Origin of the sequence: Microcoleus harperi Pol14_C6 (genome assembly GCF_036701295.1) — a bacterium.
In the GTDB taxonomy this organism is placed as follows: Bacteria; Cyanobacteriota; Cyanobacteriia; order Cyanobacteriales; family Microcoleaceae; genus Microcoleus.
On record NZ_JAUBQN010000034.1, the window covers coordinates 1 to 57,671 of the forward strand.

Below are 57,671 nucleotides of genomic sequence, written 5' to 3' on the forward strand. Positions count from 1 at the left end.
AATTCAAGTTCGAGCGCCCGAATTCAAGTTCGAGCGCCCGAATTAATATTATAAGTAATTACCCGAACCTGATATAAGCCGTCATTTGGGACTAATTCTTCCGGAGCCCATTTGATATCGCCATTCATGGAACCGCCGAGGAAAGTGCGATGGCAGTCTGTCGCCAACTGCTGGAAATCCGAATTAGTCGCGCTGCCGGTTGGCTTGTCCCGCAAAGCATCCAGCCATCCGGGAATCCCGTGTTGGAACATTGCGCGAGCAGTTTTTGCAGTCATGCTGACATCGGGAGTACCGAAGAAATAATCGCCTTTGAGCAATTCTACAAATCGCTAGCGCTGACTGAGGAATTGTTCGATCGACAAATCCGCAACGTGTAACCGCATCCCGCAGTTAATATCGGAACCGATAGCCGCCGGAATCACCATTCCTACTGTTTCGACGATCGAGCCGATCGCCACCCCCGCATCACCCGGATGGAAGTCAGGAGTAGCCGCGCGGCAAACGCAGCCGCCTTGAGGGTGTCGAACATTCGCCAAATTTGCTAACTGTTTGAGCGCCTTTGCTTCCACAGGAAAATCCTCTGGGAGCAAAACTTCTGCTGTTGCAGCATCGGCATCTTGCCAGTGTTTTTTTCGAGTAAACTTTATTGTCGTAACTAACCTCAAGACTTGGCCGAGACAAAGCTCGCAAAACCCTGTTCAAGTTTTTTGGCTGCTGCATAAATAGTCTGTTGTGGGTTGCAGTACAACCGCCACAAATGGAATAGATGTTGTAGTTAGTAAAATAATTTGGTTCAGCAGCAGCAATCTTTATAGAGAGAAGTTGAAGCCAACTTCTCGACTCACTACAAGTATGACACGCCATTTTTTCCGGGTAAATTTACCCAACTTATCTGCCATAGCAAGGTATCCAAGATTTGTGAACCTCTTCCCTGTTATGCTGTTTTTCAGCGATGTAAGCGCCGCTCAAAGCTCGTTTCCTCCCTTTTATTGTTAAAGATAAATTAGCTGACTAAGGGTTGAGTTCAGATTTCCCCAAAACCAGACTTTTTTTCAATTCCCGCCAAAAATCCCCAACTTTTGTTTCTCCCAAAGCCATGCGCATTTTCTGAATCATGCTGCTTTTTACAGGTGGCTTTCCGTAGTAAAGAAATTGACTGATGTCTTTAGCAAGGGCCGCATTCATAAAATTTTTAACATCTTCGCGAGCCAAATATTTCTCGCGAACCTCCTGCAAATATTCGTCTTGAGCATTCGTGTGAAATACCGTCCAGCTCGGGTCTTCCATCTTACACAAAGTATATTGGTTGTGAGCCTCCATATATGCGCTAAATGCTTCTTCCAGCAAAAACCTGCCAAACTGATGTGTTCCTTCAAATCTTGAAGCAATATATTCACCCGCAAATTCTTGCATGACTGCAACGAAGGTACTGTGCTTCATCAAAGAAAAATTGATCGTGCAGGCTTGAATGAAGTACCACCCAGCCCAAGCGTCGAGATGTGGGAACGATCTGTTAAAACCTCCGCCCACTGCAAAAATTTCATCTCGTTCGAGATAATCGATCGCTTCCTCTAACCAACCGTCGTGGCCTTCTCTGTAAGGTAACGTGTCAATTTTGAACCACAATACATACGGCTTGCTAGCGATTGCTCCCGCTGTATACTCCTGAATAAAACATCTATCTTTGTCATTGTCTTGATGGTGCGATGCAATGATTTGCAGCTTATCAATTAAACCCTCCTGATAAAGTTCCCAATAAACTTTTTGAGTCTCCCTATCGCTGCCACCGTCGACAACAATAACTTCCCCTGGTTTGCCGCCTAAAAACTTAAACCAATCCATGAGAATCTCTCTATAGGCTAACCCATTGCCAAAATTGGCTGAGACCATCGACACTTCACTGAGTTTGCTTAATTGCTCGCTCATAATTTTTTATTCAAGGAATATAGCTTGTGCTTGTCCGTTACAACTTACTAAAATTTTAGATGAGTGTCAATTTTACATAACATCATTACAGTAAAAATACTGAGAACTTTACTGTGTATTTGATTATATTTGTAACAGCACCAGCCCTGGACGCACTCCGGCTCTCATAAACGGGGTTTTTTAACTTAGGACTAAGGCCAAAAAACCCCGTTTCTTGCGCGCCGGTCAGCTAGTCGGTGGACTTGTAGAGTTAATACCTCACTTACGCACCGAAACTTAAAAAACCGCGTTTTTTAACCGATATTCCTCGCGCTACACGGAGGAGTGTGGGGTCAAATAACCCGGTTTCTACGATACATCTTAGGTTGAGCAACAAAACCTCCAGAAACAAACCGGGTTGCTGCACAAGTCCTCAATAAGTTTGTTTGACAGGCGAAAAAGGGCAAACTTTTAACTAGAGATTGCTTAAAGATAATATCTAACCGTTGTTACAACCCGACTTTTTTTAGCCCGCAAAGCCGCTTTCAAAAAGAAAGCAGTTTGATTGTGCAGCAGTCCCTCCCACCAATTTCGCGTCACAAAAGCCGGAATGATCAGCGTTAAATATACTCCCGGTCGCTGCTCTTCAAACAAAGTCAAAAAGTGTGTCAAAGCCGAACCAACAGAACGATAAGGCGAGTCCAGAATTTCCAAAGGAATATCAGACTGCAAATCTTGCCAAGCCGCTTGTAATTTTTCTCGATCTGTCAAACCAATATCTACGTGAACTGCGACAACTTCATCAGCAATTAAACGAGCGTAATCGAGGGCCTCGAAAGTTCCTCGGTGCAACTGCCCGACTAAAACCACTGCCGGATGTGTCACCTTTTTAACTCTCGGTGTGCGAAGATAAGACCTCGGTTCTATTCCCTGAATGCTCAAGCGAGCCGCTACATACCGATAGTGTCGGTGAATAGCTAAAAATAGACTGACTACGATCGGGATAGTTACTACGACAACCCAAGCTCCCAAAAGGAATTTTGTAGCGATAATTACAGCCAAAACTCCCGTTGTTGCCACTGCACCTATACCGTTCATCACAGCACTAACTTGCCAACCTTTACCTCGTTCTTTAAACCAGTGAATTACCATGCCCGATTGGGAGAGAGTAAAAGAAGTGAAAACTCCAACCGCATACAGGGGAAGCACCGCACTCGTATTGCCTCGAAAGATGATAATTAAAAGAGCAGCACAGAAGCTTAGCAGATTAATGCCATTAGAATAAACCAGTCGATCGCCCAACAGCGACAATTGCCTCGGTAAAAACCCGTCCCGTGCCAAAAAATAACAAAGTCGCGGAAAATCTGCATAACTCGTGTTTGCAGCCAACAGCAAAATTAACAGAGTTGCGGCCTGCAAATAGTAATAAAATATGCCGATACCAAAAATCTGTTTTCCCAACACAGAAAGGAGCGTTTCATGTTCTGTAGGAATCACTTGATAAATATGGGCCAAGTAACTAATCCCCAAGAACATCACTCCCAGAATTCCCCCCATATAGCTCAAAGTCAGGCGCGCATTTTTCCATTCAGGAGGCTTAAAAGCCAACACCCCGTCTGATATGGCTTCAACTCCAGTCAGGGCAGTACAGCCCGCCGCAAAAGCTCGCGCCAGCAGAAATAATCCCAAAGGTTCCTTAGCGGGAATATTTTGTAATGCCGGCATAACATTACCTGTTGCCTGTTGGAATAAGCCGCAGCCAATCAAAACAAAAATCCCAACGAGAAACCCATAGGTGGGAACCATAAATATATTGCCCGATTCCCGCAATCCCCTGAGATTGGCAAACATGATTAGGACAATAAAAACTAAGCACAGTTCAACCGTGTAGGGGTGCAGAGAGGGAACTGCTGAAGTCAGGGCCGCCACCCCAGCCGAAATACTTACTGTTACAGTTAAAATGTAATCAATCATCAGCGAAGCTGCTGCGATCAAACCAGGGTAAATACCTAAATTTTCTCGCGCCACAATGTAAGCACCGCCGCCGTTGGGGTACGCTTTAATTGTCTGTCGATAAGACAGCGCCACGATCGCCAACAGTAAAATAATAATTCCAGAAATAGGCAGCGATAAACTCAAACTGCTACTGCCCGCTAGTAACAGTACCAGCAGAGTTTCTTGAGTAGCGTAGGCAACAGACGACAGTGCATCGGAAGCCAGAACAGCTAGTCCTGTAGCGTTGCTCAGGCGTTCATGAATAGATGCGCTAGTGGGGAGAGATTCACCCAGTAAAAATCGCTTGAGTCGAGAATAAGTGTACATTGAAACTCAATATATAATCCTCCACAAATCATAATCGAGATGGGGAAAGTTTTAAGTAATTTTTGGCTCACAATTTGTAATTCTGTCTCGCTTGTTGAGTCAGCTTCAGCTTGTGTTCGAGAGCTTGCCAATTTTGAGCTTCGATATCAGTGATGAACTCGTCAAGACTGTCGCGGTAAATAGAGAGCGATCGCAACAATTCCTCTCGATTGTACTTTGCCACCATCACTCCCAGCTTGGGATTGCCGCCCCCAACCCGGCTCGTATCCCGAAAACCCGAACTCGCCAAATGTTGGGCTAAATTAACAATATGCCGATCGTCCTCTCGAGCGCAGGCAGCAAGCAGCGTCGCGCTCGCCATTAGCGGCAAATGAGAAATCCAAGCCACAGCTCGATCGTGTTCTTCCGGCTCACATCGGTAAACTTTAGCACCCAGCAACCGCGCAATTTCCTCAACCTTATCCACCGCAAGCGTCGGCGTCTGAGCAGTCGGCGTCACCACATAAGGCCGGCCTACAAACAAATCCGGCATCGCCGCCTCAATTCCGCTTTCAGCAGTCCCCGCCATCGGGTGTCCCCCCACAAAATTCGGCCACAGAGGAGACACAGCCTGCACTATGGGTGTTTTTACGGAACCGACATCGGTTACAATAGTATCAGGGGAAAGATAGGGCACCAACTCTCGGACGATCGGCTCGATCGACCCCAGCGGCGTGCAAATAAAAACCACATCGGCTACTGCCATTAGAGACAGGTGTATGCTGGCTTCATTGACAACACCGCGAGCTTGCGCCCGATAGCAAGTCTGCTGCCGACTCGAAACCCCAAAAACATTAAACCCGCGCAATCGCAAATCCAGCCCGATCGAGCCACCAATTAAACCCAGTCCTACAATACCGATATTCATAGCAATAAAATGGGGATATTTGATACGGTGCCGCCCCCATGACAGTCGAGGAACTCCTGAAAAAATATGCCGCCGGAGAAAGAAACTTTGCCGGAATCAACCTGACTGAGGCCAACCTCAGCGGCGTCAACTTGAGCGGAGCCAACCTCAAGGGTGCGAATCTGAGTGTAGCAAACCTGAGCGGAGCAAACCTCAGCAAAACCAACCTCACAGGTGCCAAACTCAACATCGCCAGACTCAGTGGCGCCCATCTAGGCGGCGCCGACCTCACCGACGCCGACCTCAACGTCGCTTACCTAGTGCGAGTTGACCTCAAAAAAGCCATACTCATAGGAGCCAAACTGATCAGAGCCGAGCTGATTCGAGCCGAACTCAGCGGCGCCAACCTGCAAGGCGCAAACCTCAGCGGCGCCACCCTTACCGAAGCCACCCTTCGAGGAGCCAACCTCGCTCAAGCCAACCTTCGAGGCGCTCACCTCAGCGGCGCGTGCTTGACAGAAGCCAACCTCGAACAAGCCAACCTGCAAGGAGCCGACCTTAGCCGCGCCGACCTCAGCGGCGCCGACTTGCGAGGCACAGAACTTAGACAAGCCAACCTTACTCAAGCCGTACTAAGCGGCGCCGACCTCAGCGGCGTCAATTTGCGCTGGGCCATCCTCAGTGGCTGCAATCTCCGCTGGGCCGACCTGAGCGAAGCCAAATTGAGCGGTGCCGACCTCAGCCGAGCCGACCTCTGCCACGCCAACTTGCTGAATGCCAGCTTAGTCCACGCCGACCTGACAAATGCCTATCTGATCCGCGCCGACTGGATTGGAGCCGACTTAACCGGAGCCACCTTAACCGGAGCCAAACTTCACGCAGTTTCGAGGCTCGGCATCAAAACCGAAGGCATGACCTGCAAGTGGGTCGATCTGAGCCCCAACGGCGACCACAGCCAAATTTACTGGTTGAACTCAGGAGGAACCCACGACTTTTTTCACGAAACCTTGCCCACAGTTCGGATTGTGATTGACTCGCCCTTAGACCAAGGCGCTCATTTTGCACTAGCTGCAACTTATTACCAAATTGCCCAACAATACCCGAGTTTAAGTCAGCCTCCCACGATTGAAGTCAGCTCCAGGCGCACCGTACTCGCATTTAAAATGGACAGCGACGATAAATTATTTGCCACCGCTTACGTTGCGATCATTCCTTTTAACGACGCTGCCATAACTCAAAAAAACCTAATAGCTTTGATGAAAATGATTCAATCCCATGATGCAGGAAAACTTAACGTCAAAGAATCTAAACACGTCCAGTTATGCAGCAAAGCTCTTAACCAAGCTATCAGTAAAGTAGACCAAATCAAAATTTCCAGTTCTTTTCCAAAAATCGGTGAAAGCATCAATTTCTTTCAAATTCCCACACAGATGAGCTTAATTAATTCCCGCGATCAAAGACTCAGCGTATATCACCATCCAGGCTTCGGCAAGCGCCTGATTAAAAAATACGATCTGAGTAACTCAACAGCGGCTAAGTTAGCCGAAAGCACAAAATTGGCTCAAGCTAATATCACTAGCATTTTGGATTTTATAAAAGGCTTCCACAATATAGATGTCTAGGCATATTGCATCAAGTTACAAAAAATGCTTATTCTAGTTTAAAGGTTGGCACAATAAAGCTTTGTTCTAGCTAAGACATCAGGGAAATTGAAAAGCATGGATGCCGAAGAACTCATCACCAAATATGCAGCAGGAGAAAGAGATTTTACTGCCATCCTCCTTTGCGAGGCAAATCTGAGCAGGATCGATCTCAGCGGGGCTAATTTCAGTGAGGCAATTTTGAGCCTTACCAACATGAGCGGCACCAATCTGTCAAACGCCAATATGAGAAAAGCCAAACTCAATGTTGCTCGACTCAGCGGTGCCAATCTCTACAAAGCCAACCTCAGCGGCGCTATCCTCAACGTGGCTAACTTGATTCGAGCCGACCTCAGAGAAGCCCAACTCGTTGAAGCTACAATGATCAGATCCGAACTGATCCGAGCCGACCTCAGCAGTGCCAACTTGATCGGTGCAAATCTCAGCGAAGCAGATTTGAGAGAAGCAACCCTCAGAGAAGCCAATCTAGAGCAAGCCGACCTCAGCGGGGCCCACCTGAGAGGCGCTTTTCTAACAGCGGCAAACTTGGAACGGGCTAACTTGCACAGAGCCGACCTCAGCAGGGCCGACTTGCGAGGAGTCAACCTCTGCAATGCCGAACTCAGACAAGCTAATCTGTCTCAGGCAAACCTCAGCGGCGCTGACTTGCGAGGCGCTAATCTCCGGTGGGCTGACCTCAGCGGGGCGAACCTGACCGGTGCTGACCTCGATGAAGCGAGATTGAGCGGGGCCAACTTGTACGGAGCAAATTTGAGCAATGTCAATCTATTGAACGCTACTTTGGTACACGCGGATTTGACCCAAGCGAATTTGATTCACGCTGATTGGGTGGGCGCAGATTTGACGGGGGCGGCCCTGACGGGGGCAAAAATTTATGCGGTTTCTAGGTTTGATGTGAAAGCAGATGACATTACCTGCGATTGGGTTGACCTCAGTCCTAACGGCGATCGCAGCCACATTCAGCGCTTTACCCCAGAAGAATCTCAAAGGTTTTTCAATGCTACACCGCCGACAGTTCAAATTATTGTCGATCGACCCCTCGACCCGGATGCTAACTTTGTCCTTGCAGCTACCTACCGCCAAATTGCCCGTCAGTATCCTGCTTTGAGCCATCCTCCGAGTATCGAAGTTAATTCCCGACGCACAATCATATCATTTAGAATAGAACAGGACGAGCAACTATTTCCCACCGCTTTCGTTGCGATTATTCCCTTTAGCGATGCAGCATTTACTCAGAAAAATTTGATTACTTTGATCAAGATGATTCAACCCCAAAGTGGTAATAACCTGGGCGTCAGAGTCTCAAATATGGTAGTGCAATTAAACGTAGCCCTGACCAAAACAATGAGAAAAATAGGGGAAATGAAAATTCAGCCGATTCGCCTCGATCGCGAACCTATGTCAAGTTTTTTCCAATCGCCTACCCAAACTGTACTCGCTAACTCCAGCGCCGAAACTTTGATGATTCACTATCACCCAGATTTTGGCAGAAACTTGACAAATTTGCCGGGAGTCAACAAAACGTCTATCAGTCCTGCAATTAAAGCGCAAAGATTTACCACCCCGCCACTCAATACGGTCATTGAGTTTGTCAAAAGCTTTTATCAGCTCGGTGAGTAAATATTATAAATTAATTTGATATTATTTTTATTTATGCCATATAAAAGTTAGCCGATCGCCATTTTATTTAGGTAAACAAATGGAAGCTGAAGAACTGCTCAAACGATTTGCAATCGTCAAAAGATACACTGAAGGCGACAGAGATTTCACAGGAATCAACCTGAATGAAGCTAATCTCAGCCGCATCAACCTCAGCCAATCAATTTTAAAGGGGGCTAGCTTATTTGTCACCAACCTCAGCGGTGCTAACTTGAGCGAAGCTAACTTGAGCGAAGCTAACCTAAATGTGGCTAGACTCAGCAGTACCAACCTCTCGCGGGCAATCTTAAACGGGGCTACTCTCAACGTAGCAAACTTAGTGAGAGCCGATTTAAGTGCAGCTCAATTAATCCGAGCATCCCTGATTAGAAGCGAATTAGTCCGCTGCGAACTCAGCAAAACTAACTTCAGCGGCGCAAACCTGACTGAAGCAGATTTAAGAGAGGTAAAACTGACGGAAGCTAACCTGTGCGGTGCTAATCTTTCCGGTGCAAATCTCAGAGGTGCTTCGGCTGCTTCAGCTAACTTTCAAGAAGCTAACTTACACGGCACAGATTTGACGAAAGCAGAACTTAGCGGCGTCAATTTTACCAATGCCGATATGAGACAAGCTTCTTTGCAACAGGTGAATCTCAGCAGTGCCAATTTGAGCGGAGCTAACCTTAAATGGGCTGATTTGACGGGAGCTAACCTCAGCGGCGCGGATCTGAGCTTTGCTAAATTGAGCGGAGCTAACCTTAACGGAGCAGATTTAAGAAATACTAATTTAGGAAGTGCTAGTTTCGTTCACGCTGATTTGACAGAAACCAATTTGATTAATGCAGATTGGGTGGGCGCTGATTTGAGGGGAGCAACTTTAACAGGAGCAAAACTGTATTTGGTTCCTCGGTGTGGCATCATTGCAGATGATATTACTTGCGAGTGGGTTGACCTCAGCCCTGCAGGCGATCGCACTCAGATTCAACAATTTAATTCGCCCTCAGAATCGAGAAAATTTTTAAATCACACGCCTGGGTTAGTGCAAATTGTGGTTGATGCACTTTTAGACTACTCAGCAAACAGCACTTTAGCAACAGTTTACAGCGAAATAGCTCGGCATTACCGGGCAATGAATTTTCCTCCTAATATTGAAGTCGGCTACCGCCGCACAACTCTAACTTTTAGATTTGAGAGTGATGAGCATTTATTGCCAGCAGCTTTTTTAGCGATTCTTCCTTTTAAGGATGCTGTACAAACTCAGAGTAATATTATGGTAATCGGCAAAAACATTGAAAGTCAAAAATTGGAGGAGAAACGCATAGTGCAGTTGCGTAAAGCATTGAGTACAGCTACAAATAAGTTAAATGAGTTGATAAATTTGCTCTCTAATATATCACGGGTTAGTCAGCCCACAAAGTTTTTTGAGTCACCTACCCAAACTATTTTAATTAGTTCGGGACAGGAGAGTTTGATGGTGAATTCTCACGGGAATTTTGGGAAGGGAGGTGCAACTCATCAGCCGAGTAAATTCAGTTTGCCTCTCGGTCAAAAAGTAGTTGATTTTCTGGCCAGTTTTGATTATGTTGAGTGAGAAATGTCAATTTTAAAACCGATTGATTGAGGTAGAAGTCCACAACTCATTGCTCCGCTTCCTGCGATCGCACTCCGAGCCGCACTGGCCCCACCATTTAACGATGGCGCGGCTCGTGGCGCGGGCTTTGCGCTTGGGGCGCAGCGCTCTGATCCAAACAGGGCTTCCCGCTGGAGCTTACCGACAGCGGTATCGAGTCAGCTATTTGATGCCGATTTTGATGTGGCCGGATCCTGTGATTTTGGTGGCGCCGATACCGCTGATCGAGCATTTGAGAACAGTGGAAATTCCGCGTTTGCAAGAGTGGCTGCAAACAGAGTGGCCGATCGAGATTTATTCCGATAATGCCACTGGACGAGGATTGATGCTAGCAGATCCGCAGTCTTGGCTGGCGGCTCGTTTGGCTGTGAATTCGCAAATTCACAGCAATATTCCCACAATTATCGACGGTGTAGATGACTTGGAAGTTTGGACTCGCCAGCAATTGACGGCGTGTTTGCAACCGGCTGACTGGAACGATTTAATGCAATCTCAGCCTTTGGAAGCCGATGCAATCCTCCAAGGGCGGGTAATGCTAACGCGGGCTTTCTTTCAGCATCCGGCGAAACCAGAGGAGTGCTATTTGCTGGAAACGGCAGAGCAAAATATTTTGCAGGGGCTGTTTGACAAAATCGAGCCAAACCCCCTAATTCCGGCTGCTTGGAACAATTTTTGGCATCGGTGGGAAGCAAACGGCAGACTGCGGTGGGCGCAAATTCATCGGGAGGCTGGGTCATTTTCTCTGTACTGCGCGCCGGTTCAGGTGGCTGAGGTTTTGAGCAAAATTTGGGACGATCAGCCGATGGTGTTGATTGGCGGGGCGGTGGATGTGGAACCGAAGGCTCCGATTTTCCGGGAAATGCTGGGACTTCCAGAATTGACGAGCGTTAAGTTTTCGCCCGATCGACAAAGCGAATTAATTCAACTGTACATTCCCAACTGGCTGCCGCTGCCAAATACGCCGGAATTTCAGGGTGTTTTAATTGAAGAAATTCGGACTTTGCTGTTGATGAGCGCGTCGGTGGCGGGTTTAACTGTGCTGATTGTTGGTGATGTACCGCTGAAGGCTCGGCTGGCGGCGATTTTGGCTTCTGAGTTCGGTTCTCGGGTGCAGGTAGAAAAAACAGATGTGGGCGAGAATGCGATTTTGGTGACGGGGTGGGAGTTTTGGCGGGAACATCAGGGGGAATTGAGCGCGCCTCACTTGCTGGCGATCGCAACTTTGCCGCTACCTTCTTTGGAGAATCCTTTGGTGACGGCGCGTGTGGCTTATTATAAGGAACGGCGCAAGGATTGGTTTCGGTTGTATCTGCTGCCGGCGGCGCTGAATGAATTGCAGCGGGCGATCGCGCCGGTGCGAGAACGTCAAGGGGTGGTGGCGATTTTTGACAGCAGGGTGATTCACCGCAGTTATGGACAGCAGGTTTTAGCGGCTTTGAGTCCTTTTGCGAGGATTGATTATTTGGATACGACTTGGCTGACGCAGGCTTGAGATGACCTGTTGGCGTATAATTTGGTTAGGTATCCAGTTGAAATCTAATTTAGTACAAAGATTATGGGTGAAGCTAAGCGTCGCAAAGAGTCGATCGGCGACGAATACGGTAAAGAAGAACGCATCGTTCCCTGGCTGCCAATCACGAAAACCCAAAGCGAAGATTTTGTCAAGTGGACAAGCCGCGGAAGCTGGATCGGGATTAGCGTTTTGGTTGTTTGGTGGATTGTAGTGCGATTTGTCGGCCCCTCGGCGGGTTGGTGGCAGGTTAACTGATGCCAGACTCGACAAATGCCTGTATTCTTGGCATTGTGTCGAGTTTAACTGAATTTTTGGAAAAATTTAGTTGCGAATTTTGACTTAGTATGGTATCTTAATTATCTGCGGGCAATTAGCACAGTGGTAGCGCACTTCCTTCACACGGAAGGGGTCACTGGTTCAAATCCAGTATTGCCCATCGAATTTATTTTCTGATTCGTCTTATTTCTTAGTCCCCCTGTGCTGGGATGAAATTTTGTGTAGCCGCGGTTTCAACCGCCCTCAGCTTCTTAAGCTTCAACATATTCGCAAATAGAGACAGGTTCGGGAATAGGAAAAGCATCCTCTTGTAGTCGTTCAATATGAAATGCGATCGCCTCTTTAATTAAATGCCTCAAATCTTCTAAACTTTCAGCCACAGCTACACATCCCGGTAAATCGGGAACATAAGCACCGTAGCTAGTTGCACCTTTTTCAATTACAACAGCATAACGCATTAATCTTCCTCCTGTCGTTGAGATTGTCGCAACACACTTTTAAGCGTACCAATTGGCATATCAACGCCTAAATTACCTGACACCGTGAAACTTGTAGCCTTTTCGGGGTGTTTAAATTAACGATGACTGCCCTTTGTTGTAGCTAAATACCGACCATCATCTTCTAACATTTTAATAACTTCTCTAACTTGCATTTTTTATCTATAAAACTAATCAACTCCCGCACTTTTATTCCCATTATATGCTCTAACTTCAGCAATCTCTCCCTTGTAACCTGCGCCCCTGATAAAAAACCTCATCCTGCTTTGGGTTCCAGAGTCCCGACGATCGTAATCTCTCCCAAATTGGGTCAACTGGCGATCGAAGTTCAGGGTCAGTGAGCATCGTTTTCTAAATTAAAAACACAAGTTGCTAATTTTTTGATTAATGAAGAATAATTTCCCCGATCTCTAGTAATTCTTTTATGGATAAAATAGGAGGCATATTAATTTCTTTAAAACTTTTTCCAATTTCCCAGCAAATAATCATATCGCAATTTTCTGTCGCCTCCTGATGTTTATGCCTCCAATAGTTAAAACTCTCTAATTCAAATTCAATATCCAGCTTTATATTGATATTATCCACGGAACCAAACAAATCGATATCATCCACGGAAGGAAACAAACTTAATTGCTGAGCTATAGATTTTGTTAGCTCAATTTTTGCATCAGGAAACTCAACTCGGATGTAAAGTATTCTAGAAAAATTATATTGCGTTCCTTTGTAATTAATTGTCTTTTTTCTAAGAATATGGAAGATGGTACAAAATAAACCTACTAATCCTTGTTCGCTAATAGGAGCATACGAGTAGATAGATGATACCTCTTTAAAAGAATTATGAATTGGTAACTTATCTATAGGAATAGCTTCTTTAAGTGGATCTTTCTTATGTCTTGTTCTGCGATTACTGTCTTCGATATCTTGATTTAAACTCTCTATAAAAATTTCTTGAAGAAGATCGTCTGATAACAACGAGTTTTCTTTTGCGGATTCTATAATCTGTTTAAGTACAAGTACCATGTTACCGTCATAAGGAACTTTATTTTCGCTAGTTTTGCTTTTAATATTTTCCTCGGCCCACCGCATCGTTTTCAATACTTTATTTTTTAACTCATCTGGCATTTCCGCAAGGGTGTAAAGATGAGAGACTAACATATTATCTGTTATCATTTCCAGCGGAATTTTTTCATAGATTTTGATGTATTGCTCAGCAGTACTGGCTGTAATATTAAATTCTTTTTTTGTATAATCGTTAAAATTTTTGTATTTAGGCTTAAAATTCTTGTTAGTACGAATGTCTCGTAGGGTTTCTCCAGCTTGCCAGGCTTGCTTTGCAGATTTTTGAGTGTTGGTGATAATTTTCTTCAGTTCAGTAGTAAGTTCGTCAAAGTTAGCCATATTTTTCTAAAAAAATTAGTTTCGTGTTTCAGTTTTAAGCCACAAACCGTTCTGTAAAGTCAATCAGCTCATCTACCTGTTCTTCACTAAACCATCGATCAACAGCATCCTCTCCAAACCTGTCTAACGGTTCCTCATACAAATCCGCCACCTCCAACCGTCGCTTTTTCAAAAACACATTCTGCACGGTCCTTAAAAAAAGAATCTGATTGGAGTTAAACTGCCGTTGGGCAATAAAATCCTCAAAATTCCGCCTTACCACATCTTGATAATCCGGCAAGGCCTCAATCTCGAACAGCTCTCGCAGAAACGATAATAAACTATTTACCTTCAGATTAAACGCCTTGCAAATATTCGAATTCTACAACTGCACGTTTCCCCCACGCAACTCTTGCCTCAGTGTACGCTCTAACGCCACCTGTTGCAAGTCCGTCACCGCTCCCCCATTGCGAATTGCTGCAATTGTCGGGTGAGTCTCGACAATTTCCAACACCTTTTCCTTAAGCCGCTGGCGGTGTTCCTCCTCGATCGTTAGACAATGTTCAACAAGGCAAAATCCCCGATCGCCCAAAACTCCCATTTTATACTACATTTATGCTACACTAACATTGTAGCTCGTGCCCCGCAGGAGGTTTCCTCATGGCAAATGCCAATATTCCTCAAAATTTCAACTTAATCCTACCCGCAGGAACCCAAATTGTCACCAAAATCGAGGTCAAAAACCCCGCCAGCGACCAATCTTGGAAACCGGGATTAGTAGGCGTCATTGTTCAATCGCCTACGGACAATTCCCACGCCTATTTAGTCAAACTCCCAGACGGAACAGAAGTTAGTCTGCGGCGGCACGAACTCAGCATCCGCAAGCAGTTTCAGAGCGAAGGATTGCAGTCAGGAGGAGATTTTTTAGCAGAATACAACCTCTATGATTCTGTAATTTACCGCTGCATTGTTGGTTCCAGAGCTTATGGTCTAGATAACGAGCAATCCGATACAGACAGACGCGGGATTTACCTGCCGCCGGCAATACTTCATTGGTCGCTTTACGGCATTCCAGAACAATTGGAAAACAAGGAAAATCAGGAATGCTATTGGGAACTGCAAAAGTTTCTAGTTTTGGCATTAAAAGCTAATCCAAATGTGCTAGAATGTTTGTACACCCCTTTAGTAGAAACTGTTTCTCCTGTAGCACAAGAATTGCTGGATATTCGGGAAATCTTTCTTTCTCAATTGGTTTATCAAACTTACAATAGCTACGTTTTGTCTCAATTTAAAAAAATGGAGCAAGACCTCCGCAATACCGGGGAAATTCGTTGGAAGCACGCGATGCACTTAATTCGCTTGTTGCTGTCCGGAATTACGGTGCTCAAGGAGGGGTTTGTACCCGTTCGCGTGCAGGATTATCGATCGCAACTTTTATCTATCCGCAACCAAGAAATATCCTGGGAAGAGGTGAATCAGTGGCGGTTGAGTTTGCACGCAGAGTTCGATCGCGCTTTTGCTGAAACTAAGTTGCCCGAACGTCCTAATTACGAGAAAGCGAATCTGTTTTTGATTAAATCTCGTCGAGGTGCGATCGAAATCGGATCTTAAAATCGCTTCTTGTGAAACAAAGCCCGCCTGCATGGACTGGAATAAATGACAGAATATATCTCGAATCTCGCCCAAATTGTCTCCGTTCAACCTTACCGGCTGCTGTTTGCGACTGTCAGCGGTTCGCACTTATACGGCTTTCCTTCCGCAGATTCTGACTTCGACTTGCGGGGAGTACACATTTTGCCACTACCGAAAGTAATTGGACTAATTTCTGGAGAAGAAACAATCGAAGTTTCTGAAGTTCGCGATGGAATGCAACTCGATTTAGTAACTCACGACATCAAGAAATTTTTTGAGTTGCTGTTGAAACGCAACGGCTACGTGCTAGAACAACTGTATTCGCCGCTCATAGTTTACACTACAAAGGAACACGAGGAATTAAAGGATATCGCCTCGAACTGCATTACCAAGCACCACAGCCACCACTATCTCGGTTTTGCTCAAACTCAATGGAAACTGTTTGAGAAAGAACGCCCGCGTCGGGTTAAGCCGCTGCTGTATGTTTACCGGGTGTTGCTGGCTGGTATTCACTTGATGCAAACCGGGGAAGTGGAGGCGAATTTGGTGAAACTTAACGAGAACTTCCAGTTGTCGTATATTCCCGATTTGATTGCGAGAAAGCTGGCTGGGGAGGAAAAATCTGTGCTGGAAGATACAGATATTGAATTTTATCAGCAAGAGCGCGATCGGCTAATTAATATATTAGAAGATGCAAGTTTTACAAGTCATTTGCCGTCAAATCCTAATGCAAAGGTTGCTCTTAGCGATTTTCTGGTAAAGGTGAGGATGTCATCTGTGAACTAAGCTGTTCCAAGCCTAATTAGTCGTTTGGTGCAGCAAGCACCCTACATATTCGTCTATTAGTCGTTTGGTGTGCCGAAAATCGCAGCACCTCCAGTCCAGGACGCATCAGTACCAAAGAAACCGGGTTTTTTATCGACATTAAACACCCGAATGGAGTATTTTCATCGTCGATCAAACCCGGTTTCAAGTGATTTACCTTGATACACTTGTGTTTGCTGGTTCGCTAATGCCAGCTAGGCCAATATTTCGATCGTCAGTAAGTTGTGGGTTTTTTCCTGGTATGTAAATATTCCAACTTACCCCCCCTAAATATATCTTGATATATGACATCAAGGCGTGGATAAATACAACGATGCCGAGCATTTCTAATGACTCTTCAACGGTCACTATTATCTGGTAAACTATATTATCCTCTCCCACTTTAGAAGCTTGGTATCCCCCTAGCAGTTCCATCCCCAATGCTCCTCCAATATAAATAGCACACGCTGCAACAAACATTTTTTTTGTAGGAAGAGGAAGGTGTAACAGAAACTTACTGTAGGATATGAGAAAGAGCGCTACTAGAAAACCGAACGGCACAATCCAAGTAAAGTAAAGAAATCCTGTGGTGGCATTTAGGAGACTTCGCATTGGATTTATCAAGTTTTCGTGCAATTGACCAGCTTCGTCTAAAGATAGATATAAAAATATGAATGATAAAATTTTCCAGTGACGATGGTAGCGACAACTATCCAAATTTTTCGCATAAGCAATCACACCTAGCAAGAGAGAACTAAATAGCAATGCCAAAACTGAGTATGCAGTTGGAATGTTCCGCTCGGAATCAACGCTGAATACCTTTACGAAGTAGTTTTCAGACGGGCTACCCGGCAAAAAGTACACAGTCATCTCACTTAAGAAAGATATTACAACTAGACAGGTAACCACTCGAAGCAAAAATTGGGTTACAGCCCCAGGAGCTAAAGGAATGTTGAATTTCATGTTCTTTTAAGTGTTATTTTAACCTTTGTTTAACGGAATCTTATCAAAAGAAAAAACGAATGCGGTCTACCCAAAGACAGAGAAGACTGCTGCGGGTGAATCCCTTCTTTTTGTTGTAAGCGTAAGATTATCGTAGGATTAAGGAATGTAGCAGACCTCGATCGCCATTGATTTTATCGTGAATATAGAATAAAAAAATATTTACTGAGAAGTAAATTATCTCTCTCCCAAAATGAAGCTGAAACCCTTACTAGGGTTGAGTCTAGTTCTAAATTCGCTCGATGTCTTCCAGAAAAACTCGGCTTCAGGAAGCCGAGATCCTTCAGTACCGAGGATTTCTGTAATCAAAGAGGATTACTGATCGATCGAGAGTGACCACTATGAGGTGAAATAACAGGCGAGTCGAGTGGTTCGCCGCCATTTGTTAACCTAGACTCCCCCCAGCGAGATCAAAATATTTTATTGTCCAAGTCAATTAGCTGTCAGTCAATTGCTGATTTCCCAAGTTTTTGCTGCTTTACTTATTTTTCGTACCTGCGCGGCGTGTAAACCCAAACATCTCCATATTTGCGGGGAATAATCCGAGTTTGACTCGAACCGACAATCACTAAAGTTCTCATGTCAGCGTCTTGCGGCTGGAATTCGCCGAGGGTACAAACGCGCACAGATTGGCCTGGGCGGCCGAGGTTTCGCCCTAGGATGACAGGGGTTTTAGCATCGCGACTTTGCAACAAAATCTCGATCGCCCTAGAGAGTTGCCAAATCCGCTGTTTCGAGATCGGATTGTAAAATGCGATCGCGAAATCTGCGATCGCAGCGGCCGCAATCCGCTGTTCAATGACCTCCCAAGGCTTGAGAATATCCGAAAGCGAAATCACGCAAAAATCGTGTCCGAGGGGTGCTCCGATCGCAGCAGCGGCCGCCTGCATGGCTGAAATGCCCGGTGCTACCCGAATATCGATGCCTTGCCATTCGGGTTTGGCATCAAAGTCCATTGCCTCAAACACCGCTGCAGCCATCGCAAAAATACCCGGATCTCCCGACGAAACCACGGCGACAGATTTTCCTGATGCTGCTAAATCTAGGGCAAAACGGGCGCGATCGATCTCTTCGCGGTTGTCGGAATCGTGCCGCTTTTGCCCTTCCCGCAGGGTTCCGGCTAAGTCGAGATAGAACTTGTAACCCACCCAATCCGTGGCTTCGCGCAGGATTTCCTTAACTTCCGGGGACATCCAGGGCGCGCCTCCGGGGCCGGTACCGACGATCGCCAGTTTGCCGCGGCTAATGCCGATCGCCCTAGCATCAAAGGGTTGGGCGGCCAGGGCGATCGCGCAATTCAGGGATAAAGTGCGATCGGGCTCGATTAAGTGACTGTTGGCACCGGCTGCTGTCAGGGCAATTTGTGCGGCCTGATTTTCGATGAATTCAATTGAGTCTAATTCGACAAGTTCGGAGAGATTGAAAAAGCGGACGGGGACTTTAAAATATTGTGAAACTGCTTCAAGTGCCGGATTTCCCATCTCCTCTTTTAATGCAAAAAATCCAGCTACGGAAGCTGCTGCTAAACCTGCATTTTCTAAGACTTGCTGCACTAATGAAACCGCTATTTCCGGCTCACTATTCGATATTTTTGTGAGGGCAACTGCCGCAATTTTCGGATGGTAAACTAAACAATCGGGCGTTGGCGCAATTGCTTTTTCGGTGACGCGGATGGTCGATCGGGCGTCGGGGGCGATCGGCAAATTGCTCTCGGAAAGCCAGCTTGCAGCCCCTTCTAGGCGTACTTTTGCCCCGGCGAGCAAATTTGAAATAAAAGTCTTCGCGTCCTCTGGATTCGCTAAATAATAGCCTTGGGGAGGACTCAGCAGCGCGGTGCGAAACCGGATATCTCCCGTGGTGGTAATTGCAGGTTGTACGCCGAGGGCTGCTGCAATCTCTCTGGCCAAATCATTAACGCCGTGCAAACCGCCCAGCAGCGGTACGACGGCGCTTCCGTCTTCTGCGACGGCTAAAACTGGCGGTTCGGCGCGTTTGTCTGACAGCAGCGGGGCGAGGGTACGGATGATAATTCCGGCGGCGCAGATGGCGATGATTGGGGTTTCTGTGGCAAACAATTCCCGCAATGTTTCGCCGAAGTTGCTAAAGTTGATGTCTGTGTCGGAAGTGCGATCGATTAAACCGTAAATCTGGGAACCGGCGAAATGTGCGGAGATTTTTTTGGCGATCGGCTGGCTGTTTAGACCTAAGATAACAATTGCGGGAGGAACTCGATTCACGGTTGTAAATATGGCTGTGTTTGGATTGGTTTGATTATTTTAATCGGTGCTTACTTTAATAAGACATAGTTGATGAACCGCGAAGGCGCGAAGTAAGAGAAAGCAGAAGTTTATTTTTTTTGTTCTGTCTGTCAGTGGCACAGGCAAGATGCCTGTGCATTTCTGCGATTAGTTTATCATTAAAAGAAGCAAATATTTCGAGGTTGGGCTGTGAAACGCATTGTCTTAATTGCAGGGTTTGAATCTTTTAATGCTGATTTGTACCGGAAAGCTGCCGAGTTGGCTGTTTCTGGGTGTCAGGGATTGGAAGTGCGGGTTTTTAGCGATCGCGCCCTCGTAGACGAGCCCGACGCTGTAGCAGCCGCCCTCTCTAATGCTGATGTGTTTTTCGGGAGTTTGCTGTTTGATTACGATGCGGTAATGTGGCTGCGAGAAAGGGTGCAGAATATTCCGATTCGCCTGGTTTTTGAGTCGGCTTTGGAATTGATGAGTCTTACTCAAATCGGTGCTTTTAAAATTGGCGACAAGCCGAAGGGAATGCCGAAGCCTGTTAAGTTTATTCTGGATAAGTTCAGCAATGGGCGAGAAGAAGATAAGCTGGCTGGTTATATCAGCTTTTTGAAGGTGGGGCCGAAATTATTAAAATATGTGCCGGTGCAAAAAGTGCAGGATTTGCGAAACTGGCTGATTATTTATGGTTACTGGAATGCGGGCGGGGCGGATAATGTTGTCTCAATGTTTTGGATTATTGCCGAAAAGTATTTGGGGCTGAAGGTGGCAGAAATTCCGCCGCCTGTGGAAACTCCCAATATGGGTTTATTGCATCCCGATTATAATGGTTATTTTGAATCGCCTCGGCAATATTTGGAATGGTATCTGAGTCATCAAAGTGCTAGGGGCGGGCAAGATGCCCGTTCCACAAAAGAGGCTAGACATCTTGATAGAAATACTTATAACGGGCAAGATGCCCGTTCCACAAAATTTGGAACCAATTGGTTCCCAAATTCATATCAAGTAAAATCCCCTGTTGTGGGCATCTTGCTTTACCGCAAACACGTTATCACCAAGCAGCCTTATATTCCTCAATTGATTCGCTATTTTGAAGATGCGGGAATTGTGCCTTTGCCGATTTTTATCAATGGCGTTGAGGGCCATGTAGCGGTGCGGGATTGGATGACGACTGCTGATGAAACGGCGCGCCGAAAACAAGGCAATATTGAAACTCTTTCGCTTTCTAAAGATGCTGTGGAAGTTGATGCGATTGTTTCTACTATTGGCTTTCCTTTGGTTGGCGGACCTGCTGGTTCGATGGAGGGCGGACGGCAGGTGGAAGTTGCTAAGCGCATTTTAACTGCTAAAAATGTACCTTATTTTGTGTCGGCACCTCTGCTGATTCAGGATATCCATTCTTGGACTCGTCAGGGGATTGGGGGTTTGCAAAGTGTGGTATTGTATGCTTTGCCTGAGTTGGATGGCGCGATCGATCCTGTTCCTCTGGGCGGTTTGGTGGGTGAGGATATTTATCTGGTGCCCGATCGCGCGAAACGCCTGACAAGTAGAATTAACAATTGGGTGAAGTTGCGCCAAACTCCGCCATCTGAAAGGAAAATTGCGATTATTCTCTACGGGTTTCCTCCCGGTTACGGTGCGGCGGGTACGGCTGCTTTATTAAATGTACCGAAATCGCTGCTAAATTTCCTGCACAAACTTCAAGCAGCAGGTTATACAGTTGGAGAAATTCCGGCTGACGGTGAGGAGTTAATTCGCAGGGTGAAAGAGGCGGATGATGCTGCAACCGCAGATGGGGGCGGATTAACGCGGATGAACGCAGATACGGAGGGAATTTACGGCAATACTGTTAATGTTAAAACTCTGGAGAAGTGGCTGGGGTATTTGTCAACAAGTCGTATTGAAAAACAGTGGAAATCTCTGACTGGTACTGGGATTAAGACAGAGGGCGACGAGTTCCAAATAGGTGGCATTCAACTGGGGAATGTTTGGATCGGTTTGCAGCCGCCGCTGGGAATTTCGGGCGATCCGATGCGCTTAATGTTCGATCGCGATTTGACGCCTCACCCTCAATATGCTGCTTTTTACAAGTGGCTGCAAAATGATTTGCAAGCTGATGCTGTGGTTCATTTCGGAATGCACGGCACTGTTGAATGGTTGCCCGGTTCTCCTCTGGGAAATACTGGCTATTCTTGGTCGGATATTTTGTTGGGAAGTTTGCCGAATCTTTATATCTATGCTGCGAACAATCCCTCGGAATCGATGTTGGCAAAACGGCGCGGTTACGGTGTTTTGATTTCTCACAATGTGCCACCCTACGGCCGCGCTGGCTTGTACAAGGAATTGATGGCTTTGCGGGATTTGATTGCGGAATATCGAGAAGATACTGCAAAAAATTATGTGCTGAAAGAGGCTATTTGTAAGAAAGTTTTAGATAGCGGTTTGGAGGCTGATTGTCCGTTTGATGAGGCTCGCAAGTTGGGTATGGCTTTTAGTTTGGAAACTGTGGGAATGTTCAGTGCTGAGGCTTTTAACCGCTATTTGGTGAAGCTTTACGAGTATTTGCAGGTGGTGGAATGTCGCTTGTTTTCTTCTGGTCTGCACGTTCTCGGAGAACCCCCTAATTCTGAGGAAATGACCTCTTATCTTGAGGCTTATTTTGGGGATAGGTTATCACAGGAACAGTTGCAAGAACTGGTTTTTGAAGAAAATGAACCGCAGAGGCGCCGAGGGCGCAGAGAGGAAGAGAAAGAGGGGTTTGATGGGGTTTTTGAGGAGGGTTTGTTGGTGCGGAATTTGTTGTTGCAAACGACGGATGAGTTGACTAATCTTTTGCGGGGTTTGAATGGGGAATATATTCTGCCTGCACCGGGTGGGGATTTGTTGCGGGATGGGGCTGGGGTGTTGCCAACTGGCAGGAATATTCACGCTTTAGACCCTTATCGGATGCCTTCTCCGGCTGCTTATGAAAGGGGGCGCGAAATTGCTCGGAAAATTATTGAGAAGCACGTTGAGGAACATGGGAATTATCCTGAGACTGTGGCGGTGATGTTGTGGGGTTTGGATGCGATTAAAACGCGGGGCGAATCTATTGGAATTCTGCTGGAATTGGTGGGGGCTGAACCTCTTAAAGAAGGTACTGGCCGCATTGTTCGCTATGAGTTAAAACCGTTAGCTGATGTCGGTCATCCCCGGATTGATGTGTTGGGAAATCTTTCGGGGATTTTTCGTGATAGCTTTGTGAATATTATTGAGTTGTTGGATGATTTGTTTGTGCGGGCGGCGGAGGCTGATGAACCGGAATCGGAGAATTTTATTCGCAAACACGCTTTGATTTTGCAAGCACAAGGCGTGCAGAATTATTCGGCAAGGTTGTTTTCTAATCCGGCTGGGGATTTTGGTTCTTTGGTTAACGATAGGGTTGTTGATGGTAGTTGGGAATCGGGGGATGAGTTGGGGAAAACTTGGGAAACTCGCAATGTTTTTAGTTACGGGAGGAAGGATAAGGGGGAAGCGAGACCGGAGGTTTTGACTCAGTTGTTGCAAGGGTGCGATCGCATAATTCAAGAAATTGATTCTGTTGAATACGGTTTGACTGATATTCAAGAGTATTATGCGAATACTGGCGGTTTGAAGAAAGCCGCAGAAAAGCAGCGCGGCAAAAAGGTTAACACGAGTTTTGTAGAAAGTTTTTCTCAGGATACCACTCCGCGCAATTTAGAAGATTTGCTGCGCTTGGAATATCGAACTAAGTTGCTAAATCCTAAGTGGGCTAACGCGATGGTCAATCAAGGTTCTGGCGGCGCTTATGAAATTTCGCAGCGGATGACGGCATTAATTGGTTGGGGTGGAACGGCTGATTTTACTGATAGTTGGGTTTACGATCAGGCTGCTGATACTTATGCTTTGGATGAGGAGATGGCGCGGAAGTTGCGCGAGGCAAATCCTGAAGCTTTTCGCAATATTGTCGGCAGAATGTTGGAGGCTAACGGGCGGGGTTTTTGGCTGCCGGATGCGGATAAGTTGCAGCAGTTGCGCGAGTTGTACGAGTTGACTGATGAGAAAATTGAAGGGGTGACAGTGTAGTTTTTTTAGTCTAAATATTTAGGGGCGGGCTAGAAGCCCACCCCACAATAGTTTCCAATTTTTTCAGGTGCAAGTTAGAGTCGCGGCTATTAAATACCCCGATCGCCCTGCGGTTTTGCTACTGGAACTGACGGTTTATTGTTGGGAGAATTAAAAGCTCGATCGACCATATCTCCAAAGGGAACAAACTGCGGTGCAGACGATTGAGCTCCGGTTCTGAACGTTGTAACTGGCCCGCTGCCGTCTTGGGCAAAATTAATCAATCTCGTTAAAGCTTCACCGGGATTTTTAGCATTTCGCTTGTCTAAGGTGAACAGCAGATTTTGAGAGTTGCAGCGCCCCTGTCCGTTCACGTAACAAACTACGGGCAAGTTATTAACAATTCCTGTTGTTAACTGCAAGCTGCTCAATCTTCCGCCATTCTGGGCAACAGCTTTTGTCAATCTATTGGAAACAATTTGGCAGCGCTGCCAAGGTGTATATTCGCGGCCGAACTCGGTAGATTTCCAAAGAATCATCGGATCTGTCGTGACATTTCCTCGCCGTGCAATTGTGACAAAATTTCGGCCGGAAGTAACGCACTGAAATGTTGTTCTAGTGCTATTCCAAGGGTTGCTGGTAGCTGCTTGCACTTGGCTTGCAAAGGCGACAGTACCGGCGAAAACTAAAGCGGATGCTAATAAAGGTGCAGTCAATTTCATAATAACTCCTGCCGCTAAGGCAGTTAAATTTATGTAGGAAGTCATAGTTGTAGGGACAGGGCAGTGTCGTGTCCCTACCTATTCAGATTCTGCTGGTTGGCTGTCGCACCCGGATATTTTTCAAATATTAAATTAGGTTAGTGGCACATCATATCTGTAGGTACCTGGCACTGCCGTGTCGTTGTTTCAAAACTTGGGAACGCGGCTTTAGGGAGACGGCAGTCCCGTGTCCTTGTTTTAAAACTTCCAGGCCACCGCGGCACAAGTTTCCTAGATAGTCTTTTTAGCTACATTCTGCAAAGCCAGGAGAGTCAACAATGGTAAGTAAAACTACAAAGACAGCTCCGAAATTGGCTGGCAAATAACTTTTTATGAAACCTCGAATCATTGTTTGCGGGTTGGGCCACACGGGACACAAGATTTTTTGTTTGTTGAGACAGCAAGGAGCGATCGCGATCGGTATTAGCGATCGCCCAATTCGCGGCGAAACTTCTGATGTGGTTGTCGGCAATTTGCAAGCAGCTTCTACCTTGTTGGCGGCTGGCATTCAAAAAGCTCACACTTTAGTAATTGCAGCAGACGATGATGCTGTGAATTTGGCAATTTTGATGCAAGCGAGGATTCTCAATCCTCAGATTCGCATCATCAACAGATTGTTCAATACTAGCTTGGGCGACAGAATTGACCACACTTTGCCCGATCACGCTTCCATGAGCGTTTCATCGTTGGCGGCTCCGGTTTTTGCTTTTGCGGCTCTCGGAAGTCAGGCGATCGGACAGTTGCGTTTGTTCGATCGCACTTGGCCGATTCACGAAGAATATATCGATGAAACACATTCTTGGAAAAATCGAAAACTGAGCGATTTGTGGGACGATCGCTCGCGAATGTTGATTTATTATCTCCCGGCTGCTAACAAAACTGATTTAGTATCGGCGGTGCTTGCCGATCGGCAGTGTCAGCAGGGCGATCGGCTAATTGTTGCCACTCAGCCGACTATCCGCAGCCCCCAAAAAACTTTCACTCAAAAACTGCTCAAAACCTTAACTAACCTGCGCCGATTTCAGCAGCACAGCCAAGCAGCAGTAATTGTTGTACTGACACTGCTGTCAATGATTGCCGTTGCTACTGCTACCTATATTTGTGTTGAGGATAATATCTCAATTGTCGATTCTCTCTATTTTTCAGTAGGGATGATTACCGGAGCCGGAGGCTATGAAAAAGTGGCAGAACAAGCTCCTGAAAGCATTAAACTATTTACAGTTGTCATGATGTTAGTTGGAGCCGGAATCATCGGCATCTGCTACGCACTGCTCAACGATTATGTATTGGGAACTCGGTTTACCGAATATTGGGATGTGGCGCGAGTTCCGCAGCGCAATCATTACATTATCTGCGGGCTCGGAGGAATAGGTATCCAAATTGCTAAAGAACTGCACACTAACGGTTACGATATTGTGGTAATCGAGCAAGATCCGAACTGCCGATTTCTGAGTACGGCTCGCTCAATGAAAATTCCGGTAATTCAGGGAAGTGCCAGTTTGCCCGCAACTTTGGAAGCTGCTAATGTTAAGCAAGCGGCAGCACTTTTGGCGGTAACTAGCAGCGATATGTCTAATGTCGAAATTGCCTTGAGCGCTAAAGGATTGGCACCAAAACTATCAGTTATTGTCCGCAACCAAGATCCACATTTTGCTTTGATGGTGCAGCAAGTTTTTGAGTTTGAAGGAGTTTTGAACCCGACGGAATTGGCGGCTCCTGCTTTCGCGGCGGCGGCAATTGGAGGCAGAATTTTGGGCAACGGGATGACTGCTGATAGTCTCTGGGTTTGCTTGGCCACATTGATTACGCCAAACCATCCTTTCTGTGGCCACCGTATTCAAGATGCTGCTAAGTCTGCGGATTTTGTCCCTCTTTATGTGGAAACTAAGTGTCAAACTCTCCACGGCTGGGATTTACTGAATTGTTGTTTGACTATGGGGGATGTTTTGTATTTGACTATGCCGGCGAATCGGTTGGAGCAACTGTGGAGAACGACCTCGGAATTAATTAAAACTTAATGGTTTTACGCGGAATCTATGTTGCCGATCGCTCAATTGCAACTACAAACCTGATAAAATGGGCCCTGTATAGTAAATAGGACTTACGGCTAATCCTCAGAAATCCGGTTTCTTAGGCCAAGTTCTAGTATAAATAACCAACAGAGTCTCAATTAGTTACGGTTTAGAATGAGAAAATTTTTAGCATTATGTGTGTTTGGGCTGATAATGGCGATCGCCTCTGTAGCTGTCGCCGCTCAACCTTTGTTTCTCGCTTATCCTCCAGCCAACCACAAAACTACAGCCGATCGCATCTTTTTAATCGGCACAGCGCCCGCACCGGGACAAGTGTTAGTAAATGGCAACCAAATTTCTCGCACCGCATCCGGGCATTTCGCCCCGACTTTTCCGCTGCAACTCGGCGAAAATCTCTTTACATTGCGTTACGAAAATCAGGAAGTCAAAATTAAGGTGACGCGCGAGTCTAATCAGCCGGAAGCCCCTGTAGGATTGGCTTTTGCTAAAGATTCCCTGACGCCGAAAGTCGATGTTGCGAGTTTGCCGGGAGAATATATTTGCTTTGGGGCGATCGCACCTGCGAATGCTCAAGTTTCGGTAAAATTGGCGGGCGTTACTATTCCTTTAAAAGCGCGATCGCAAGTCGAATTACCCGACAACGCATCTGTACTGTTAGACGCAAATTCCCCCATCAAAAAAGGCGGCAGCCAACAGTATCAAGGTTGTGCTAAAACTCCCCCCACCCCACCCTTGGCAACGGGGAGCAATGAGTCTAAATCTTCCCTACCAAAGGCTGAAAAAGTTGATTTAGGAGTGCCTGTATTTGAGCTAACAATGAACGATCGAACTATCAGCCAGCAGGGTACTGGCAAGATTTCTATTCTTTCTCCGGCTGACTTAGAAATAGCCGAAGTAACAGCAGATCCTGGTGTCGCCAGAACCGGGGCGAGTACAGATTTTTCTCGGATGACACCGCTGCCGAAGGGAACGCGAGCAACAATTATCGGCCGCGAGGGAGAATGGATTCGACTCGATTACGGTGCTTGGATTAAAGCATCGGAAGTGCGAATTGTCCAGGATTCAGTGCCTCCCAGATCGATTATTCGCAGCGCCAGTTCGCGTCAAGTTTCCGGCTGGACAGAGGTCTTATTTCCCTTAGAAATACCCGTCCCAGTCACTGTGCAAGAAGGAGAACGCACCTTCACTTTAACGCTGTACAATACCACCGCTCAAACTGACATTATTCGCGTTTCTGAGGACCCCGTAATTTCACGTTTGGAATGGGAACAAATCTCGCCGCTGCAAGTAAAATACACTTTTAATCTCAAATCTACCCAGCAGTGGGGTTACAAGCTGAGATACGACGGTACAACTTTAGTGCTGTCTTTAAAACACCCGCCCGCGAATACAAGCATGATGCCGATTTCGACAGAAAAACCGCTGTCGGGAATTAAGATTCTCATCGATCCGGGACACGGCGGGCCGGAGGATGGAGGCGCTGTAAGTCCAGTGGGGATTAGAGAAAAAACAGTAGCTTTAACGGTGTCGAAATTGGTGCAAGAGGAATTGGTAAATCGGGGCGCGAATGTGGTAATGACGCGGGTAGAAGATGTCGATTTGGATTTGCCGCCGAGGGTGGAAATGATTCAAAAAGAAGAACCTGCGATCGCAATTTCAATTCACTACAATGCTTTGCCGGATAACGGCGATGCCATTAAGACTAAAGGCGTCGCCGCTTTCTGGTTTCACCCGCAAGCGCACAGTTTGGCAATGTTTTTGCACAATTATTTAATTGCCAAGTTAAACCGTCCGAGCTATGGTGTATTCTGGAACAACTTAGCCATGACTCGTCCTGCAGTTACTCCATCTGTTTTAATGGAATTGGGATTTTTGATTAATCCCGAAGAGTTTGAATGGATTGTGAATCCGACAGAACAAAAGAAATTAGCTGAGGCGATCGCCCAAGGTGTTACCGAATGGTTTGCCTCGGTCAAATAATAGTTAGTAGTAACGACTGAAGTTTTTTTCTCAAAAATCATAGTCAGGACTTCAGATCTGCCAATCCAAGGAAATGAAATAATGCTAATTTTTACTCAATCAAAAGCCTTTTTTATTGCAGCCGTCGTTGCAAGTCTTAGCTTCTCACTTTACAGTTTTCCTGTTTTCGGCAAACAGCAAAGTCTTTCTCCCGCAAAAGCCGAATCTTTAAAAAAGCAAACTCAATGCTCGTTTATTACAGGTGAAGGTGGCGCTGTTAACATTCGCAAAGGCCCAGGCACTAAGTACGCGGTTGTTGCTAAATTGAAAAGAGGAGACGGAGTTAGGGCTGTCAGCAGACAAGGTAATTGGGTGAAGATTGCGGCCAGATTTTCGGGTAATCCTCCTAATGAAACTTTGACAATCCTTGACGGTTGGGTGAACAATCAATTTATTAATGGCTGTTCCGAAGACCAATTTGACAGGTGGCGGAAATAGGGAACTGGGTTTGTAGTAAGGACTTCACTCCTCAGTTTATATCGGGAATAAAAACCTCACTACAAACCACACCGGGAGATTTTTAAAAGTGGTACAAAAAAGAGGATCGCCCTGATTCATTGTTGCATTCTCAACCAGCTAAACACTTGTTCGGCGGTGATATTCAGGGGAATCATTTCGGGTACAGGAAGGACATGGCTACCTTCGCAGAATTGCGGTTGTTGGTTGGGCAAAAACGCTAAAATCGATCGAACGTCTGGATCGATTAGCTACCCCAACTGACAATTATGTTGCAGACAGTGAATAATTTTTATAGTTACGCGATTTGAGCTTTGCTGTGGCGACAGGATTTCGATCGCCCAATACGGTGCAATTCGCACATAATCCACTGGTTTCGCCACTGTCATCAAATTGAATCTGTTCCCATAATAGTAGCGCAATATCTGGAACAATCTATCGACCGTCAAAGGTACACCGCAACTCTGAAAACGCATAAGCTATCTTTGGAGTTTCCGTCACCTGATTAATTTCGTTGCAGGCTTTGGATTGCAATCGGCTGTGCTTTATTTGGGGCAGCGGTTTTTGGATAATTTCCTCTTCAATGTATTCGCTGGCAGGTTTAGTTTCTGGCAGTTTCATAAATTCTTCCAGGGTGAGACGCCCAGTTGCGATTGTCATAAATAAATTCCTCGATTATACCTATCTTCAGTGTAAGAAAAAAAATATTTATCTTGCCTAAAAACGGTGTTAAATAGCCTAATTTTCCGGAACAATCTGCTGTTTAAATTCAAACAAATTACGATTTGTAGGGTCATAAAAAGCCCGCAACCAATGCACGTTTGGAGAACCAAAAGTTTCAACCCTAGTAAAATTTTTCATTCTCGGTAGTTGAGTCTCATCGGTAAAATGGGGTAAAGGTTTATCGATGCGGAAATAGTGAGTATCGCCGTGGACGAATACAACCTGCCCTGGGAAATTGCCTGTTTCTGTTTCCAAAGTTGCGATGAAACCGTTATAGCCACTTCTTCTTTTGTCCGTCGGATCGAGTTCAAATCCCGGATTGGCCTGTGCCACTAATATAATTGCTTTGCTGTTGCTGCGTTTTGCTTTAGCAAAACATTCTTTGATCCAGGCTAAGTTAGCTGAATTGCGATCGGCATATTCTGCATCTGCTTCGGGAGTGCGACCAAAATTGTTGTTGCTTCCCGGCATATTAATCGCCAAAAACACAACTCCATGATAAATCCAGCGAACATTTTCGCGGAATTTAGCAAACTGCGGGTTTTCACTTTGACGAGTGAGAGTTAAGGTGCGCTTTCCCAAACTTTGATTACCCTGGTTGAAGATTTCCCGCAGTTTAGCGAGTCTTTCTACTGGATCGTAACTGCCGTTATTTGAACGGTGGCAATCCGTCCATTCATTGTCACCATAGGCAAAAATAAACGGTATCTCAAAATTGTCAAATAACTGCTTGCGACTGACAAAAGTTGCATCATCACAGACACTAGAACCGTTTTTAATGTCGCCGTCGTGGACTACAAACGCTGCGGGCGATCGATTGATATCTGCAATCAAATTCGGAAATTTTGCTTCCTGTTCGGCACTGTAGGGCAAATCGCCAATTAAGGCAAATTCAAAAGGCTGTGAAGCGAAGCTATCCCGAAGGGAATCGCCCGAAGTTTGAGCGTAAGTGAAAACCCCAAAACCCGTAATTGCTATAAAAATAATAAAGGCAAGAATTAGATAGTTTTTTTTCATGTTGTGAGCATTAAGTAAATTAATTATGATACCATATGAGCCGACAAATTACTCTAAAAAATCATGAATTTTCGTCGGTTGCTCTCGATAATTGCTATGCTTTCGCTCGCAGGCTGCAATATCCAAACGCCACAAACTAACACACAGCCTACAGAAAGTCGATCGCCAATTGCAGCCCCTGTTCCCGCCGAACCAAAGTCTGAGATCGAAGAAGCAAAACTAATTGCTGTCGGCGACATCATGATGCACAGTACCCAAACGCGATCGGGCTACGACGCAAAAAAGAAAACATACAATTTTGACACTTTCTTCGCACCAGTTAAAAGTATCCTGTCAACAGGCGATTGGGTGATCGGAAATCTCGAAACACCTTTAGCGGGCGAAGATGCGGGCGGATATACGGGATATCCGCTATTTAACGCACCGGCTGAATTAGCGGATGCTGCTAATTCAGCCGGATTTAATATCTTGACAACCGCGAACAATCATGCTTTAGACCGGGGAGAAAAAGGAGTAATTAGGACGATCGCCAATCTGAGCGATCGCAAAATTGCCTCAACAGGAACAGCCACATCAGCCGCCGAGGCTTCACGCACTTTAATCAGCACCAAAAACAACATTTCATTAGCCCTGCTAGCCTACACCTACGGCACCAACGGCATTCCCATACCCAAAGGCAAAGACTACTTAGTTTCGCTAATAGACGAAAAAAAGATAGTCAAAGACATTGCTAAAGCCCGAAAACAAGGAGCAGATATTATCGCAATTTCCCTGCATTTTGGCAATGAATATGAGCGACAGCCAAACAGCCAACAAAAACAATTAGTGGAAAACCTATTAAAAGCTGGTGCAGACATCATTCTCGGCAGCCATCCCCACGTCGTCCAACCTTACAAAATTTTTAACTTTCCCGGAAAAAATGGCAAAAGTCGCAAAGCTGTAGCAATTTATTCAATGGGAAACTTCATTTCCGGTCAGAATAAAAAATATACAGACGTAGGCGTAATTTTGCAAGTAAATATTCGCAAAATATTTCCCCAAAAAACTACAGAAATTACCAGCATCAAAACCATTCCGACTTGGGTACACCGCTATACTCAGAACAATAAAACCAACTATCGCGTTTTGCCCTTAGAAACAACGGTCACCCAGAAAAAAGATGCACTGCTAGCAAGTTCGCAGTATCCAGTTTTAGCAAAATACTTGCAGGATATGAACAATCATCTTAACTCTTTGAATAGTCCGAAAAACTCCCAATAATTTGGCATTGAGAATTGGGAATTCGGCATTAGTTATTAGAATAGAAGGCCTAGCCGAGCGATTTGTATTGCCAGGCAGTGTCCATTGTTAAGGTAACAGCTTAAGCTAGGGAAGCATTTGTCAATCAGCAATTATGGTCAGAATTTACTCAAGTTTTTGGTAGAAAACTTAGATTTGGGCGATCGAACAATCATGCCCAATCTTCAGCAAATAAATTTACCTAAGCTTGGATATCCTTTCCAATCAGTGCGAAATTGGCAGCAGAATACTGCGTCATATTAACTCCGCTAGCATCGAATTGTAAAATCGAATCAACAGTCAATACTCAACTATCATTCAGTTTTTCGAGTAACAGTTAACAGTCAACAGTCAACAATAATTCCGGTGCAACCGGAATTGAGATAAATTGACCCCTGGTAAGCTTTAGAAGCAATCATGTATCCAACGGAAGAGGGTGTAGTGGAGTAGAGCGACTTTTCTTTTTGTGATTGTATTCTTCCGATACGCCAAGATAATCTGATGGTTGATATCTGCCGAAGATCTCAGCGAAAATGTTAGGCAGTTTTCGATAAGGAGAAACACCCATATCTTTAAGCATGATGTCAATATATTGTTGAAAGCGAGTGTTAATCGCACAGGATCGCGAAGGTTCAAATTGAATATTGGCGCGTTTCCACTCGCGGATATATTCAATACTTTTTTCCATATTTTCGCAGGAAGGTAACTCAAGTTCACCACGCAAGTAAGCACACAGCCACTGTGTGGCAATTTCGACTGCTGGCACGTGCATATATCCATGATTGAACCCGGCAAAGGCAATGCCAGGAATGCGAGGATGAAGCAAGTGGCGATATAACTGCACGCCATCGGGTTCGGTTTCCAACATTTTTCGATATTTATCAGGCAAAAATGGAAAAACCGGCGTTTGCGAACCCAAAGATAGAACGACTAAATCGCATGGAATCTCGCAACCATTTTTCAACTTTACTGATTCTCGTGAAAAACCCGATAATTCTGTACGGTGGGGCGAGATTTTTCCTTCTGCAATAAACGGATAGTAATTTTCAGGGGCAACCGCTGTGGCTGAACGTAAATCAGGCAAGAGTTTGTGATCTGGTTGTACAGCTTTGATGCGACGCTGGGCCTCTCGATCTTTTCCAGAAACATTTCGCTGAACTTGAAAGCGGAAGATGGATGCAATCAAATCCCAAAAAGCTGAAACAATGAAACCAAGGCGATTGTGCAGGAAACGTTCAATGGCGGTTGGATGTGCCCAACTTGTCATCATCACTGTTCCAAAACGGCTGAATAATGCGTAGGTAAAATGTACCCCCAAAATCCGTTCTGGCACAAGCCAGCGCGGTGTACGAAATACATGATTTACTTGTGCGCCTTGTTTGGCTGCGAAAGTTGCCATGTCCAAAGCGCTTTTTCCGAAGCCAACGATTACAACTCGTTGATTATCGAATATATCAAGCGTGTGGACATCCCGTTCAGTGATGATTTTCCCGCCGAAATCTTCTATACCTGGAAATTCAGGTTGATACTTTCCTTCTGTATATTGCCCAACTGAGATAACGACGTATCCAAATAATTCTTCGTAAACTCTATCCTGGTTTTTATATTTTAATAGCCAGCCATCTTCTGTTTCTTTGAGATCCATAACTTCATGATTTAACCGCACATCAAGATTTAAATGGTTGACCGCTTGCTCCAAATAATTCAGGATTTGTTCTCCGGTGGGATGTAAATCAGGGGTGAATGGCCAGGGAAAATCAGATAAATGATACTGTTCCCTGATATTTTGCAGGTGTACGTTTGGGTATGCAAGTGCCCATACTCCGCCAACCTGTTCGCATTTCTCGAAAACAACTGCTGCGAAACCATTTTTATTGAGAATATGGGCTGTCGTAATGCCTGATATTCCCGCCCCAATAATGGCAATTGGCATACCGCTTTTGTATTGCATATATTTGAGTCTCCTTATTTGGTATGGGTATTAGAATAATTTTACTGAGGCAGTGACCAGCAACCGGAAAGCCTTGCACTGAGAAAATTTTTAATTGATCGCTCTCAAAAAGATAGAGGCGCTGTCACCCCGTCAAATTAGCGATCTTAAACCTAACTGCTGATAGTAGTTTAAGTGGTTATAGACTAAGGGGGAGAGCAATTCTTACAGTCTGGCTGCTACAGCCTCAGTGGAGGCGAGCTGCCACATTCCGATCGCCCCAAGGATTTAACTAATAACTAATAACTAATAACTGCTTAATTAACCAAGCGATCGTCCCTTCCACATCAGCAGCCTGCTCACCATAGGGAATCGGCAGCCGCTGCACTATCACAACCAGAATTTCCAGTTCCCTAGCAGTAGAAATTTTAGCATAATTAGCACTGCCGGCGCTGTTTTTTCTAAAAATTGTATCAATTTGATATTTTAATAGTAATTGTTGCTGGTCTTTCAATAAAAAACGCCCCCCTTGCTAATAACAATTTACCGTTAGGTACAGCAATATTTAGTGCCGGAGGAGCGATCGCCCGCATCAAAAACCACATAGTCACTGAGGTAGGGTGCGTCAGGGAAAACGATATTACTCGAAATCAGGGCGCGGCACTGCCGTTTCGCTACAAATCGGGCGATCGTTACATCCGATCCGGTTGATTTTACCCGTTACCCTAAATTAGGAAACCCCTGTGCCGTTTCCCTACCATTAACCGGGCAATCGTTATACACGATCGCGCGATCGCGCAGAACTCTGCAAGATTCTGATGCAGATATTCTGTATAATTCTCACAGTGAGGACAAACTATTCTTGACGCTAAAATACGAGCGTCGAAAGTAAATTTGTCCCTCTATTGGAGTACAAGTTTCCACCTTGACTCCAGGCAAGTCTAATCGATAGCCTAAATAAAAATTTATCACTCTCACTGTATTGATTGCTATATTTTACGCCATAAACTCACGAGATCCTTTCCTTCAGCCTCCTGCCTCAAAACTCTAATTACTAGCTTGACTACAAAAGTGAGATTCTCCCTACATACCTTCGGGTTCGGACGCGATCGGGCGATCGACAAAACTGCTGTAGGGAAACCGCACTACCGTTTCCAGCGGGCGTTGCTGATTTACGGGATGAAAGGCTAAATATGCCAGTCATAGAAACCAGTATCGACAAAGCTTGGAGATTTTAAACTGATCTTTTTCATACCCTGATTAAGCAACGCCCCGTTTCCTGACTACCGTGTCCTCACCCGCTTTTTTAAATGTGCATAAATTTTCAGTAAATACCGATCTATACACTCCCCAAACCAAAAGTTAAAATATAGCCAATAAAAAATAGCTCCTCCTAGCTGTTTTTTTGGCCAGCTAAATATCAGGGAGTGCATTTACGTGTCAATAAATAAAACGCTCAAAGGCAGAGCCACTACACCTGCCGCAGGTTTTACAATGATAGAGCTATTGATAATTATTTTAATCATAGGAATATTTAGTGCGATCGTCGCCCCCTCTTGGCTAATGTTCATCAACAACCACCGTTTAAAGACATCGCTCGATCGAGCTTACTGGGCAATGGAACTTGCCCACAGCAACGCCAAACGATCCAAAATTTCATGGCAAGCCAGCTTCAAAGAAGTAGGAGAAAATGTACAAATAGCCGTTCACCCAGCCGACATTTCCCCAGCTCAAGTACCAGCCAGCCAATGGAAAAACCTAGAACCGCAAATTAAAATAGATACAGATGAAACCACAGTGCTCCAAGTAAATGAAAACAACGAGCAAAAAACAAACGGCACAATCCGGCGCGTCATGTTCAACCACAGAGGTTGCCCCGTATCTCGAAGCGACCATGACTGCACGCTAACGAGTATAAGAGCCAAAGGAACCCTAACGCTATATCATCCCAACTTAAGAAACAGCCAACGCTGCATCATCATCTCCACTCTTTTAGGACATAAACGCACCTCCAAAAGACAATCAACACCCAACGAAAACAAAAGATATTGTTACTGACAAGGCGATGGCGGGCCACCCCGCCAGCTACGATTATTTTGGGAGTAGGAAAACGGCATTGCCATGTCCTCAATAGCCGTGTTGTCGATCGTTATATTCGATGTCAATTCCTGACGCCACATCTCAGATATAATCAACTACTTCTTACTGGGCGCAATCTTCTCAATAGAAATCAGCGCCTCCATCACCGACTCCACAATCGGCGCCGCCACCGTACCCCCCGAACCGTCCTTCGGCTCGTCAATCACCGCCAAAACCACATACCGAGGTGCCTCCACAGGCATGATCCCCACAAAGCTAGTAATAATTGCCTTGTCAGAATAACCCCCACCAGCCTTAGCTTTTTGAGCCGTACCCGTTTTTCCAGCAATCCGATACCCAGGAATTTGTGCAGCTTTCCCCGTACCACCATCAACCACAGTTTCCATCATTTCTAACACCTGCTTAGTAGTTTCCGGCGAAAAAACTTGCTTCGGAACCGGCCTCGGAAGCTTCCAATAAGCTTCACCGTCCCTATCAAAAAGTCCCCGCACAACGTGAGGAGTCACCAACTTGCCACCGTTAGCCAAAGCGCCGTTAAGCTGCACCAACTGCATCGGAGTAATCGAAAAACCTTGCCCAAAAGCCGTAGTAGCAACTTCCACCGGAGAGTTAATAAATTGCTCTCGATTTTTAAGCTGACTGGTTACTTCAAAAGGCAAATCACTCCCTGCCGTTTGTCCGAGTCCGAGTTTTTCTAAAGCTTGATAGTAAAGAGAAGCTTTCATACTTCTCATTACGTGCACCATCCCCACATTGCTAGAATGTTTCAAAATCTCCGTAACAGTGGAAGGGCCGCGCGCGCCTGCGACTTTGTAATCGGAATTTTGGATAGTCCAGCCATCCATGTAAATCCTGCCTTCGTCCTTAAAAACAGTATTAGGTTTCACCGCACCCGCTTCCAGAGCGATCGCCACATTAATCGCTTTAAAAGTCGAACCAGGCTCATAAACATCAGTTACAGCCCAATTTTTATAGCGCGACAAATCGAAATTAAAATATTGATTCGGGTCATAAGAAGGTTCCGCTACAACAGACAGCAATTCCCCGTTACGGGCATCCATCACAATCACCGTGCCCCGCTTCGCATCGTGTTGCTTCATTTTTTCCTTAAGCGCATTTCGGGCAGCCCGCTGCAAGCGACTGTCGATCGTCAATTGCAATTTCAAGTCATCAAGCTGCACAAATCCAGCCGTCAGCCGATCGGGAACCCAATTCCCATTGCTCGACCTGCTAAACTGAATCGACGGCATCGATCGTTCCAACAAATTCTGCTGGCTGTATTCCACCCCAGCTTGTCCCTTCCGTTCCCCGTCCACATAACCGAGGATATCCGCCGCCAACTCCTGCTGCGGGTAAAAACGCTGCTGCTGCCGCAGCAACTCCAAGCCATCGACCAGACTGTCTTTAATTTGCATCTGAGCGACACGATCGGCAACCTCTTGAGGCAGAGACTCCGCAATTGTAATACCGCTTTCAGCAAGATTAAACCTGCGTATCAATTCAGTTTCCGACGTAGTGCCCGGACTCAGTTCGATCGCCAGCATCGGAGCCAATTTAGCAGCTATTTCCGCCTTCGAGTGGTTAAACAACTTCGGGTGAGCGTAGAGCGTGTACACCTGTCTGTCGATCGCCAAAACATTCCCTGCGCGGTCAATTATCGGGCGTCTCGGTACAAACGGCTTCGTTTTGAGAGTTTGCTGCTGCTCGGCCTGTTTACGCAGCGCCGGAGCTCGCGTCACCTGCAAATAAAACAAATTCACAGCCAGCCCCAGGCCCCCCAGCATCAACACCGCCCACACGGCCCACAAACGGAACTTGCTGCGCTTTAAACGCTCCACCGGTCGCCCCCAAGATGCAGCCGTCTGTTGTGGCGATCGGCCGAAACTGCCCGAAGATTTAGGTTTGGCTGGTTTTTCCCACCCAGTGCGAGCGCCCGCCTGTTTTGTGCGTTTGAAATTCGGCGATCTGTAGCGGTCAAAACGGGGGTCGTAGCTCATGGCATTAAAAATTCAATAGCAAGTTAGAGCGTTTTAGAATTTATAATTTATAACTTAAATCTTAAAAGATAAAATTTACAACTTGGGAATGAGCAGGGTTGGGCTCACACCTACAGTTGGATTCTGTTTTTTTAAGGGGTCTTATTATTTTTAATCTGTAACTTCCGGCTGAAAGCAGAAAATCGATCGCCACTTGCAAAAAAGTCAAAAAGGAAATTAGATCCTGGAATTTTCAGGCCCTCGGACACTCAGGCCCTCGGGCGCTCTCCGCTTTGACACAGGTTTAATAGCCCAGCGGTGTTTCCACACCGGCTCCCTTCTTGAGAGCGGGTTCAGAATTTGGTACCGCGACGGGCGATCGAGTTTCAGGGGCCGGCTGCAAGAAAATCGTGTCCCCAGGATTCTGCGGAGCCAAACCGGTTTCTGGATTTTGGGCTTCTTTAGCCAGTTGGTGTTTCAAGACTTCACTAGAAGCACTCAATTGCTGTTCCCGGAGGCGCAGAGTTTCCAGTTTTTGATACTCCTGACTCCAGCGCTGCTCGCCGTAAACAGTCAAGCCGTAGAGACTCAGAGCACCGCCCAAAAGCATAACTGCTACCACTGAGGAGGCGCGCTGTGCCTGCAGGAGCGATCGCAACCACACTGGCTGCTGCTGGCGTTCGGGCAAGACTTTGATCACCGATGCGGACGATCGAGCCTGAGCCTGTTGGTCGGCTGGCGAGTAGTTGGGCAATACCGGTCCTGTCTTCGCTCGCCTAGCTCGGGCAATAGAAGTAACTTTGCTTTTGGCTGCGCCAGCAGCGGGCTTGCGGGTCGATCGGGAGCGGGGAGAATCGGGGGATCTGATAGCAGCGGTCATAGAGTTCACCAATACGTAAAGTGGGGTAGCTTCAGCTTGATTGAGGTTAAGAGTTTTTTGTCTTCCAGATCGCCAGTGGTAGCGATCTGCGTTCGATCGGTTATCCTTACCAAAGATACCTCACAAGCCAACCAACCCATCCTACCACTGCTCTCTTTGACTTCAGGATTTGCCAAAAAAAAGAAATCTTTGCTGGTTAGCGATAATCTATGTGAAATTTATGAATAAATGCAGTATTGTAATCAACGAGCGAATCGTTGAGCTATTCGTGCCAGCATTGTTTCTCAAGTAAACTATTCCCTTCCTTGCGATGGGTTTTCAATGTTAAGGAGTTTTTATGAACAAGGGATTAATTCGTTTGACTTTGGTAGTGGGCTTGGCAGTAGCCCTCGGCGCCTGCGGCGGTGAGACCACCACCCCCAGCTCTAGCCCCACTCCAGGTGGCACTACTACTACTACTCCTCCTGCTTCTTCTCCAGCAGTTAAGGAAACTCCAAAGGCTACTCCAGGGGCTGGTGCAACTACTACCCCTGCTCCTAAAAAGACTCCCTAACTAGGGCGATCCGAGAGTGTTTGCCCAACGAGCCTAGCCTCCAGGTGAAAAATCGTTCGCTCCTCGCATTTTTTCATCTCATAGGTCTAGGTCTCAAGTTGGGTGTTAGTTTTAGTCTGATGCTTTTACTAAAGTTCAGTACGTCCCCTTAGTGCTGCAAAGTCCGCTGATTCGCTGCGTTACAAGAGCGTTCATTTTCAAGTAGAAAATTTGACTCCCGGCCTGCTCGTTTTAAAACTCAAGTCTGTGACAGGATGTTTGAGGACATTGCCAGTGGTGCTGCCTCAACTGAATATCAACCGGAGGACCTCGCCGACTCGACGCAAATTTTGCACTGTCGATCGAGTATCACTTTCCTTCCCCGCCGCTGTTCCCACAGACGAGAAAAAAGCAAGCTAAGGCTTGGATGATCGAAGACTGGCTCGATGACAGCATCCGCATGGCTACTCGATTTGTTGACTACGAGTTTCGCCCCGGTGCGGGCAAGCAAATCGACCCGTTTGTTTTGAGGCAGTTTAGTGATTCAATTGGCGCAGCTCCAGTTCGGTATTAACCCTGCCTCAGCAAAACTCACTCCAGTTGCGCCTGAGTGCTGCTTTAAACCTATTGCACCGTCGCTGGTAGGATGGTGCTAGTTTTGTAGGTGATGCCTTGAGCATGGCAGATATTGCTTGCTGGTGTCGCCATACTGAGTCCTTTAGCTGTGATTCCTCAATACCGACCGAGTTAAGCATCCTTCGCTGTTTGAGTGTATTGCCCAAATTCACGGGCTTTGTGGACCAACTCAGCCTCCGGGATGTGAAAGTCTACCGATCGGGCGATCGTTCCTGTATAAAAATTCCAGGTAAACTATTAACTCCTGCCCAACACTTAGAGGGTTGACCTTCCTGCAGTGGCAAATCGACAATAGTTGGAAAAATTTTAATATCACATATTAAATAAAAAGTCAATCGTAGTAGGGAAAAAATATAAATTTTTCAATTTGTTTTAATATTTCTATACTTAGATGTTAGCAGTCAAACCCCAGCTCCGCCGCCGGTAAGGCAACAGCCTGCTGTGCGTGCAAGGGCGCACGCTGGATATACAGCAGGCAAGATCGTGCTAATCAGTGGTAGGATCAGCGATCAAAAATGTATCGAAATGTAAAGTGCAGCGCCACTCTAGGTTTTGAAAGCCATTTAGTTAAAAGATTGAGGTAAGTAGTTTTATGCCCGCGACCGTCCCCTTTGAACAGATTGACCGCATTGTTTGGAATCAGCACCACGATCCATTTGAAGTGCTAGGCCCTCACGCGATCGAAGAAAATGGCAAAAAAGTCTGGGTCGTCCGAGCTTATCTGCCGAATGCGGATGCAGTATCCGTAGTTGTGCCGGAGGCCCGGGCCGAATACCCGATGAAATCAGAGCATCACCCTCACTTTTTTGAATGTACGATCGACACCCCAGAACTAGCAAACTATCAATTGCGGCTCAAAGAAGGGGAACACGAGCGCTTCATCTACGATCCCTACGCCTTTCGATCGCCCAAACTCACAGAATTCGACCAGCATCTATTCTCAGAAGGCAATCACCACCGCATTTATGAAAAACTCGGAGCGCACCTCACCGAGGTAGGCGGCATCACAGGAGTATATTTTGCCGTTTGGGCTCCGAATGCTCGCAATGTCTCTGTTTTAGGAGATTTCAACTATTGGGACGGCCGCAAACATCAAATGCGGAAATCGCAAAACGGCATCTGGGAATTATTTATTCCGGGACTATCTGTGGGAACTTCCTACAAATACGAAGTCAAAAACCAAGACGGACATCCCTACGAAAAGTCCGATCCTTACGGTTTCCAGCAAGAAGTGCGGCCGAAAACAGCATCAATTGTCACGAACTTAGACACCTACACTTGGCACGACAGCGCTTGGATCGAAAAGCGGCGGCACACAGACCCACTGACGCAGCCGATTTCGGTTTACGAATGCCACCTCGGTTCTTGGCTGCACGCCGCTACTGACGAACCCGCCGTGCTACCAAATGGGGAAATAGAATCCCCCGTGCAGGTTTCGGAACTCAATCCCGGGGCGCGCTTTCTGACTTACCGGGAATTAGCCGATCGGCTGATACCCTACGTCAAAGATTTGGGATTCACTCACATCGAAATGCTGCCCATCGCCGAACATCCTTTCGACGGTTCTTGGGGCTATCAAGTCACCGGCTATTTTGCCCCAACTTCCCGCTACGGCAAACCTGAAGATTTCATGTATTTTGTTGACCAGTGCCACGCCAACGGCATTGGCGTACTTGTGGACTGGGTACCGGGACATTTCCCCAAAGACGGTCACGGCTTGGCTTTCTTTGACGGAACTCACTTGTACGAACACGCCGACCCTCGCAAGGGCGAACACAAAGAGTGGGGAACCCTAGTATTTAACTACGGGCGCAACGAAGTGCGGAATTTCCTAGTATCAAACGCTCTGTTCTGGTTTGACAAGTACCACATCGACGGGATTCGCGTAGATGCCGTAGCCTCGATGCTTTATTTGGATTACTGCCGCGAACCTGGAGAATGGCTGACCAACCAGTACGGGGGTCGGGAAAATATCGAGGCGGCAGATTTTCTACGACAGGCGAATCACGTCATTTTTAGCTATTTCCCAGGTGCGCTGTCGATCGCCGAAGAATCTACCTCTTGGCCGATGGTATCTTGGCCGACCTATGTAGGGGGTTTGGGTTTCAACCTGAAGTGGAACATGGGTTGGATGCACGATATGCTCGACTATTACCACATGGACCCGTGGTTCCGCCAGTTCCACCAGAACAACATAACTTTCAGTATGTGGTACAACCACAGCGAGAATTTCATGCTGGCTTTGTCCCACGATGAGGTAGTCCACGGCAAAGCCCACATCATCGGGAAAATGCCAGGGGACGAATGGCAAAAGTTTGCAAACGTGCGGTGTTTGTTTACTTTTATGTTTGCTCATCCCGGAAAGAAAACGATCTTTATGGGGATGGAGTTCGGCCAGTGGCAAGAGTGGAACGTTTGGGGGGATTTGGAGTGGCGTTTGCTGCAATTCGATCCGCACCAAAAGTTGAAACTATTTTTTAAGGATTTGAACAATTTGTACCGCAGCGAAACGGCACTTTACAGTCAAGATTTTGCTGAGGATGGGTTTGAGTGGATTGATTGCAGCGACAACCGACACAGCGTCGTGGCTTTTGTGCGCCGAGAGAAGGATGGCGACGAATTTGTGGTGACGGTGTGCAATTTTACGCCCCAGCCACACTCTCACTATCGCGTAGGAGTGCCGGAACCAGGTTTCTATACGGAGTTGTTTAACAGCGACGCGCGGGAGTACGGTGGCAGCAATATGGGGAATTTGGGGGGCAAGTGGACTGAGGAGTGGTGGTTCCACAACAGTGCTTATTCGATCGACTTGTGTTTGCCACCTTTGGGGGTGTTGATTTTAAAGCTCGATCGGGCAAAAACAACAGCCAAATCTCAAGAGTTTTAAGTTGTGAGTCGTGATAGTTTTGAGTTAAGAAGAATCAAAACTTTATTAAACCTAAAAGTTTGAGGGTATTCAGAAATCCGGTTTCTCCAAGAAATCGGTTTTTTTTTGTTTTGTTGTGATGAATATCTGGACAGGGTAACAACCCACATTCCGCACCCTCCACTGTCACAATCGGTTTTTGCGGAATTTTGTGAACCACAATGGTCATTTTTTATACATATAAGTGGGAAATTGGACTGGCGCTTGCCAGTTCAATTTCGCCAAACTCCAAAAATTCGTAGTGTGACAGTTCAGGGTGCGGAATGTGGGTAACAAACCCGTCAAAAGACCTACTGATGGCGGAGCGTTGCATAATAGCGGGAGGATTTTGATTTTTTTTGTAGGTTTGCCCATGCTCCCGAAGGCGTGTAGTTTCACAGCAGGCGGGACGCTTCACCCATACTCCCCACAAGAATTATCCTCCAATTGTGCCAAGCCGAATCAATGATAATTAGGCGCTATAAACTACCATTTTTTCAGATGTGTATCAGGGCTATATTCTTGATTACATCTATGTTCTGACGGGGTTATCATCCAGTGAATTGCGTAAATCATCTTCTTGTTTAAGTTGTATTAATTACCAATGCCAATTTTTAATGCTCTATTTTTAATTTCGAGTATCGGAAGCCCCAAGATTATAAGAAACTTTCGACGGTTCAACTGTTACTACTTCGGAAATAGATTGTTCTGCCGCTACCTCTAAAGTTGGCAGTGGTAGATGCTTCATTTCCCAAACTTTTAGCAAAATTAGATATTCATAAAAAGCTTGCAGCGTGCACCAAGCCAATCCCGCTTGGCCGTCAAGAAATCCGCCCAGTAAAATATACATATAGAAAAAGCGCACCACAGGCCGCAAAGGCAAGCGCAAAGAAAAATCTTTCAAAGCGCGGCGCCTTTCCACCTCCGACGCGCCAAACAATAAATCCCACCAATTTACTTGACCAGCTTCTAGTTGACGGAGAGTTTCAGCAGCCTCGTCAGTCGAGTAGCGGTTGTGCTTTTCAATCCAGCGGGAAAGACCTTTGCTGCAAGTATAGTGAGGGTAAGTTTCCTTCAAAAAGTGAGTGGGCCCGTTGCAGACTTCCCGTTCAGTGTGACCGTAGTCAGTAAACCAAACTTGGTCTTTGCGAAAGAGACGCATTTGATAGCGGGGATATTGAGTGCTGCGGCGAATCCAGCGCTCCATAAATATTACTTTTTCAGCTACGTAATAGCCGATATATTCTTGACTTTCGATCGCCTTTAAGCATTCAGCAAACAGTGCAGCCGTCATCCGCTCGTCAGCTTCGAGGATGTAAACCCATTCGTACTTGCACGGGACTTCTTGGAGCATCCAAGTCCGCTGGCGTCCGTGAGTTTCAAAGCGGTGCTGCACTGTTTGCACGGCATAGTTCTGAACAATCTCAAGGGTGCGATCGGTGCTGAAAGAATCAACTACAATGATATCGTCACAAAGCAGCGCCGATTCAATGCAAGCGGCGATATCAATCTCTTCGTTGTAAGTCAGAATATAAATTGAGAACATTCCCAGCTTTCAGTAAGGGCAAACTATTAGGTAAACAAACTATTTCTCAGGGATGTCTCGACCAGCACGATCCCTGCCCGCGCTGGTCAATTTTTGCGGCGGCCGAACCGCAGAATTCCCATACTTCTCAATCCCGTCCAACCAACAGTAATGTAGCCTATCGCTAACAGCAAACTGGTGATTCCCGTCTGCAAACTCGAATTTCTCGATCGAGTTCTTAACTCTTTCTCTTTTTGTTGCTTGCGGGTGCGAATCTCGTTGCGAGCTTGAGTGGGAAGTTCTTGAGCTTGCTGTTCCAGGAACTGATCGAGGGCTTTCGGGTCATTTTTCGACTCCTCAAGCACAGCTTTCAATTCCTTGGGAACATCTGGACTCTTGAGTGCTTGTTGCAGCTTCCCATTGTCTTCCAGCAGCGTGGCTATCTGGGCGCGACGCTGGCTTTTGAGCTGTTCTACCTGAGCTTTAAATTGAGGGCTTTTAAGTTGTGCCTCAAGTTGACCTTCCGCTTGTCCCGCTTCTCGATCGACTTGAGCCAGAGCATCCTTGAGTTCCAAACGAGTATTGTTGAGGTGAACGGGAACCAGAGATAGGTAGACTAGACCTAACAAGCTGGAAATCAACAGCGCCCAAAATCGCAAGTCCAGCCAAACCTTGCGTCGCTCAAGAGAGACTCCACTGCTGCTGTCAACCCAAAAGCCAGTCATCAGGAGGGCGATACCCATCAAAGGAATCATGCCCCTGTCAACTATCTGAGTTGCTGCAGCCAACTGCCAGCCTCGATTGAGAAGGTCTGAAGTTTCTCCCGGCAGCGACAGAACAATGCAGTCAAGCAAAGCAGAGAGAATCAAGATAATCCCGACTACTTTTAGAGTTCGAGCAGCTACTGAAGAAAATTGACGGCTATTACTTGCTTTCATAATTCGTGTTAGATAATTCTACACCGTTAGATTAAAGGGGGTAGTTGGGTGGATTTTGTTGAACGAGTTTTAAGCTATTTTCCACCAAAATAGCTGCTTCGGATACCGACCTCGACTTTCTTCTGGGTTTTCACAGGCTGCGGCTGCGAGCTAAAAGGTGTAGTTTCTGCACAGCTATATAGAGTTGGACACAGGAGGCTGTGCGCTTCTGGGTTGGCTGTAAAGCTTGGTCAAGATGGCGCACCGAAACAGCAGCAAGCAACTGCTGGCTTCTTCTATAGTCTGACGAATCCAGCGTAAAGATGAGCTCTGCACGCTTAGGTTCCAGCTTTTAACTAGCTTTCACTCGCGCGGCCGTGCCAGAAATAATAGACACAGGAGGAGCGCGTTGCGTTGGGTTTAACCCCCTAGGGCTCCCACTACCCGATCGCCTGCCCCAGGCGGTGGAACTCTCATCCCTTGTCTTATAGTAATTGATATAAGAGAGGGCGGGAATAAATAATTGTTTACCAACATTTTTAACCTCTAATTACCAACAGCAGGATACGGCAGTCACAAATACACGACTAGCGTTTCTTTTCTTAGTAATTCTGTTTGCCATATCAGCTTCAGGACAGGTGATTTTTACTTATCATTATTGCTTAATAGTCACACGTTACTAATCACTTTTTCCTCCTTGGTCACTATTAATTATTGCCAGTTTGAAGAATTTATTATTCAATAGTAAAAGTGCAAATCTTCACATTTTTTGGTAGGATAATTGTGATCGCTGTTCAAATTTGGTGGTAATGACTGCAATGATTTCTGATGTTTACACGTTGAGGGAACTTGAAAGATCGATCGCATCCGCTCCGGACAAGTGGCGTCCGATCGTGTTTACTAACGGCTGCTTCGATATCCTGCACTGTGGCCACGTCCGCTATTTGCAGGCGGCAAAAAAATTGGGGCGATCGCTCGTGGTGGGCTTGAATAGTGACGCCAGCGTGCAAGCTATCAAACCGCAGCAGCCGGGATTGCCACCCCGCCCGATCGTACCGGAAAACCAGCGAGCCGAAGTGTTAGCCGCCCTCAAACCAGTAGACGCCGTAGTAATTTTTTCCGAGATTACAGCAACTAAACTGATAAATATCCTGAAGCCTGATATATACGTTAAAGGAGGCGACTATCAAGTCGAAACTCTGCCGGAAGCACCGGCAGTTATCGCCGGAGGTGGCAAGATTTCCTTGATCGAAATAGAAGTTCCGAGTTCTACCAGTGCGATCGTCAAACGCATTTTACAATTAGGTACTTAACCCTTGATCGCAAATAGCAAGCAGTGAGCTAAACTCAGAAGTTGCCCCATCAAAAAAAACGCTTGGTACGCGCGGCGAAGCTATCCCGTAGGGAATCGCTCGTACAACTTCATCCCAATTCCTAAGCAGGAGAGAATTTCAATGGAACTCACAAGCAATAACACGATCGCGGAAATCCTACAAAGACACAAAGCAGAGTTACTAGCAGACTGGCTCAAAGAACTGCAAAATACCGGGCTGCGGCGGGACGACTTGATGAGAGCCAAAGAATTGCGCTCCGAGTGTCAAGAGTTCCTGCAATTGCTCCACATAGCAGTCGGGAACGGTAACTTTAGCGACATCCAGACACCCGAATGGGAAAATATGCGGGTGCTGCTAGCAGAAGTTTCGCGATCGCGCGTTCAGAGAGGCTTTACTCCCTCAGAGATAGCGAGTTTCATTTTATGCTTCAAAAAGCCATTGTTCGATCGGCTTTGTCATGAACTGACAGAAAACCGCGACGCACTTGTCGAACAACTTTGGCTTTCCACCAGTTTATTAGACCAGCTCGGCCTTTGGGTGACAGAAATTTTTCTCAAAGCTCGCGAAGAAGTCATTGAACGCCAGCAGCAAGAAATGCTCGAATTGTCAACACCCGTAGTCAAACTTTGGCAAGGCATTCTCGCTTTACCCATGATCGGGACTCTCGACAGTGCCCGCACTCAAATAGTAATGGAAACTCTGTTGCAAGAAATCATGGAAACAGGCTCAGAATTTGCGATTTTAGACATTACAGGTGTGCCGACTGTTGACACTTTAGTTGCTCAACATTTATTAAAAACTGTCGCCGCCGCCCGTTTAATGGGTACTGAGTGCATCATCAGCGGCATTCGCCCGCAAATAGCTCAAACCATAGTTCATTTGGGAGTTGACTTGCAGGATATTCTGACAAAAGCGACTTTAGCAGATGCTTTTAAAGTCGCTTTGCAACGCCAAGGTTTAACTATAAAAAATCTTAAAGAGGAAAGATAAACATATTGCATGTCTGACAGTAAATCTTAAGTAAAACTTAACAAATAGGTGAATTTGTGGAACGAATACCAATTCTTCAAATGGGAGAATTTTTGCTAGTAACAATTCAAGTAGATATGCACGATCGCTTAGCAATGACGCTGCAAGATGACCTGACGAACCGCATCGTCAAAACAGGTGTTAAAGGTGTGTTAATTGAAATTTCTTCCCTCGAAATAGTTGATTCTTTTATCGGTCGCATTATCAACAATATCGCTAGTATGTCACGAATTTTAGATGCGGAGACAGTTGTAGTCGGGATGCAGCCAGCGGTTGCTATTACCCTCGTTGAGTTGGGGCTTTCCCTGACAGGAGTTCGCACAGCTTTAAGCGTTGAAAAGGGCATGATTTTGTTAAGAAAATCCTTGGGTTGGTCTCTTGACGAGCAAGGGTAAGCAGTCGATTAATTGTCCCCTGACCGAGGCACAGGCAGTCAAGAAACCTAATTTGTTTGTAGATACCTTGTTGACAAACAGAAGATTTCTTAGGAAAGGGCTTACGCACTCAAGGGGGTTAAATCAAGGGTTTAAGATTCCTGCACTATGTTCTCTTTTGAGAGAAAATCGTAGTAAGTGTGTAAGTCCTATTAGGAGAAACTAAGTTGACGAGTGTAAGTCCTATATTTTGTGGAGAAGTTCTATTTTGGTACAGTAGCCGCCATGTCAAAACGTGAGACACTAGAAATCCGATCGTCATCCGATATAGTCCACGTCCGACAGCAAGTGCGAACTTGGGCTGTAGCAATGGGATTCGGTTTATTAGACCAAACAAAAATCGTTACCGCAGCCAGCGAACTCGCCCGCAATACTGTAGAGTACGGCAAAGGGGGAACTGTAACTCTAGAAATGCTGCAATTAGGCACCCGCAAAGGGCTGCGGCTGATATTTGAAGACAAGGGGCCGGGAATTCCAGACATCGAATTGGCAATGACTGACGGTTATACTTCTAATCACGGTTTGGGTTTGGGGCTGAGTGGTTCCAAGCGGTTGATGCACGAATTTGAGATTGTTTCCAAAGTGGGTAAGGGGACTAGAATTGCGATCGTCCGCTGGCGCTGAAGAAGTAATACGATTTGAAAGTTGAGATTTTAGATTAAAGAATTGGGCATGAGTGAGAACGATCGGGGTTTGGAGGTTGCGTATAATTGTATTATTTTTTTAAATTGGTATAAAGAGCAACCAGCAAAGCCAAGAAGTGATTCTTGGAATCCCACACCATACCCGGAGAGGGTTGGCGTATGGAGGATTCCATTATGAGAACTGATAAAAAATGATAGATGCCGTAGCCCTGCCCGTAACAGAAGAAAGTCAAGTCGGAGAAGCGCGGCGAATCGCAGTCGCCCTCGCGACCGAAGTTGGATTTAACGAGACCGATCGCGGTAAAGTGGCAATTGTTACCACGGAAGCAGCAAAAAACCTGGTCAAACACGGTCGCGAAGGAGAACTTTTGCTGCGAACATTAAAAACAGCAACAGGATATAGCATTGAAATAGTAGCGCTAGACCGGGGCCAAGGGATGGCAAATGTCGCGCTGTGTATGCGGGACGGTTTTTCTACAGCGGGAAGCCCTGGAACTGGACTGGGGGCAATTAAACGCCTCTCTACTTTTTTTGATATTCATTCTGTACCAAAACTGGGGACAGCCTTATTAGCGCGGCTGGAACCGACCCAAAATAGCCGGGAAGCATCAGAAAACATCAATTACTTGGAATTTGGGGTTATCCACTTGCCGAAAGTAGGAGAGCAAATTTGCGGGGATTCGTGGGCGACAGAAAATCACCTTGACAAAAACCTGATTTTAGTTGCAGACGGGCTCGGATACGGGGATTTGGCGGAGGAAGCGTCTCGCGAAGCAGTGCGGGTATTTCAAGAAAACGCCAAACTCGGGCCGAAAGCAATTTTAGAGAAGGCGCACACTGCTTTAAAAAATACCAGAGGAGCGGCTGCGGCGATCGCCCAAATCGATCGTACCCAACAAACAATTTGTTTTGCCGGAATTGGCAACATCAGCGGTGTAGTTGTCACAGATAACCAAAGCCGCAGCATGGTTTCCTACAACGGCACAGTTGGACATATGATGCGAAAAGTAGCAGAATTTGTCTATCCTTGGTCGCAGCAGTCCCTACTCATCATGCACTCTGACGGTTTGGCGGCGCAGTGGAATTTAAACCGCTATCCGGGTTTAGCCTCCAGGCATCCTGCTTTAATCGCAGCCGTGCTCTACCGGGACTTCAAACGCACTCGCGATGACATGACAGTTATAGTAGCCAAGGTGAGAGAAGCAGCGTGAGTTACCCAATCCTGACGACGGAAGTCCGCTTTGAACAAGACATCGTACAAGTACGCCAAAGAGCTCGCCAAATTGCTAAAGGGCTGGGATTCGATTCCCAAGTACAAACCCGCATCGCCACAGCAGTTTCCGAAATTGCCCGCAATGCTTTCAAATATGCCGGCGGTGGCAAAGTAGAATTCATTGTGGAAGGGGACTCGCCCCAAATTTTTCGGACTCGGATTTCCGACACCGGGCCGGGAATTGCTGATTTACCGGCTGTGTTAAGCCCCAATTTTCGATCGCAAACCGGCGCGGGACTCGGTTTAGCAGCAGCCAAACGGTTGATGGACGAAGTGCAAATCGACTCGGCGCCCGATCGCGGAACGGCTGTACAATTAATTAAGCAGTTTTCCAAAAATATGTCTGCGCTGAGTGCGATCGAACTAAATCAATTAGTAGACAAACTAGCGCGCCAAATTCCCGAAGATCCCTATGCCGAAATTCAGCAGCAAAATCAAGAATTACTACGCACTTTAGACGAACTCCGCCAGCGTCAAGAAGAACTCGTACAATTAAATCAACAACTAGAAGATACCAATCGCGGAGTCCTGGCACTTTACGCTGAATTGAACGATAAGGCCGAATCTCTCCGGCGCGCCAGCGAACTCAAAACCAGCTTTCTCTCCAACATGAGCCACGAGTTTCGCACTCCGCTAACGGCAATTATGAGCCTTTCCGAAATATTGTTAAATCGCCTCGACGGAGAACTTTCAGACGAACAGGACAAGCAAGTAAATTACATTTACAAATCCGCCGAGTCTCTCGCAGAACTTGTCAACGACTCGTTAGATTTAGCCAAAGTGGAAGCCGGAAAACTAACTGTTCGCGTGGGTGATTTTGAAATCGAAGATTTGTTCAGCGCCCTGCGAGGAATGATGCGCCCCTTGCTTCCCCCAAACTCTGCCGTTTCTATAATTTTTGAAGATCCTCTAGAACTTCCCATCCTCACAACCGACGAGGGAAAAGTTTCTCAGATTTTGCGAAATCTGATTTCTAATGCCCTCAAATTTACCGAAGCAGGTGAAGTTCGAGTGGCTGCGGAAATGGGAGAGGAGGGAACAGTTACTTTTTCAGTAGCAGATACGGGCATCGGCATTCCCCCAGCCGATCAAAGGCGGATTTTTGAAGAATTTGTCCAACTCGAAAACCCCTTGCAGAAGGGCGTCAAAGGCACGGGATTGGGATTGTCTCTGTGCAAAAAACTGGCGGAATTTTTAGGGGGAAGTATTGAAATCACAAGTTCACCCGGAGTTGGTTCGACTTTTTTTGTCACACTGCCGATTCTGTATCCTGGAGAGGAAGAAAATCCTTTGGAAATGTCCGCTGGTAAGGCAGATGAAATACCGCACGCGATCGCAAATTCTCGCTCGCCAGTGCCCGATTCAGCAACAAAAGTTTTGATTGGGGAGGATGAAGATAGTTTTTCGGTATTTGCTGAAAGACTTGCTGGCCGAAATTCCTTGTACAGCGATATAAGTCGCCCACGGTGCTGAAAGTTGGGGTTCGGCAAAGCACAGCCGAACCCAATTTTTAGGGACATTATGATGCTGGGTCTGACTGAATTTGACGTTTGGGAAGAGTTGAAATGCGATGGGGCTACTTGTCCAATACCTGCGATGGTGAGGAATTCCAAACATTTTCGGTTACATCACTTTTTTGCTGTGCGGGATGCTAGGACTGTAAGATACAAAGTATTATGCCGATGGGAAGGGAAACGATATCAGGAATTTTAGCTTTTGAGGACTGAAGTCGGATGCTGCGAACCTAATTATATTTTTTCAGCGATTTTTATATGGTTCGTAAGATAGATAATTTATAGCAGGCAAAATTTATTTAATTTGCAACAGCATTTAACCTTTGTGCTGTAAAATGTAGCAGTTCTCAGTTGCCGACTATATAGTAGGGGCTTACCGAGAGCCTATTTTCGTGTCGGCGATCGGTTAAAATCCATGATAAATCTTGTTCTTAGCAAAGTCTCGATTAATAAAAAAATGCAACTGTAGGCGCGTAATCCAAACCATACAAAATAAGCAATTCCCAATTCCCAATTCTAAAAACTAAAATCTAAAATGGTATGACTTTCATTTCCCTTCAATATGGCCTGTTTCTGTTAGTTATGTTCGCGGCTTACTGGTTGGTTCCGCTGCGGTGGTGGCGGCTGTTCATCATGTTGGCGGGTAGTTTAATTTTTTACGCTTCGCTGCAAATTTGGTACATTCCTCTGCTGTTAGTCGGTGCTTTGTTTAATTATTGCTTGGCGATGGCGATTGGGGAACCTCTGGATTGGCGGATTGCTAATGAATCTTGGAACCGCCGCCGTTTGTTGCTGCTGTGGATAGGCATCTGCCTGAATGTGTTGCTGCTTCTAGGCTTTAAGTATGTGCCTTTTTTATTGAGTTCGATTGGCACTTTGTTCAATTGGCCTTTTGCTATCGACGGTGCTGACTGGGTAAAAAGTCACGTCATCGCACCTTTAGGATTGAGTTTCTTTTGCTTTGAGTGCATTGCTTATTTGATTGACGTGTACCGAGGCGCGCCTGCTGCTACTTCGCTGCTGCACTTTGCTGCTTACAAGTTGTTTTTTCCAAAACTGATTTCCGGCCCGATTACTCGGTATCACAACTTGATCTATCAACTGAAAACCCTGCAATTTCCGACGCCCGATCGCATTTCTGAGGGACTGTGGACGATCGCCTTTGGTGCAGTAAAAAAAGGTCTTTTCGCAGATAACTTGGGAATTTATGTCGATTTAAGTTTTACCAACTTGCAGCGGGCGGGTAGCGAGGATTTGTGGCTGGCGATTTTTGCTTACGGGCTGCAACTTTATCTCGATTTTAGTGGCTATGTTGACATGGCGCGCGGTACTGCTTTGCTGCTGGGTTGGTATTTACCGCCAAATTTTGATTTTCCTTATTTTAGTGCCAGCATAGCTGATTTTTGGCGGCGCTGGCACATGACTTTAGGCGATTGGCTACGCAATTATTTGTATTTTCCTTTGGGCGGTTCGCGAGTCGGTTTGTGGCGCACTTGTCTGAATTTGGCGATCGTCATGTTAATTGCGGGAATGTGGCACGGGGCAGCTTGGGGATTTATTGTGTGGGGGGGTTTACACGGTTTAGCTTTGGCGGTTCACAGGCTGACTGATGTGCTGTTTAAGCGGTTGCGGATCGAGTTTTTGTGGGAAAACCCGATCGGTATTGCGATCGGTTGGCTGTTGACTCAAGCGATGGTTTTTGGTAGTTGGATATTTTTCCGTCTTCCCGATTTAAAAGATTCTGGATGGGCGATTTCGCATTTGTGGGGACACACTGCTGACGTGCAGTTTGCTGAGAAAGTTTATGGCGAAGCTTTGGGTTTGGAAAGAGTGCATTTAACTTGGATGTTGGCGGCTTTGGCTGCGGCGATGCTGGGGAATTATGCGTTAAGCCGGGGTTTGAAATTAGAGTTAAATTGGCCCCTGAAATTGGTATTAGTGCCGCTTTGTTTGTATGCGGTTTGGGTGTTGGCTCCCGAAGGGGGTTTGCCTTATATTTATTTTGATTTTTAGGGTATTATTTAATTCGGCGTAAGGTGCGCCTAGCGCACCCTACAACCACATTGATGTGCGCCGCAGTAATTCCCCACTTTCGTTCGCAGTGTACATATTACAACTCACAGTCAACAGTCAACAATCATCTAGCTGATGCGCCCTACAACTGATAAGAACACCAGTCACTCCAGCTACCGACATAAAGTTTAGCATCGGGAATTCCGGCGATTTCTAAAGACAGTAAGTTAACGCAAGCAGTCACCCCGGAACCGCAATAAACAATAATTTCTTCGGCTTTTTCTAATTCCGTCCACCGCTGTTTTTGTTCGGATGCCGATCGCACTTTTCCAGTTTCATCCGTCACCCCTTGCCACGGATAGTTAACCGCACCCGGAATGTGACCTGCAATGGGGTCGATCGGCTCCCGCAAACCTTCATATCTCTCGCTTTCTCGCGAATCAACCAAAACCTTTCCGGGCAAGTCTTTACGCTCTTTTACCGCCTCAATATCTACCGCCAAATCCGGCTGCAAGTGAGCAACGAATTTACCCTCACGGGGTTCTGGCAAAATATTTGTTACCGGATAGCCCGCCGCTTTCCATGCGCTGAAACCGCCGTCTAACAAAGCGACTTTGCTGTGTCCCATATACCGCAGCAGCCACCACAAACGAGCCGCAAAAGCTAGCCGCGAATCGTCATAAGCTACGACTAAAGTTTCTTGTGAATTAATACCGATCGCGCTCAACTTCTCAGCTAATTCTTCAATATTGGGTAGGGGATGTCTACCGCCGTGTTGCCCCACTGAACTCGCGAGATCGCGGTTTAAATCTAAATAGAAAGCTCCCGGAATGTGACTTTCTTGATATTGTTTTTGTCCCAATTCAGGGTTGGCAAGGGAAAACCGACAGTCAATGATTACAACTTGCGGATTGTCGGTATTAGTGGCTAACCATTCAGGAGAAACGATTAAAGTGTTGTCAGTCATAATTATTCAAATCTCTATTTTAACATTATCTAGAAGGAGCTTTTTTCTCTGGTTCTGCTTTTTGGTCGGAAGGAGATTTCTTAGAATTGGCTTTCTCTGAAGCTCTATTTTCAGAATTGGATTTTTTAGGAGTTGCTTTTTCCGAAGTTTCTTTGGGCAAATTGGATTTTTTAGGAGTTGCTTTTTCCGAAGGTGATTTTTCGGCTGGTGCGGGAGTTGGAGTTGGCAGAGGGGGAGTTACTGCTGCTTCTTGAGCGTAAAGTAGATATTTCTGATACTCTATCACTTTTGCTTGAGCTAGTTGATGGTTGGGGCTAGATACTGGTACTCTTCTCATTAATGAAACCGCTTCTTGCCAGCTATCGGTAACTGTAGTCCAATCTTCCTTGGTTTTTGCCGATCGCCCTAATTCTGCTGCTTTGAGTGCGCTGTTAACGGCTTCTCGAAAAGTATCCGGTGCAGTTGCTAAATTTGCTGTTTCATCGGAATTATTCCCCGCAGTTGCTGCTGGCTGGTTCACAATTTTACCGACAAACGCCACCACGGCGATCGCCAACATACCCGTTACTAGCCCGACTACAATGAAAGTCGATCGCAGCCGATTCTCAAATGCAGCAAGTTCGGGCGGTTTTTCCTGCTCAAAATTGTTATCCATCTCTGTGCGATCGTCCATATTAGCAACAGCAGTATATGGCACAGATTCTCCCCCAAAGCTCTGTGGTTCAAAATTGCTGTTCTCCAAACTAAACTCTTGACTCCAACCAGCAGCAGTCTGACCGCTTTCTCGACCCTCAACCTTCACTTTGCGAATCGAATCCGGCTGCAAATTCGTCAGTTGGCTGCGGACAAAATCAACTAATGTATCTTCTATCGGTAGCTGTTCCGCCTCAAGAATTACATCCAAACAGTCGCCGTCGAGATTAGCGGAGGCTGTAATGCCTTCAGATTGCAACTGGCTATTTAGCGAAGATGCGATCGCAGTGGCGAGATTTCCCTGCTTGGCAAGTTCCTGAAAATTAAGCTCTGTCATAGCTGGACACCTGATAACGCAGAAGATAGAAGGTAGAAGGTAGAAAAAATGAAAAAGTCAGAAAGAGTTTTTTGGAGTTGAAAACACAATAACTGAAATTCAACAAATAGTATAATGTATCGTGGCAAATCCTAGCCCAAAGATGCAAATTATCACTCTCGCTAGCCCTGGCATCCCTTGAGAAAAGACTTCAGTCCTTTCTACAAACCGAACTCAGGTTTGCAGGACAGGCAAAAATCCTCTCCCTCGGTAGCCCAATACCGCTGCTTCAACCTGGTAATTGATACCGGGCGCGCAAGTCCCGATACCGTAACAGCCTTAAGTTGAACCGCAAGCATCGCCCCTAAAAGCGAGATCCGGCTGCAAAAAGCCTCGATCGCGCAGATGCGAGATGGGAAATTTTAGACGAAAAATTTGTGCGATCGCAGTGTCATCGGTGGGCAGCGAGTGATATCATCAGTTAGTCAATATTCAAGTTTTTATAGCAAATAACTCGATCGCACAATGGTAGCAATAGCAATTTTAGCGGCTGGACGCGGCACGCGCATGAAATCTGACTTGCCCAAAGTTCTACACGAATTGGGCGGTCGATCGCTAGTTGAGCGAGTCCTCCAAAGTTGTCAAGAAATTCAAATTACCAGGCGACTTGTCATCGTCGGTTATCGAGGCGAACTCGTTAAAGAATCGCTGATGAGAGGTCAAGAAATATCAGGGAAAAATTCTCAACTTCCTTCCCTAGAATTTGTTGAACAAACCGAACAATTAGGAACAGGTCACGCCATTCAACAATTGCTGCCTCACTTAGAGGGATTTCAAGGAGACTTGCTGGTCTTAAATGGAGATGTACCTTTGCTGAGGGCAGAAACTATAAAACAATTGATTGCCATTCATAAAAAGCACCAAAACTCTGCTACTTTATTGACAGCTAATTTGCCGAATCCTCAAGGATACGGGCGAGTATTTACCGACAGTCAAAACTTAGTCCAGCAAATTGTCGAAGACCGCGACTGCACACAAGCTCAAAAGCAAAATCACCGAATTAATGCAGGTGTTTACTGCTTTCACTGGCCGGATTTAGAGAAAATTTTGCCAGAATTGAAGGCAGACAATGACCAAAAAGAATATTACCTAACTGATACGGTAAATTTCCTCAATCCGGTAATGGCGGTGGATGTGGAAGATTATCAAGAAATATTGGGAATTAACGATCGCAAACATTTAGCCACAGCTTGCGATATTTTGCAAACGCGGGTAAAAGACAAGTGGATGACGGCGGGAGTGACGCTGCTAGATCCCAACAGCATTACGATCGACGATACGGTAGAGTTGCAGCCGGATGTGGTAATTGAACCGCAAACTCACTTGCGGGGAAACACTTCGATCGCCTCGGGGAGTCGCATCGGCCCCGGCAGTTTGATCGAAAACAGTCAAATTGCAGAAAATGTGACTGTGCTTTATTCGGTGGTTTCTGACAGTATGGTTGCTGAAAATTCGCGAATTGGTCCTTACGCACACTTGCGGGCACGCGCAGAAATTGGGGCGAACTGCCGCGTCGGCAATTTTGTAGAGTTGAAAAATACTCAAATAGGCGATCGAACTAATGTCGCTCACTTGTCTTATTTAGGCGACGCGACTTTGGGAGAAAAAGTCAACATCGGTGCTGGGACAATTACGGCAAATTATGATGGAAAAAACAAGCACAAAACTCAAATAGGCGATCGGAGTAAAACTGGTTCTAACACCGTGCTGGTTGCACCGATAACTTTGGGGGAAGATGTTACTGTAGCTGCGGGTTCTGTGGTAACAGAAGATGTATCGAAGGATTGTTTAGTAATTGCGCGTTCCCGGCAAGTTGTCAAACCAGGTTGGAAGTTGAAAGAACCTAAAAAGTGAACGCTTGTTCACTTTTTAGATGATGAGTTCCCCCCCACGAGTTTCGCAGTAAATACCAAATAAACCGGGTTTTTATAACGGAAGCGATGGCACTTTAGAAGAGATTTTGGTTAAAAACCCGGTTTCTGCGTAAGTCGGCAAACTTGAGAAATCGGGTTGATCGCGATCGGCTATTTTGTCTTATTTTTGCGCGTTTAGATAGTTGTTAATCGCTTTGGCAATTTTTTCTTGCTGGTAGAAGTTCATAGTGTTAGGCAGGGATATGCGAGATCCTCCACAAACTAACAGTCTGACTTGGTACCAAGTGTCATTTTGCATATCTTTGGTTCGATCGACTTCCACGCCATAAATCTCGCACAGAGAGTATTCAATTAATTTACGTGCAAACAAACCCTGCT

The 57,671-nt window shown here is 46.0% G+C and carries 48 protein-coding genes and 1 tRNA gene (1 of these 49 running past the window's edge); 25 read left to right on the forward strand and 24 right to left on the reverse strand.

Translation table 11 applies throughout. The features are described from left to right. Positions 1-23 precede the first annotated feature (23 nt). The 5 genes from QUA27_RS20550 to QUA27_RS20570 form a co-directional block, all read right to left on the reverse strand. Positions 24-317: a hypothetical protein gene (locus QUA27_RS20550; protein ID WP_333070054.1), complete on the reverse strand. Its 294-nt coding sequence runs from the start codon at positions 315-317 to the stop codon at positions 24-26. Positions 318-329: 12 nt separating this feature from the next. Beyond that, on the reverse strand, positions 330-569 hold the full coding sequence (locus QUA27_RS20555) for an RtcB family protein (RefSeq protein ID WP_333070055.1): 240 nt from the start codon (positions 567-569) through the stop codon (positions 330-332). A 442-nt stretch (positions 570-1,011) separates the two neighbouring features. After that, positions 1,012-1,926: a glycosyltransferase family A protein gene (locus QUA27_RS20560; protein ID WP_333070056.1), complete on the reverse strand. Its 915-nt coding sequence runs from the start codon at positions 1,924-1,926 to the stop codon at positions 1,012-1,014. Positions 1,927-2,391: 465 nt separating this feature from the next. Continuing rightward, positions 2,392-4,227 carry an APC family permease gene (locus QUA27_RS20565; RefSeq protein WP_333070058.1) on the reverse strand — a complete coding sequence of 612 codons (1,836 nt, stop codon included), beginning with the start codon at positions 4,225-4,227 and terminating at the stop codon, positions 2,392-2,394. A 67-nt stretch (positions 4,228-4,294) separates the two neighbouring features. Further along, on the reverse strand, positions 4,295-5,134 hold the full coding sequence (locus QUA27_RS20570) for a prephenate/arogenate dehydrogenase (RefSeq protein WP_333070059.1): 840 nt from the start codon (positions 5,132-5,134) through the stop codon (positions 4,295-4,297). Between the two features lie 38 nt (positions 5,135-5,172). Here QUA27_RS20570 and QUA27_RS20575 point away from each other — a divergent pair, with 38 nt between their 5' ends. From QUA27_RS20575 to QUA27_RS20600, 6 genes are all read left to right on the forward strand, one after another. Next, positions 5,173-6,735 carry a pentapeptide repeat-containing protein gene (locus tag QUA27_RS20575; RefSeq protein WP_333070061.1) on the forward strand — a complete coding sequence of 521 codons (1,563 nt, stop codon included), beginning with the start codon at positions 5,173-5,175 and terminating at the stop codon, positions 6,733-6,735. Positions 6,736-6,831: 96 nt separating this feature from the next. Beyond that, positions 6,832-8,394, forward strand: coding sequence for a pentapeptide repeat-containing protein (locus tag QUA27_RS20580; protein WP_333070062.1), 1,563 nt, complete (start codon positions 6,832-6,834; stop codon positions 8,392-8,394). 79 nt (positions 8,395-8,473) lie between these two features. Beyond that, on the forward strand, positions 8,474-10,003 hold the full coding sequence (locus QUA27_RS20585; protein WP_333070063.1) for a pentapeptide repeat-containing protein: 1,530 nt from the start codon (positions 8,474-8,476) through the stop codon (positions 10,001-10,003). Positions 10,004-10,025: 22 nt separating this feature from the next. Further along, positions 10,026-11,534: a helicase C-terminal domain-containing protein gene (locus QUA27_RS20590; protein ID WP_333070064.1), complete on the forward strand. Its 1,509-nt coding sequence runs from the start codon at positions 10,026-10,028 to the stop codon at positions 11,532-11,534. Positions 11,535-11,597: 63 nt separating this feature from the next. Further along, positions 11,598-11,810 (forward strand): DUF2839 domain-containing protein, encoded by a 213-nt coding sequence (locus QUA27_RS20595; protein WP_333070065.1) that lies wholly within the window; start codon positions 11,598-11,600, stop codon positions 11,808-11,810. A gap of 109 nt (positions 11,811-11,919) precedes the next feature. Further along, positions 11,920-11,991: transfer RNA gene (locus tag QUA27_RS20600), tRNA-Val, on the forward strand. Between the two features lie 91 nt (positions 11,992-12,082). Here QUA27_RS20600 and QUA27_RS20605 read toward each other — a convergent pair. The 4 genes from QUA27_RS20605 to QUA27_RS20620 form a co-directional block, all read right to left on the reverse strand. Next, entirely contained in the window at positions 12,083-12,289 is a 207-nt protein-coding gene (locus QUA27_RS20605; RefSeq protein ID WP_333070066.1) for a type II toxin-antitoxin system HicB family antitoxin, read from the reverse strand. A gap of 423 nt (positions 12,290-12,712) precedes the next feature. Further along, a complete protein-coding gene (locus QUA27_RS20610; protein WP_333070067.1) occupies positions 12,713-13,726 on the reverse strand; it encodes a hypothetical protein in 1,014 nt (337 codons plus the stop codon). A gap of 34 nt (positions 13,727-13,760) precedes the next feature. Next, positions 13,761-14,078, reverse strand: coding sequence for a type I restriction-modification enzyme R subunit C-terminal domain-containing protein (locus QUA27_RS20615; RefSeq protein WP_333070123.1), 318 nt, complete (start codon positions 14,076-14,078; stop codon positions 13,761-13,763). A 9-nt stretch (positions 14,079-14,087) separates the two neighbouring features. Then, positions 14,088-14,306, reverse strand: a complete 219-nt coding sequence (locus QUA27_RS20620; RefSeq protein ID WP_333070068.1) for a hypothetical protein — start codon at positions 14,304-14,306, stop codon at positions 14,088-14,090. 59 nt (positions 14,307-14,365) lie between these two features. Here QUA27_RS20620 and QUA27_RS20625 point away from each other — a divergent pair, with 59 nt between their 5' ends. Further along, the gene (locus QUA27_RS20625) at positions 14,366-15,316 is read left to right on the forward strand and encodes a nucleotidyltransferase domain-containing protein (RefSeq protein WP_333070069.1); all 951 of its coding nucleotides are present in this window, start codon (positions 14,366-14,368) and stop codon (positions 15,314-15,316) included. A gap of 45 nt (positions 15,317-15,361) precedes the next feature. After that, positions 15,362-16,123, forward strand: a complete 762-nt coding sequence (locus QUA27_RS20630; protein WP_333070070.1) for a nucleotidyltransferase domain-containing protein — start codon at positions 15,362-15,364, stop codon at positions 16,121-16,123. A gap of 192 nt (positions 16,124-16,315) precedes the next feature. Here the strand turns inward: QUA27_RS20630 and QUA27_RS20635 are convergent, their stop codons facing one another. Next, positions 16,316-17,104: a DUF8692 domain-containing protein gene (locus QUA27_RS20635; protein WP_333070071.1), complete on the reverse strand. Its 789-nt coding sequence runs from the start codon at positions 17,102-17,104 to the stop codon at positions 16,316-16,318. Between the two features lie 521 nt (positions 17,105-17,625). Continuing rightward, complete coding sequence (gene cobJ, locus QUA27_RS20640) at positions 17,626-19,380, reverse strand: precorrin-3B C(17)-methyltransferase (protein ID WP_333070073.1); 1,755 nt, start codon at positions 19,378-19,380, stop codon at positions 17,626-17,628. A 210-nt stretch (positions 19,381-19,590) separates the two neighbouring features. On the opposite strand from cobJ, the gene bchH reads away from it, so the two are divergent. After that, positions 19,591-23,475 (forward strand): magnesium chelatase subunit H, encoded by a 3,885-nt coding sequence (bchH, locus tag QUA27_RS20645; RefSeq protein WP_333070074.1) that lies wholly within the window; start codon positions 19,591-19,593, stop codon positions 23,473-23,475. A gap of 89 nt (positions 23,476-23,564) precedes the next feature. Here bchH and QUA27_RS20650 read toward each other — a convergent pair whose 3' ends face one another. Next, the gene (locus tag QUA27_RS20650; RefSeq protein ID WP_333070075.1) at positions 23,565-24,176 is read right to left on the reverse strand and encodes a COP23 domain-containing protein; all 612 of its coding nucleotides are present in this window, start codon (positions 24,174-24,176) and stop codon (positions 23,565-23,567) included. 371 nt (positions 24,177-24,547) lie between these two features. Between QUA27_RS20650 and QUA27_RS20655 the strand changes: the two genes are divergently transcribed. From QUA27_RS20655 to QUA27_RS20665, 3 genes are all read left to right on the forward strand, one after another. Next, positions 24,548-26,233 (forward strand): potassium channel family protein, encoded by a 1,686-nt coding sequence (locus tag QUA27_RS20655; RefSeq protein WP_333070076.1) that lies wholly within the window; start codon positions 24,548-24,550, stop codon positions 26,231-26,233. A 168-nt stretch (positions 26,234-26,401) separates the two neighbouring features. After that, positions 26,402-28,228, forward strand: coding sequence for an N-acetylmuramoyl-L-alanine amidase family protein (locus QUA27_RS20660; RefSeq protein ID WP_333070077.1), 1,827 nt, complete (start codon positions 26,402-26,404; stop codon positions 28,226-28,228). 81 nt (positions 28,229-28,309) lie between these two features. Next, positions 28,310-28,705 (forward strand): SH3 domain-containing protein, encoded by a 396-nt coding sequence (locus QUA27_RS20665; RefSeq protein WP_333070078.1) that lies wholly within the window; start codon positions 28,310-28,312, stop codon positions 28,703-28,705. A 269-nt stretch (positions 28,706-28,974) separates the two neighbouring features. Here QUA27_RS20665 and QUA27_RS20670 read toward each other — a convergent pair whose 3' ends face one another. The 3 genes from QUA27_RS20670 to QUA27_RS20680 form a co-directional block, all read right to left on the reverse strand. Then, positions 28,975-29,112, reverse strand: a complete 138-nt coding sequence (locus QUA27_RS20670; RefSeq protein ID WP_333070079.1) for a PDDEXK family nuclease — start codon at positions 29,110-29,112, stop codon at positions 28,975-28,977. A gap of 46 nt (positions 29,113-29,158) precedes the next feature. Beyond that, entirely contained in the window at positions 29,159-29,383 is a 225-nt protein-coding gene (locus tag QUA27_RS20675) for a Uma2 family endonuclease (RefSeq protein WP_333070081.1), read from the reverse strand. A gap of 78 nt (positions 29,384-29,461) precedes the next feature. Beyond that, positions 29,462-30,463 (reverse strand): hypothetical protein, encoded by a 1,002-nt coding sequence (locus tag QUA27_RS20680; RefSeq protein ID WP_333070082.1) that lies wholly within the window; start codon positions 30,461-30,463, stop codon positions 29,462-29,464. 63 nt (positions 30,464-30,526) lie between these two features. On the opposite strand from QUA27_RS20680, the gene QUA27_RS20685 reads away from it, so the two are divergent. Beyond that, complete coding sequence (locus QUA27_RS20685; protein ID WP_333070083.1) at positions 30,527-31,723, forward strand: CapA family protein; 1,197 nt, start codon at positions 30,527-30,529, stop codon at positions 31,721-31,723. 433 nt (positions 31,724-32,156) lie between these two features. On the opposite strand, the gene QUA27_RS20690 is transcribed toward QUA27_RS20685, so the two are convergent. Together QUA27_RS20690 and QUA27_RS20695 are read right to left on the reverse strand one after the other, a co-directional pair. After that, positions 32,157-33,692 (reverse strand): flavin-containing monooxygenase, encoded by a 1,536-nt coding sequence (locus QUA27_RS20690; RefSeq protein WP_333070085.1) that lies wholly within the window; start codon positions 33,690-33,692, stop codon positions 32,157-32,159. A 271-nt stretch (positions 33,693-33,963) separates the two neighbouring features. Beyond that, complete coding sequence (locus QUA27_RS20695; protein WP_333070087.1) at positions 33,964-34,185, reverse strand: precorrin-6A/cobalt-precorrin-6A reductase; 222 nt, start codon at positions 34,183-34,185, stop codon at positions 33,964-33,966. A 923-nt stretch (positions 34,186-35,108) separates the two neighbouring features. On the opposite strand from QUA27_RS20695, the gene QUA27_RS20700 reads away from it, so the two are divergent. After that, positions 35,109-35,729: a prepilin-type N-terminal cleavage/methylation domain-containing protein gene (locus QUA27_RS20700; RefSeq protein ID WP_333070088.1), complete on the forward strand. Its 621-nt coding sequence runs from the start codon at positions 35,109-35,111 to the stop codon at positions 35,727-35,729. A gap of 137 nt (positions 35,730-35,866) precedes the next feature. Here QUA27_RS20700 and QUA27_RS20705 read toward each other — a convergent pair whose 3' ends face one another. Both QUA27_RS20705 and QUA27_RS20710 read right to left on the reverse strand, forming a co-directional pair. Next, positions 35,867-37,768, reverse strand: coding sequence for a peptidoglycan D,D-transpeptidase FtsI family protein (locus tag QUA27_RS20705; RefSeq protein ID WP_333070090.1), 1,902 nt, complete (start codon positions 37,766-37,768; stop codon positions 35,867-35,869). Positions 37,769-38,051: 283 nt separating this feature from the next. After that, on the reverse strand, positions 38,052-38,627 hold the full coding sequence (locus tag QUA27_RS20710; protein WP_333070091.1) for a hypothetical protein: 576 nt from the start codon (positions 38,625-38,627) through the stop codon (positions 38,052-38,054). Between the two features lie 337 nt (positions 38,628-38,964). Between QUA27_RS20710 and QUA27_RS20715 the strand changes: the two genes are divergently transcribed. The 3 genes from QUA27_RS20715 (at position 38,965) to glgB (ending at position 42,682) form a co-directional block, all read left to right on the forward strand. Then, the gene (locus QUA27_RS20715; protein ID WP_333070093.1) at positions 38,965-39,180 is read left to right on the forward strand and encodes a serine protease; all 216 of its coding nucleotides are present in this window, start codon (positions 38,965-38,967) and stop codon (positions 39,178-39,180) included. Between the two features lie 406 nt (positions 39,181-39,586). Then, the gene (locus QUA27_RS20720; protein WP_333070095.1) at positions 39,587-39,733 is read left to right on the forward strand and encodes a hypothetical protein; all 147 of its coding nucleotides are present in this window, start codon (positions 39,587-39,589) and stop codon (positions 39,731-39,733) included. A 654-nt stretch (positions 39,734-40,387) separates the two neighbouring features. Then, entirely contained in the window at positions 40,388-42,682 is a 2,295-nt protein-coding gene (glgB, locus tag QUA27_RS20725; protein ID WP_333070096.1) for a 1,4-alpha-glucan branching enzyme, read from the forward strand. 646 nt (positions 42,683-43,328) lie between these two features. Here glgB and QUA27_RS20730 read toward each other — a convergent pair. Together QUA27_RS20730 and hpsJ-B are read right to left on the reverse strand one after the other, a co-directional pair. After that, on the reverse strand, positions 43,329-44,246 hold the full coding sequence (locus tag QUA27_RS20730; protein WP_333070097.1) for a glycosyltransferase family 2 protein: 918 nt from the start codon (positions 44,244-44,246) through the stop codon (positions 43,329-43,331). Between the two features lie 86 nt (positions 44,247-44,332). Continuing rightward, complete coding sequence (gene hpsJ-B / locus QUA27_RS20735) at positions 44,333-45,163, reverse strand: hormogonium polysaccharide biosynthesis protein HpsJ (RefSeq protein WP_333070099.1); 831 nt, start codon at positions 45,161-45,163, stop codon at positions 44,333-44,335. Positions 45,164-45,951: 788 nt separating this feature from the next. Here hpsJ-B and rfaE2 point away from each other — a divergent pair. From rfaE2 to QUA27_RS20770, 7 genes are all read left to right on the forward strand, one after another. Next, positions 45,952-46,455 (forward strand): D-glycero-beta-D-manno-heptose 1-phosphate adenylyltransferase, encoded by a 504-nt coding sequence (gene rfaE2 / locus QUA27_RS20740; RefSeq protein ID WP_333070100.1) that lies wholly within the window; start codon positions 45,952-45,954, stop codon positions 46,453-46,455. 141 nt (positions 46,456-46,596) lie between these two features. After that, the gene (locus QUA27_RS20745) at positions 46,597-47,466 is read left to right on the forward strand and encodes an STAS domain-containing protein (RefSeq protein ID WP_333040028.1); all 870 of its coding nucleotides are present in this window, start codon (positions 46,597-46,599) and stop codon (positions 47,464-47,466) included. Between the two features lie 56 nt (positions 47,467-47,522). Continuing rightward, complete coding sequence (locus QUA27_RS20750) at positions 47,523-47,900, forward strand: STAS domain-containing protein (protein ID WP_190662402.1); 378 nt, start codon at positions 47,523-47,525, stop codon at positions 47,898-47,900. A 264-nt stretch (positions 47,901-48,164) separates the two neighbouring features. Beyond that, positions 48,165-48,563, forward strand: a complete 399-nt coding sequence (locus QUA27_RS20755) for an anti-sigma regulatory factor (protein ID WP_333070102.1) — start codon at positions 48,165-48,167, stop codon at positions 48,561-48,563. Positions 48,564-48,774: 211 nt separating this feature from the next. Beyond that, positions 48,775-49,794, forward strand: a complete 1,020-nt coding sequence (locus QUA27_RS20760) for an ATP-binding SpoIIE family protein phosphatase (RefSeq protein ID WP_333070103.1) — start codon at positions 48,775-48,777, stop codon at positions 49,792-49,794. After that, positions 49,791-51,329: an ATP-binding protein gene (locus QUA27_RS20765; RefSeq protein WP_333070104.1), complete on the forward strand. Its 1,539-nt coding sequence runs from the start codon at positions 49,791-49,793 to the stop codon at positions 51,327-51,329. The genes QUA27_RS20760 and QUA27_RS20765 overlap by 4 nt, the downstream gene beginning before the upstream one ends. Positions 51,330-51,910: 581 nt before the next feature. Next, positions 51,911-53,383: an MBOAT family O-acyltransferase gene (locus QUA27_RS20770; RefSeq protein WP_333070106.1), complete on the forward strand. Its 1,473-nt coding sequence runs from the start codon at positions 51,911-51,913 to the stop codon at positions 53,381-53,383. Between the two features lie 142 nt (positions 53,384-53,525). Here QUA27_RS20770 and QUA27_RS20775 read toward each other — a convergent pair whose 3' ends face one another. Further along, entirely contained in the window at positions 53,526-54,350 is an 825-nt protein-coding gene (locus tag QUA27_RS20775) for a sulfurtransferase (RefSeq protein WP_333070108.1), read from the reverse strand. A gap of 25 nt (positions 54,351-54,375) precedes the next feature. Beyond that, positions 54,376-55,380 (reverse strand): hypothetical protein, encoded by a 1,005-nt coding sequence (locus QUA27_RS20780; protein ID WP_333070109.1) that lies wholly within the window; start codon positions 55,378-55,380, stop codon positions 54,376-54,378. A gap of 504 nt (positions 55,381-55,884) precedes the next feature. Here QUA27_RS20780 and glmU point away from each other — a divergent pair. Then, positions 55,885-57,273 (forward strand): bifunctional UDP-N-acetylglucosamine diphosphorylase/glucosamine-1-phosphate N-acetyltransferase GlmU, encoded by a 1,389-nt coding sequence (glmU, locus tag QUA27_RS20785; protein ID WP_333070110.1) that lies wholly within the window; start codon positions 55,885-55,887, stop codon positions 57,271-57,273. A 180-nt stretch (positions 57,274-57,453) separates the two neighbouring features. On the opposite strand, the gene QUA27_RS20790 is transcribed toward glmU, so the two are convergent. Then, positions 57,454-57,671 carry the 3' portion of a hypothetical protein gene (locus tag QUA27_RS20790; protein ID WP_333070111.1) on the reverse strand. It continues 526 nt past the right edge of the window, so only the last 218 of its 744 coding nucleotides appear in the window; the start codon falls outside the window, past its right edge; it ends in the stop codon at positions 57,454-57,456.

What these genes read in the sequence shown, in the direction of transcription:
- QUA27_RS20685 (WP_333070083.1), top strand. Translation starts at nt 30,527, where the DNA reads ATGAATTTTCGTCGGTTGCTCTCGATAATTGCTATGCTTTCGCTCGCA.
- QUA27_RS20755 (WP_333070102.1), top strand. Translation starts at nt 48,165, where the DNA reads ATGTCAAAACGTGAGACACTAGAAATCCGATCGTCATCCGATATAGTC.
- QUA27_RS20690 (WP_333070085.1), bottom strand. Translation starts at nt 33,692, where the DNA reads ATGCAATACAAAAGCGGTATGCCAATTGCCATTATTGGGGCGGGAATA.
- hpsJ-B (WP_333070099.1), bottom strand. Translation starts at nt 45,163, where the DNA reads ATGAAAGCAAGTAATAGCCGTCAATTTTCTTCAGTAGCTGCTCGAACT.
- QUA27_RS20620 (WP_333070068.1), bottom strand. Translation starts at nt 14,306, where the DNA reads ATGGGAGTTTTGGGCGATCGGGGATTTTGCCTTGTTGAACATTGTCTA.
- QUA27_RS20730 (WP_333070097.1), bottom strand. Translation starts at nt 44,246, where the DNA reads ATGTTCTCAATTTATATTCTGACTTACAACGAAGAGATTGATATCGCC.
- QUA27_RS20610 (WP_333070067.1), bottom strand. Translation starts at nt 13,726, where the DNA reads ATGGCTAACTTTGACGAACTTACTACTGAACTGAAGAAAATTATCACC.
- QUA27_RS20775 (WP_333070108.1), bottom strand. Translation starts at nt 54,350, where the DNA reads ATGACTGACAACACTTTAATCGTTTCTCCTGAATGGTTAGCCACTAAT.
- QUA27_RS20655 (WP_333070076.1), top strand. Translation starts at nt 24,548, where the DNA reads ATGAAACCTCGAATCATTGTTTGCGGGTTGGGCCACACGGGACACAAG.
- QUA27_RS20675 (WP_333070081.1), bottom strand. Translation starts at nt 29,383, where the DNA reads ATGACAATCGCAACTGGGCGTCTCACCCTGGAAGAATTTATGAAACTG.
- glmU (WP_333070110.1), top strand. Translation starts at nt 55,885, where the DNA reads ATGGTAGCAATAGCAATTTTAGCGGCTGGACGCGGCACGCGCATGAAA.
- QUA27_RS20760 (WP_333070103.1), top strand. Translation starts at nt 48,775, where the DNA reads ATGATAGATGCCGTAGCCCTGCCCGTAACAGAAGAAAGTCAAGTCGGA.
- QUA27_RS20585 (WP_333070063.1), top strand. Translation starts at nt 8,474, where the DNA reads ATGGAAGCTGAAGAACTGCTCAAACGATTTGCAATCGTCAAAAGATAC.
- QUA27_RS20595 (WP_333070065.1), top strand. Translation starts at nt 11,598, where the DNA reads ATGGGTGAAGCTAAGCGTCGCAAAGAGTCGATCGGCGACGAATACGGT.
- QUA27_RS20720 (WP_333070095.1), top strand. Translation starts at nt 39,587, where the DNA reads ATGATCGAAGACTGGCTCGATGACAGCATCCGCATGGCTACTCGATTT.
- QUA27_RS20710 (WP_333070091.1), bottom strand. Translation starts at nt 38,627, where the DNA reads ATGACCGCTGCTATCAGATCCCCCGATTCTCCCCGCTCCCGATCGACC.
- QUA27_RS20665 (WP_333070078.1), top strand. Translation starts at nt 28,310, where the DNA reads ATGCTAATTTTTACTCAATCAAAAGCCTTTTTTATTGCAGCCGTCGTT.
- QUA27_RS20770 (WP_333070106.1), top strand. Translation starts at nt 51,911, where the DNA reads ATGACTTTCATTTCCCTTCAATATGGCCTGTTTCTGTTAGTTATGTTC.
- QUA27_RS20650 (WP_333070075.1), bottom strand. Translation starts at nt 24,176, where the DNA reads ATGAAATTGACTGCACCTTTATTAGCATCCGCTTTAGTTTTCGCCGGT.
- QUA27_RS20625 (WP_333070069.1), top strand. Translation starts at nt 14,366, where the DNA reads ATGGCAAATGCCAATATTCCTCAAAATTTCAACTTAATCCTACCCGCA.
- QUA27_RS20575 (WP_333070061.1), top strand. Translation starts at nt 5,173, where the DNA reads ATGACAGTCGAGGAACTCCTGAAAAAATATGCCGCCGGAGAAAGAAAC.
- QUA27_RS20745 (WP_333040028.1), top strand. Translation starts at nt 46,597, where the DNA reads ATGGAACTCACAAGCAATAACACGATCGCGGAAATCCTACAAAGACAC.
- QUA27_RS20635 (WP_333070071.1), bottom strand. Translation starts at nt 17,104, where the DNA reads ATGAAATTCAACATTCCTTTAGCTCCTGGGGCTGTAACCCAATTTTTG.
- rfaE2 (WP_333070100.1), top strand. Translation starts at nt 45,952, where the DNA reads ATGACTGCAATGATTTCTGATGTTTACACGTTGAGGGAACTTGAAAGA.
- QUA27_RS20630 (WP_333070070.1), top strand. Translation starts at nt 15,362, where the DNA reads ATGACAGAATATATCTCGAATCTCGCCCAAATTGTCTCCGTTCAACCT.
- QUA27_RS20715 (WP_333070093.1), top strand. Translation starts at nt 38,965, where the DNA reads ATGAACAAGGGATTAATTCGTTTGACTTTGGTAGTGGGCTTGGCAGTA.
- QUA27_RS20680 (WP_333070082.1), bottom strand. Translation starts at nt 30,463, where the DNA reads ATGAAAAAAAACTATCTAATTCTTGCCTTTATTATTTTTATAGCAATT.
- QUA27_RS20705 (WP_333070090.1), bottom strand. Translation starts at nt 37,768, where the DNA reads ATGAGCTACGACCCCCGTTTTGACCGCTACAGATCGCCGAATTTCAAA.
- QUA27_RS20605 (WP_333070066.1), bottom strand. Translation starts at nt 12,289, where the DNA reads ATGCGTTATGCTGTTGTAATTGAAAAAGGTGCAACTAGCTACGGTGCT.
- QUA27_RS20660 (WP_333070077.1), top strand. Translation starts at nt 26,402, where the DNA reads ATGAGAAAATTTTTAGCATTATGTGTGTTTGGGCTGATAATGGCGATC.
- QUA27_RS20580 (WP_333070062.1), top strand. Translation starts at nt 6,832, where the DNA reads ATGGATGCCGAAGAACTCATCACCAAATATGCAGCAGGAGAAAGAGAT.
- glgB (WP_333070096.1), top strand. Translation starts at nt 40,388, where the DNA reads ATGCCCGCGACCGTCCCCTTTGAACAGATTGACCGCATTGTTTGGAAT.
- QUA27_RS20570 (WP_333070059.1), bottom strand. Translation starts at nt 5,134, where the DNA reads ATGAATATCGGTATTGTAGGACTGGGTTTAATTGGTGGCTCGATCGGG.
- QUA27_RS20565 (WP_333070058.1), bottom strand. Translation starts at nt 4,227, where the DNA reads ATGTACACTTATTCTCGACTCAAGCGATTTTTACTGGGTGAATCTCTC.
- QUA27_RS20670 (WP_333070079.1), bottom strand. Translation starts at nt 29,112, where the DNA reads ATGACAGTGGCGAAACCAGTGGATTATGTGCGAATTGCACCGTATTGG.
- QUA27_RS20560 (WP_333070056.1), bottom strand. Translation starts at nt 1,926, where the DNA reads ATGAGCGAGCAATTAAGCAAACTCAGTGAAGTGTCGATGGTCTCAGCC.
- QUA27_RS20780 (WP_333070109.1), bottom strand. Translation starts at nt 55,380, where the DNA reads ATGACAGAGCTTAATTTTCAGGAACTTGCCAAGCAGGGAAATCTCGCC.